This window comes from Ectothiorhodospira sp. PHS-1 (genome assembly GCF_000225005.1).
GTDB lineage: Bacteria > Pseudomonadota > Gammaproteobacteria > Ectothiorhodospirales > Ectothiorhodospiraceae > Ectothiorhodospira.
Window position 1 is genome coordinate 1 of the sequence record NZ_AGBG01000021.1, and the last position, 53,587, is coordinate 53,587.

Here is a 53,587-nt window from a genome sequence, read left to right on the forward strand (position 1 = left end):
ACCTCCGATGAACGGTTCATCCCCGCACCTGCGGGGAACGCACGATAACGTGTGGTACTGCCCATCCGGTTATCGGTTCATCCCCGCACCTGCGGGGAACGCTCCACGGCGGGCAAGCTGGCAGGCCGAAAGGGCCGGTTCATCCCCGCACCTGCGGGGAACGCACGCAGGAAATACACTTTTCACTGCCAACGAACGGTTCATCCCCGCACCTGCGGGGAACGCGACGATGCGGAGCTGACTCACGAGCACATGCGCGGTTCATCCCCGCACCTGCGGGGAACGCCTTACGCATCAATCGCAAGCAGGGCGCGCGACCGGTTCATCCCCGCACCTGCGGGGAACGCGGAATGAGCGGGAACAAAAATATCAGGATCAACGGTTCATCCCCGCACCTGCGGGGAACGCGAATCAATTTCCACTTTAATCATTTAAATCACCGGTTCATCCCCGCACCTGCGGGGAACGCACTTCCTCTAACTCCATGAAAAATTTAAATTTTTAAAGCACAAAAAACTCTACCAACACTTATTCCTTTCACGACACTTCCCAAGTTTTTAAAGAGCATTAAAAATCAAATAGTTATACATACCAAACAGAAGCAATCAGGATTTGTACCAACACATGCGCATCAGTTTCCTGCTTCATCCCCCACTGGATCGGGAAAAAAAGACACGAGTTTCATCCCGTCATGGTCCAATGGAAGGCGTCTGTTTTTGCCGCAGGTCTGAAAATCAAAGCCAGCCTCCGTATTGGTGGACCAAGCCATCACGGCATTGCCATCCTCTATACCGGCTACCACCTGCTCCCAGATCATCTCACGAATCCGGCGACTGACCTTCCCAACGTAAACCCCGGCTCGCGTTTCCAATAGCCAGATAGCCAGACGCCCACGCAAGCGCGGCGGCACATTTTCAACCACGATGACCAGCATCACCCAAAGGCTCCGCAAGAGGAATGGCCGGCGCCACAGATTCGGGCGCCGGTTCCGGCACTGCAAGTTCACCGGCGGCAAGCACCTGTTCGATGGTGGGGATGATGCGCGCGAGCACGCGCTTCTCACGAAACATATCCCGGCAGCCCTGCCTGACCTGCCTTTCAATCTGACGCTGAGGCTTCGAAGCGATTTTGAAAGCAATCGGAACCACAGTATCAAACTTGAACAGGTCTGCGATATCGTAGACGAACGACAGTGGTTTTCCGGTGTGAATGAAACCCACGGCTGGAGCATAACCAGCAGCAAGCACAGCGGCTTCGGTCACGCCATACAAACAGGCTGTCGCCGCACTGACAGCTCTGTTGATAGGATCTGCGGCATCCCATTCTCCCGGATCATAATGGCGACGCTCCCATTTGACGCCATGCTTGCGCGCAAGCATTTTGTAAATTTCCCGAACGCGCGCGCCTTCGATACCACGAAGCTGCTCCACGCTACGTTTAGCAGGCGCCTTCTCCCCGAATCGAAGCTCGTACATCTTGCGCACGACTTTCAAACGGGCATCGGGATCCAGTGCGAGCTTGGCCTGATACAGCAGACGATCCGACCGGGCGCCCCCGGGTTGCCCGGACGCATAAAGGCGAACACCGGCCTCCCCCACCCATACCAGTAAAGTTCCCACACGTGCAGCCAGCGCCGCCGCAGCATGAGAGACCCGGGTACCCGGCTCTAGCATGATGCACGCAACGCTTCCCACAGGGATATGCATACGGGTACCAGTCTTGTCCACCACAACAAAAGCGCCGTCGAGCACATCAATCCGGCCCTTTTCAATGAACACCATGGAAATACGGTCTTTCATCGGGATTGGCCTCAGCGGTGGCAGCACGGTCTACAGCCTCGCCAGGGTCAACAGCCCGCAGCCGAATGCCTTGGCCGGGCCAATACCATGTGACTGCAGGTTCCAGAACCGTTCGGGTGATTCAACTCGCAATACGCCCTCGAAGGTAGTCTGCACAATCTTCCCGGCCTTACCGCCTTTACGGAAGTGAAGCACCTTTCGACTCATGACCATCGTTTCCTGTAGCGAAGCCACACCCTCCAGCTTCTTTTGCAACCACAAGGACTGTTGCTGTTCGTCAATCAGAGGGACACGACAGCTTTTGACCCGCCCTTTTCCATTCATGCGGCCAGCCTCATCCTGAATCGTCTTGACTGGATTGGCCACCAGACGAAACCGCAGGGGCTGCCCTTCAGCCACCTGCGGCTGAAACGGTCGAGTTGCAATAACGGTGGAACACCCTCCCGAGGCAACAGGCTCCAGTGAGGACTGCATCAGCACCTCTGCCCCACCACGTACCTGACGTTCCAGACGGAAAAGAAACGGACGAGAGGCATCCGGTTGATCAGGAAAAAGCGCCCATAAGTTGCGATGCCATTGATAGGGCTGCGTCGCATCCTGTAGCAGGACTTTACTTAGATACATCACCATGCTGCTCCTTGCTGACGATAACCCCAAGCTGCCTGGTACCAAACTGCCTATGCCCCGGCAAGGGTACATCTCTGACCATGCGTCGACTATTCCCCAAGCCTGCATTGCAGCTATACACAAGGCCGTGACCTGGCGATATCCCCGCCAAAGCAGATAGCACACAGTCCGCTTGGCACCATCGCTCAAACAGTGGGCGGGTCAATGGGCAGGAGCGCCGACCGAGAAAAGGGGTGTAAAACGGTTTTTTTACTGCCTCCGCAATGGTTTCCAGATCGAAGACCGCGGCATCCCGTTGCGCCAATACCAAGGTAAAGCCAGCATCACAAAGATACTCCCGGCGCGACACCACGGGATGAGGATTCACACCACCACCTACCTTTCTCGCGTCCAGCACAGTGTGAAAGTCGGTAATGGTTACCGGATCCCTGCGAGGTCTTTGATCTGCCCGGATAGTCACCTCCAGACTATCACCAAGATCAATCAACCTGTCTCGCTCATGGCGATGTATGCCCAGACAGGCACCCAGCAGGCCGATAATAGCACTCAAGGTAGGAAAGGGCTGTATTGGGCGATAGTCTTCAAAGGTATGGGTACCCCATGCCTGCATGGGGCCTTCCAATTTGAGAATCAGATAGTCCATGTTCAGACTCCGGCATGTGCCACCCAATCCTTGAGTGCTTTCAAGGTAGGATGTTGGTGACATACCGATTTTTCGGACATCTTTATCGTGGTGCTGAAGACGCCGGTCTCGTCCTCCAAGCCGTAGCCTTCCCGGAGACGCTGAGAATATTCCATCAACTTTTCTGTGGAAGGCTCAAGGAAACCCTTGCTGCCATTGGAGCGAACCGGCGTTTCAAACGCATTGGCGAGGGAAATGGGCAAGTCGCTGAAACTGACCATGACCACATCGGCCAAGTTATGCGCTGCAAATGCCTGCTGCTTTGCAGACGGCACCACGGTTGCCATTAAATGAATCAGGTGCGAGGCAATTTCAAGCACTTCCTGGCGATCCGCGCCACCCAGATTCCGTTGCAACTGTCCCAGATTCAGACTGGCATAGCGATAAAATACTCCGGCACTGAATTCCTGGGTATTCAGGTGGCCCGCTCCGGTTTCCTCATCTGCATCCACCAGATCATCTACTGCGGTAAACCAGTCAATGTCAGCGTCCACGGCATGGGTGGTCAGTGCATGGGCCACCGACATGGCGCCGTCCACGGAGGTCATGACACCGGAAGTTGCCATGCGCCCGGATAAGGCCACATCCAGGCCGTGGCGTAGAGCCTCATCAAAGCGTTTGCCCTGTTTTTTCATTTCTTTTCGCAGTTTTTGCTCATCTTCGTCGGCGTCTCGTGCTGCCTTGATCTGTTCGCAGTAACTGGCAATTTCTTCCGCCACCCACGGTGCGACTGCCCGGTGCTTGAAATCATCATCGGCCGCCACCTTGCCTTCATCAAAACCCAACCATTCAATGGCTGTGTCGATCAGGTCCGGTGGATAACGCTCTTCCAAGGCAGCATGCATGCGCTTGCGAAGACGGTCCAGATGGCGAGTACGCATGGATGGTTGCCCCAAATGTTCACGGTAATACTCACTGGTCCGCATGGCCCGCTTGAGGCTCTGGCTGGAGATACGCACTCGGCGCACTCCCCCAAACACTGCGGACTTCTGCATATTCATGTCATCCCGGTTGAGACAGGACGGGCTATGAGAAATCAGAACATGGATATTGAGGAAGTTTTTTTCAGTCATGGCATCATCCTTGGTCATCGGACAGATCAGCGGTTTGGGAAGTATTGGAGGACAGGTCGATTTCGGTTACCAGAAAGTCCCGCAGAAGATCCTGCTTGGCGGACCGTCCCCAGAAATGAAGGCTACGGCCCAGTTTATTGGCATCCATCCCCGGTGAGTCGGCTTGCTGGAAGAGTCTGCGCAATTGCTCCAAATCGCGGGGAGAATGGCTGCGCAAGACCTGAAACATGCGTACTTCGTTGACGCGCCCCTTACGCAACGCCCGCCCAGGGGCAAGGCCCGGGATATGGCGTCCCAAATATGGGAGCAAAAAGGCAAAGCGTTGGAGTGCGAGGCTGGGTTTTCGATTGCCCAGCCAGCGGTAATAGGCGGGTAGGTCGGCCACGGCATCCAGGTTTTTCACCCGGCACAGGTCAGCCTGGCCACCAGTGCCGAGCCGCTGGTAGGCATCAACTAGTGGTATGAAAAAATCCGTTTTCTCCGCTTGATTGTTCTGTGCTGTCATGCCACTTTCTCCTTCGATTCAGACTCTCGTAGTGCCACATCCAGTGCGCGCCTGAACTTTGCATAGGCGGTCATGCCCTCGACCGAGTGCCGATAGGGCGCTGTCAATTCATCGAACAGCCGCCGAGCGATCTGGTGTAGAGCGTGAATGAATTCATCCACAGCCACTCTGGCTTCACGTCGATCCATCTGGCGCAACAGTTCATGAAGTCTGTGTCCCGTCGCCTGATAAAAGTGTTGTTCAGCCAGCGGGTAGACAGCAGCGCCGCATTCCTTGGCAAATCCATAGGTTTTACGGCGAAGCTCATCCTTCACCCGCAGGGCCTCATCAATGGCGCGTTGAACCTGCCTTTCGCTGATACGCCAGTCCATGGGGAGGCTGTAGAGTTCGTGTCGACGCTCAAGCACCGCCGCCTGATTGACCCGGTAACCGGCGACAATCATGGCAAAACGCCTTTCACGTGCGCTCAGAGCACGTTCAAACACGTCGAGGAACTGGGTAACCACCTGCGCAGGCTGACGCCCCCCGCCTGCATGCTGCTCTCGTTGAAGCAGATAATGATTCATCCAGGTCCAGGCCGGCGCCATGGTGGTGAACGACAGATAGCGGTCACGGGCGCGTTCACCCTTTTTCAGATCCCATAGCCTGGGACTATGCGGGTGATGCCACAGCCCCTCCACGGTGTAATTGAACTTCTCCTTGTTAAAGGCGGTGTAAACCCGGCTGGTCGGCAGGCCACAGGCATCACAAGACTGTCCCTCTTCCGATTCCGCAAGTTCCAGACGGGCGGGTTGCCACAGCAGCCCCCTTTCCAGACCGATGTCGGCGGCAGGTATTGTTTTACCGGCCACCAACGGCTCCACCCAGTTGGGGATACACTGCGTTGCATCCCGGTAAATGCGATCACGCTCCTCGGCGGAGAGGACGTTCAGCCAGACGGTTTCCCGCAGATCAGCGCCGGCCACCAGCGTGGTAACCGGTGCCCCGCCCCGCAATCCACCCTTGAATCCCCCACCAAAACTCGGGCAGTTGGAAGCTTGATTGAACAAGGCAATCGCAGTACAACCAGGACAGACGGCATGAATCTCTCCGGAATCATTAAAAAAGGCGTGATTGTTGCCCTCGGGCAATCCCACAAACAGTTTCTGGATAGGAGTCGGATCCTTGGCTGACACCCCGCGGCTCTGCATAAAGGGGGTCGCAGGATGGTCCAGGCGGAACCAATCCCGGTAAGAAGCGGCGGCTGAATCAAAACATTCCGAGGTGATGGGTGAGGCGACGCGCTCACGTAAGACTTTTCGATTCTCGGGGAGAAGAATGGTCTGCACCAGGCAGATCAGCAACTGTATGGCTGCCACTTCCATGTCATCCCGAGACAAGCTCACCGACCATGGGTGATCCTCGGTCAACAACTGGCGTAACCCAATACGCTGGACGGTCACCCCATCCCGACTACGGACAGGAATCCAGTCGGACTCCAGCAGGCACTCCATGGCAAACCTCCTTTGAAGTCGATGGTGAGGCCCTTCGCAGGAAGGGCACACCTTGACTCTAGCACTTAAAAATAAAAAACAAGGTATTATCTTGAAGAAAAATTCCCCATCTTTGAGACAATGGTGACGGCCTGATTCAGGCCCGCCCCTTCTTGGGGATGCACCGGTATTCTCTTGTATCCGGTTTGGAGTATTTTCCCTGTTCCCCAGATCACTGGGGCTGTGACGGGAGGGAGGAATCGCCCTCCCGCCATTCCAGCCCGATCTCCCTGGAATACCTCATCGCACCGACAGACCAACTGCCATCAGCCTGTGGTTCCAGGATCAACCGGTAACGCCCATGTTCATCCGGATTACCCAAGGCCGCCTTCCAGCCTTTGGGCGCATTGACGGCGTTGAGATCCTCGGCTTCGCGGCGTTCAAAATCATCAAGGGCAGATTCCTGACGACCATCCAGGTAGGCAACCCCCTGCGACATGCTTTGCAGCAGCAGCACCTTAAGGCCATTGTCCCCATCACGCGTCATGGCCGCCGCGTTGGCATCGGTATCTTGCAAGGGCATCATGTCGGCTTCGGCAAGCTGGCGAGCACCGAAAAATTTGCCCAATGCTGAATTCTGGAAAGTTTCCCAGTTCTGGAGAACGGCTTCCGGCTCATCCAGCCAAGCTTCTTCCGAGTACACGGACTCGATCCAAGGGCGGTAAACATCAGGGAACGTAATCCTGTCCGTTTCCTGTAACCGGCGGTGAGTTCGCCACAACACCCGACGATACCGGTAGATGACTTCGTGCAGACCATATTGCTCATCCGGCGGCAACAGCACCGTGCAGCGGGGGTCTTCAAATCCGGCCGGCCGATCAGTACGTGGGTGACGATGCAGCCGCCCCATACGCTGGAACAGCAAATCCACGGGGCAGAGCTGAGTGATCAACCAGTCAAAGTCCAGGTCCAGACTCTGCTCCACCACTTGGGTTGCAACCAGAATGCGGCCGGCGGCCATCCTGTCACGACCATAATATTCCATTACCCGCTGCTCGATGACCTGCCGATCTGCAAACAGATACCGGGCATGGAAAAGATCCACCGGCACATTGAGTGACCTTTCACGCAAACGTCGCCAAAGACCCTGCGCTTCACTCACCAGATTGCAGATCACCGCCACGCATGCTCCTTCATTGGCAGCCTGAATGACCTGATCGATATCCTGATCCGAAAGGCGAAGGTCAACCCGTTCCCGACATTCCAGGAAAACGGTCCTGGATTCCGGCAAATGCGCAGGTTCCCCTTGCAGATCCCAGTACCTGACGGGCGTGCCGCGCCCTGCCCAGGAAATCAATGGATAGGCACTGGATTGTTGTTCCGGTACTTCGCCCCCCCAAGCGTCCAACAGCAGATCCCGCTGGTAGGCCGGCAAAGTGGCAGACATGAGTATGGCGCTACCCCCGGCAGTGGCCTGAGCATGAAGGACACGAGTCAGCAGGCCATACATATAGGCATCATAGGCATGCACCTCATCCACAATCAGTACGGCACGACGCACACCGAAGGCACGGACGAAGTGATGACGGACCGCCAGCACGGAAATCAATACCTGGTCGATGGTGCAAACGCCAATCTGCCCGAGAAAGACCCGCTTGCGGCTCTGGGCAAGCCAATCGGCACACTGTACGGCAGCATCTTCCTTGCCCTGAGCAGTCGGGCGCCGACCGGCTTCCTTGAGAGCCATATATCCTTCATGGCGTGAAGCACGCCCATGAGCCAGTACCACGTTTTTCCGGCCGGGAAAGAGATTTGGCGCCACCTTTTCCAGCCTGTTTAGCATGGCATTGGCCGTGGCTTGAGTTGGCAGAGCAAAGATAATTGCCTCCGCCACCCCGGTAGCCAGAAGATGGGCGGCATAGGCTAGGCCAAACTCCGTCTTGCCGCAGCCTGTCGGTCCCTCCACCAGCAACAGACCCGCCTCCCGGGGCAGATCATCGACCAAACACTGGATCTGGCGGGGCGGGTAATCTGGGAAAATTTTTGACATACCCCCTTGGGATGGCCCTTTACCCAGCATGCCCGTGCTTTTCAGTGCGAACAGGGCTCGCTTTTTTGCCTTGGTTTCCCAATATTCCTGGAGAGGCTGAACTGTATCCCGATACTCAAACCAGTCGGCGTTGGAACCGATCCAGTCAGCAATCGAACAAAATCCAGCCAGAATCAGGGGACAGGCCGGTGGGTCATCCAAAAGAGAAAGCCCAGCAGGTTCCAGAAACAACCGCGCCAAAGATTGCAGCCAGGTTCTCCTAGCCTCCTGATCAAAGCAGCAAACCTCTTCCTCAGCATCCGGGTCGGCAGGTATCTTCGGACTGGAAAGATCACCGTGATGACCGGCTACAGCCTGCATCCAGGGCTGCCAGCAGTCGTAACGATCATCACTGTGCAATGGCACGGCACGCTCAAGCCAACCACAACCCGCTGGACCATGGGCGTAACGCTCCGGCTCCACGCTACCAAGATCAAAGTCCGGACGCAGGTGCAGCAACGCGGGAATAGATTTGAGTTGAAAGCGGATATCGAACTTGCCCAAATCGTGCAAGGCAACAAAAAACAGCACCCAAGCGTGAATCTTTAGCGGATCTGCGTCGCCATGCACCAGCATGAGCCGCTGAATGACAGGACTTGATTGCCACCATGCGTCAGCAACTGCTGCAACGTCCAGACAATGATAGGGAAGAAGATGGCAGAAATCCTGTGCATCTGCTTCCGGACGGGCCTTGCCCCAATATCTGTAAATGGCTTCCATCGCTCTTTTACGTTCCCTGAAAATACGGGCTCACGGCAATACAACCCAATTGAATCGACAATATACCCGGATGACCATGTAAGACTCTCCAATCCTGCCCGGACACCGCCATACCTGACTCCCCTCGGTATTCCATGTATATACATGGACCTACGAAGACAAGCGATTTCGCTACAGTGAGAGAAGATTCATTACAATTGGCTTATTGAAAAACACGGTTATCCTCATAGCCCACACAGAAGACAGCCGAGGCCTGCTGGGACAGCACAACTCGGGATCGTATTGATGTTTTTACGCGCAAACAGCGCCTGCCTCCATCTCCCGCTACTGGTCTCCCGCTTTCGCGGGAGTGACGGGCAAAGACCCGAACAGGTATGCAGCGCCGGTGAATCGCCGTCACTCCCCCACCACCACCCGGTCCCGCCCTTCTCTCTTGGCCTTGAACAAGGCATCGTCCGCCCGTTTGAGGGCGTCGTCCACGTCCTCCCCCGAACGCAGCAGGGTGACGCCGAAGCTGGCGGAAAGCCGGATGGGATCATCCTCGCCCACGGTGAGGGTGGAAATGGTCTGCCGGATACGCTCAAGCACCATGATCGCTTCATCCCGCCTCGTATCCGGCAGCATGAGCAGGAATTCTTCTCCACCCCAGCGGCCGTACACATCGTAAAGTCTCACGCCCTGACGAACGGCGCCGGCGATCTCGCACAGAGCCACGTCGCCCACTTCGTGGCCGAAACGGTCGTTGATCTGCTTGAAGTGGTCCACGTCCATCAGGGCAATGGCGAGACTTGTGTCCTTGCGGGTGGCGCGGTGGGTTTCTTCCTTGAGACGCTCCATCAGAAACCGCCGGTTGGCCAGTCCGGTCAGGGAATCCTGGTTGGCCGCCTGACGCAGGGTTTCAGTGACTTCCCAGAGATTGCGCTGGTACTGGTCCGAGATGCGGGCGAGCTTTTCCATGCGCCTGAGTTGTTTTTCACAGCGCTCGGCCAGGGTCAGGTTCTGGCTGTGTTCGAGCAGATGGTAGCCGTCGGATATCCTCAGCAGTCGCTCCATGCGCTGACTCTGGCCAAGGATGTGTTCGCCCACTTCCTCCAGCAGCGGTATGAGGGGGTGATGGGCGTGGTCGGGATCTTCCAGCGCGGCCTGGATCCGTTCCAGCAGAATCTTGCCGTCCTTGATCGAACCGGATGGCCTAGTCATCGGTGGTGGGGAGAATGTGGAACGGGAAGGTGTAGTCCTCGCGGAATTCTTCCGCCATTTCCATGACCCGTTCATTGCGGGGATCGTAATACCAGTTCACCCGGACTTCCCGGGATTGGGCATGGGCTTCTTCGAGCATGTCGAAGACGTCCATCATGGCCTTCACACTGCTGGTGTTCATGTAGATGAGTTCCAGCTCCAGGTGCAGGGGGCCGTCCGTCTCATCCAGGTACTGCTGGATCCAGGCAAAAATCCGGGCAAAGAATTCGAAGGAGTTCTCGGGATAGGAATTACCCGCCATGTGCAATCGCCCCCGCGCCCGGTCGGTGGCAATGGCGGGGGTGGACTGAGTGCCGGGGATTTCCAGTTCGTGGATCACTGACGACATGAGCATGTATCTTTTTTTTGATAATGATAGTTCAGATGACGGCACGCAGGCTGAAGAACACCCGGTCGTCGCCACCATTGACCGGCGAGATCCTGGCGCACAGCGGCTCCAGGGATTTCCGCGCCACATCCACCAGCCCCAGGCCGGCGCCGCTGAGCACGTCCTCGTCGCGGGGCTTGCGCAACTGGGCCTTGTAGGCCGCCTTGAGTTCCGCCTTGTCCATGGCCGCCAGTTCTTCCACCCGGTTTCGTAGCAGCTCGCCGTCTTCCCGTTCCACCATGTTACCGGCCATGATGACGTAGCGCCCGGCATCGTTGCGGGCGACGATGACGGTGGCGGAGCCGTCACGCTCATCGTAGCCCATGCGGGTGACGTAGTGGCGGATGTTCTGGGTCAGTTCAATATAGATGCCGAAGACATCCATCGCCGCGCCGGGGAGTGCGTTGTCCGCCTCCAGATAGTTTCTCAGGGCATTGCCGATCTCTTCGATCAGGCTGCGGGAGATGGGGCCGTTGAAGCACAGGAGGATATGGTCCTCGTTGAACTGGCGTCGCAGGCTGAACAGGTCGATCTCGGACATAAGGTGTGTTACCCCGTTGCGTATTTGACTTGCGGCATTTCCACTGGATCAGGATTGGTCGACGCGAAAGGCCAATACCGTGACGTCATCCCGCTGATCATGCTTGCCGCGGTAATCATCCAGGGCCTGATCCAGGGCAGCGGCCTGCTCGGCCATGGGGCGTCGGGCGTGGGCCATGAGCAGCGCCTTGAAGCGGGTCTGCCCCAGCCCGAAGCCCAGATCCCCCCCGGATTGTTCCAGGTAGCTATCGGTCACCAGGTAGTAGGTGGCGGCCGGGTCCAGTCTGAGTTCGGTATCTTCGTACCGCCCCACCCGACGATCCCCCAGGGCTCGGCGCCCGCCCTTGACGATCTCCACCTCGTGGCCATCGCTATGATAAAGGCTGATGCGCGCCCCCGAGTAACGCAGGATACCCCGACCCCGATCCACGAACACCAGTCCCGCATCCATGTGGGTGGCAATGGCCTGGGTGGTCTCGGCATCCTTGAGCATTTCCCGCACGATGCCGTCCGCATGGCGCAGCACGACCGCCGGAGACGCCATGCCAAAGGTGTTGATGGCCTGATCCAGGGCGGCTCGGGCCAGCATGGTCATCAGGGCGCCGGGTACCCCGTGTCCGGCGCAGTCCACCACGCCGATCAGGTAGCGTTCATCATCATTGTGAAACAGGTAGAAGTCGCCTCCCACCACATCCCGCGGACGCCAGAGCACGAAGTGATGGGAACCCAGCATATCGGCCATGCGGGTGTCCGGCAGGATGGCTCGCTGGATCAGGCTGGCGTAGTCGATGGACGCCTGGATCTGGCGTTGGGCCTTGGCCATTTCCTGGTTGGCCTGGCGCAATTTTGCGGTGCGCTCCTCCACCCGCACTTCCAGTTCATCGGTATGACTTTTCACTTGCTCGGCCATGCGCCCGAAAGCCCGGGTCAAGTCGCCGATCTCGTCCTTGCCGGCACGGGGTAGCTGGAGGTCGTAGCGCCCCTGGGACATGGCGGTGGCGGATTGCTGCAGCTCACGCAAGGGACGCAGCACGATACGATCCACGGCCAGACCGAACCCGATCAACAGGATCAGCAGCACCAGGGCCACCACCAGCAGACCGGCTCGCAGCCAGGCTTCCCGAATCACCGCGGCCGCGGCCAGATCCACCGCGGTGACTACATACCACTGAAGCTCCGGGATGTAGGCCAGGGCCAGCAACTGTTCGCGCCCGTCCAGGGTCACCGACAGCAGGGGTACGATATCGATCCGCTCCCGGGCCTGTTGCATGGCACGGACCAGTTCGGCGCGCTGCGGCCCATCCGGCAGGCGCTGGGCCAGGGTATATCCATTCACGGCGTCCGTGGTGGTGGAGGCAAAGCTGATCAGCGTCGGGTCCGGGTGGGCCTGGATGGCGCCCCCGAGATCCAGGATCATCGGCGTCACGCCCACGGGTCGGGTCTGGATGAAATCCTCCAGGAAGCCGCCCAGGTCAAGGCCCGTGCCGGCCAGTCCGATGCGGCGTTCGCCATCCAGCACCAGGACATTGAGCCAGACCCGGGTGGTACCCAGTTCCAGGTCAGGATTGACGTTGATGTTGTAGGTGGCCATCTGTTCCAGGGTGTTGAAGAACCAGGCATCGCTAGGTCTGTCCCGGTCCAGGGTGTAGCGGGGCCGATCACTGAAAGGCTGGTCGGTACCATTGAAGTAGTAGTGGCCGCTCAGGGCACTGGCGAGGAAATAGGAAGCGTCACGGAAGTCACGGCGATAACCTTCCGCCTCAAGAAAAAACAGTGTTCGCTTGTCGGCGTCGCCTTCATCCAGCAGCCACCGGCGTGACAGTTCCGAGTCTGCCAGGCGCATGGACAGGGCCAGGTCCCGGGAGACGGGGGCCAGAATCCGTTCCCGGTTCAGGCGCGTGAAGTTCTCGGCAAAGGCCTCGCCGAAGTATTGGCGGACACCTTCCAGCAGTTGCCAGCCGAGAATGCCGGCGGGGACCAGGGCCACCAGACAGGCCAACGCCAGGGCCAGGGTGGACTTGGCCCTGAGGCCCAGGGGGTGTTTCAACATGCGGCATCTCCGGAGACTTCAGGGCACATCGAAAGCCTCCTGCTTTTGCATCAGGGACAAACACGCGGCAGCCGGCATGGGGCGGGCGTAGAGATACCCCTGCGCCTGGTGGCAGCCCCGGTCACGCAGCCATTTGGCCTGATAGTGATTCTCCACGCCTTCCGCCACGGTAATCAGCGACAGGCTACGGGCCAGGGCCAACACGGCGCCGGCAATCAGCTCGGCCTCCCCGCCCATTTCCAGTTCCTTGACGAAGCGCTGATCAAGCTTGAGGCTGCTCACCGGAAAACGGCGCAGGTAGGCCAGCGAGGAGTAGCCGGTGCCGAAATCATCCACCGATAGGCTCACCCCGAGCGTGCACAGGGAGCGCAGTATCCGTTCCGCCACATCCATGTCTTCCATCAGGCAGCTCTCCGTCAGTTCCAGCTCCAGCGCCTCGGCGGGCAGGCCGGTGTCGGCCAGGGCACGCTCCACCTGTTCGACGAAATTGGCCTGGTAGAGCTGGACGGTGGACAGGTTCACCGCCACGGTGAGATCTTCAAACCCCTGCTCGCGCCATGCCTGACATTGCAGGCAGGCCTTGCGCAACACCTGCTCACCCAGGGGGATGATACTGCCGTTGGCCTCTGCGCGGGGGATGAAGACATTCGGGGGAATCATCCCTTGATCGGGATGGTTCCAGCGCAGCAGGGCTTCGACACTGACGATCGCGCCGGTGACCAGATCCACCTTGGGCTGGTAGTACAGCTCGAATTCGTCATGCTCCAAGGCCCATTCCAGGTCACGATCCATCTGCAGCAATTCGCTATGACGGGACATGATCACGGGCTCGAAGATGCTGTGACGACGCAGCAGGTCGTCCTTGGCGTTCTGCACGGAAAAGGCCAGATAGGCCAGCAGTTCCGAGGCATCAGTGGGATACGGCGGGCACAGGACGATGCCGATGTTGCCCTTGACCTCGATGCGTCGGGGGCCGATCTCCACGGGGGGCCGGAGGGCTCCCAGCAGATCCGCCGCCAGGCGTTCAGGGCTGTCCAGCTGGGGAGAATCGTAGAGCACCACGCCGAACTGATCACCATAGATGCGGGCCATGAGGACATCCGGCCCCATCAGTCTGCATAGACGCTCCGATATCCGGCACAGTAGTTCATCCGCCACCGATTCTCCCCAGATGCGGTTGATGTCGGTAAACCCTTCCAGGTCCAGCAGGAAGACGCCCAGGGACCGTTTTTCCGACCTGGCCAGGAACAACAGTTGGTTCAAGTGTTCCTTGAAGTGATCCCGGTTGGGCAGGCCGGTGAGGGCGTCGTGAGACGCCAGAAACTGGATGCGACTGATGGCATTTGCGTGTCGGTCATGACGTTGCAACAGCGTCCTGGCAATGGTCAGGGACAGCGCCAGGGTGAGAATCAGGAGAGCCAGGGTGACGCCGAGCAAGGTGATCCATTGACGCTGACTGGCGGCCTTGATGTCGCGGCCGGTATCGAGGATGTCGCGCACCAGCGTTCGCTCCAGCTGATGAAGTCCGTCGATCCGCTCCGAGGTGACCTGGAACCAATGCAAACCGTTCAGCCCGGCCGGCTGTTGTGTCTCGCCCTTCTGGGTGATGGCGGCGCGGATGGCCATCACTTCCTGATGAGCCGGCTGTTGCTCCAGGGCGTGGAGTCTGTCCACGTAAATGTCGGGCGCAAGGTTGAGAAACTGGCTGCGTTGCAGCTCCTGGACCGCCACCCGCTGCAGGTAATTACGAAAGATGACCGGATCCGGGGTGCCGGCGGTCAGCCAGGCACTACCCAGGGAACGTTCGCGGGCGGCCTGCTCCTTGAGCATGAGCAAGGGACGGTAGGCGGCCAGAAGGCTCAGCATGCCCGGGGTGGCGCCGGCCTCGGGCGTGGAAGAGGCGATCAGGATCAGGGGATCGATCAGACGGCCATAGGGATCGGCGCTTTCCAGGGGATGGAGCAGGTGGCGGTCCACCCGCTCGCGATGGGCCTCCAGCCGGGCCGCGCCTTCTTCCAGTTGCCGTCGGAACACCGCCAGGTCGGCGCCGGTCACCCGCTGATAAATGGTTTCATCCCGCTGATAGCGGCGCAGTGCCTGGTCCGTGGCATTCCGATGCTCGTCCAGGATCGCGCGAAAGTCATTATCCAGGGCACTGAGATAACCGACCGTACTGCCCCGTTCCGCCTGCAGTGCATGGATCAGGGCCTTGCCGTCCAGGGCCAGTTGGGCCACCTGGATCATGCGGGTGCGCTCCTCGTGGCGTTGATGATGCTCCCCAAGGGCAATGGTCGCCATGATCAGAAATGCCATCATGGGTATTGCCACAGTGGCGGCGATGCGAAGCCACAGCCTGTCCATGCCTCCCCCGATTGGTGATAAAACCTCTTGATTCACAGGATACATAATCGCAGCATATCCGAACCATGAATTCACCGTTTCACAACCGTTTATCCAAGAACTTTCGCCACTGGTCAAAATGGGCCAGACGGCGAGGCGTCGAGTGCTTCCGCGTCTATGACCGGGACATCCCGGAGTATCCCGTGGCGGTGGATGTGTACGCCGGCATCCCCCATGTGCAGGTTTACGAGACCCGTTGGGAGGCGGATGACGCCGCCTATGACACCTGGCTGAAGGAGGTCCGCGAGACGGTGGGGGCCGTTTTCGGGCTGTCGCCGGAGACGCTGGCGATGAAGGTCCGGCGGCGCCAGAAAGGGACCGAGCAGTATGAGAAGACCGGGCAGGAAGGTGATGAGCTGATCGTGTCGGAGGACGGACTGAGGTTCTCGGTGAACCTGCACGCCTATCTGGACACGGGGCTGTTTCTGGATCATCGCCAAACCCGGGCGATGGTGCGGGAACGCAGTCAGGGCAAGCGGTTTCTGAATCTGTTTGCCTATACCGGGAGTTTTTCCGTGCATGCGGCGGCCGGGGGCGCCTCGGAGAGTCTAACCCTGGACCTGTCGCGGACCTATCAGGAGTGGTCGTTGCGGAATTTCCAGCTCAACGGGCTGGACCTGACGCGTCATCGGCTGGAGCGGGTGGATGTGATGCAGTGGCTGGAGGATGCGCCGCGACTGGGCCGGCGCTATGACCTGATCGTGATGGACCCGCCCTCCTTTTCCAATTCCAAGAAGATGACGGCGACACTGGATGTGCAGCGGGATCATGCCTGGATGATCAACCGCTGCCTGGGTCTGCTGTCAGCCCGTGGGGAGCTGTTCTTTTCCAACAATCGGCGCGGTTTCAAGCTTTATGAGAACGAACTGGCCCCCTGCCGGGTGGAGGAGATCACCCGGCAGACCGTGCCCGAGGATTTCGGTCGCGGCCGACCGCACCGATGCTGGATCATCCGGCGGTTGGAGGATTAGCGCCGCTTCCCCGTTAGGGAACCCAGCAGGCCCCGCACGATCTGGCGCCCGATCTGGGTGCCTACCGCCCGGGCGGTGCTCTTGGCGGTGGCCGCCAGCACGCTGTCGCCCCGCCGGGATGTACCGCCGCCACTGCCGCGACGACTGCGCGCCGCCTGCTGGGTGGTGACCGTCGTGGTGGGTTCGCTCAGGGCCGCTTCCGCCTGTCGCTGCAGGATTTCATAGGCCGATTCCCGATCCACCGGAGTGTCGTAGACACCCGCCAGGGGCGAGGACTGAATCAGCGCCCGCCGCTCGGCATCGTTCAACGGGCCAATGCGGCTGGCGGGGGGGCGAATCAGGGTGCGCTCCACCGGCGTGGGCTGGCCCCGCTCGTCCAGCACGGAAACCAGGGCGGTGCCGGTGCTCATGGACAGGATCTCCGCCTCCGTATTCAGGCCCGGCTTGGCCCGGAAGGTTTGGGCCGCCGCCCTCACCGCCTTCTGATCCCGAGGGGTGAAGGCCCGCAGGGCATGCTGGATGCGGTTGCCCAGTTGCCCCAGCACCGGTTCGGGCAGATCCAGGGGATTCTGGGTGACGAAATACACCCCCACCCCCTTGGACCGGATCAGCCGCACCACCTGTTCGATGCGGTCGGTCAGGGACTTGGGGGCATCCTTGAACAGCAGGTGGGCCTCGTCGAAGAACAGGACGAAACGGGGCTTGTCCGCGTCGCCCACCTCGGGCAACTGCTCGAACAGCTCAGACAACAGCCACAGCAGCAAGGTGGAGTACACCAGGGGACTGGCCCGGTACAGACGCTCCGCGTGCAGGATGTTGATCACGCCCCGCCCCTGCTCATCGGTCTGCAGGAAATCCTCCAGGGTCACCGCCGGCTCACCGAAGAACTGCTCCGCGCCCTGGGACTCCAGGCTGAGCAGACTGCGCTGGATGGCCCCCAGGCTGGCGGGGGCGATGTTGCCGTAGGTACGGCTCAAGGTCTGACGCTGCTCCCCCACCCAGTTGACCATGGCACGCAGGTCCTTCAGGTCCAGCAACAGCCAGCCGTTGTCGTCGGCCACCCGGAACACCAGCTGCATCAGCCCGCTCTGGGTCTCGTTGAGGTTCATCAGCCGGCTGAGCAGGGTGGGTCCCAGGTCGGCGATGGTCAGGCGCAGGGGATGGCCCTGTTCGCCGAACACATCCCAGAACACGGTGGGGGCGCCGTGCATGTCCAGGTCATCCAGGCCCACCTGCCCTGCCCGTTCCCGTACCCGGTCATTCATCTGGCCGGGGACGGCGATGCCGGAAAAGTCACCCTTGATGTCCGGCACGAACACCGGCACCCCCAGGTCCGAAAAGGACTGGGCCAGTGTCTGCAGGGTGATGGTCTTGCCGGTACCGGTGGCGCCGGCGATGAGGCCGTGGCGATTGGCCATGCGCGGGGTGATGGCCACCGGGTGGCCGTCCGCGGCACCGATCAGCAGGGGATGTGCGTTCAAGGGCGGTCTCCTTGTTCATGGGTCACGTAGATGAGTCCGTCCACGTCGTAATCCAGTTCCCGGGCCTGCGCGACCAACCGCCGGACCACGTCGGGGTCCAGTTCGGGGCTGCGCGCCAGGATCCAGAGATAGGAACGGGTGGGACCGGTCACCATGGCGTACTGGTAGTCGTCCTTGTCCAGGGCAATGATGTTGTAAGCGCCATGAAACGGTCCGAAGAAGGATACCTTGAGGCGGCCCACGGTGGGAGACTCAATGAACCGGGCCACGCCTCGCGCCTCCCGCCAGACCTCCCGATCCGGGTGATAGCCCCGGTTGAGCACGCTGATGGCGCCGTCTTCGCGCAGTTCGTAATGGGCCGTGACATCGGTCAGGCGCCGTTCAAAGGAGTGATCCAGCCGGGCGATGGAGTACCAGGTACCCAGATAGCGTTCGGCCTCCAGCCTCCGGACCGGCTCCACGCCCTTGGGGATGCCGGTGCAGCCGGCCAGCAGGAACAGGGCCGTCGCGGACAGGCACAGACGCGCCCACAGGGACAGGGTGTTGCGGGAAAGCCCGTCGTTCATCAGTTTGCCTCGCTTTCAAACAGGATGCGGTAGGGATGGGCGTCGAACAGGGCTTCGATCCTTGCAATGCGCCCTTCCCTGACCTGCGCCCACTGCACCATGTCGACCTTCATCTTTTCGGAGATCTGGACATGGAACACCATGAAATGGCACACATCAGGCCCATCCACGAACTGCTTGCGGATCTCGATGCGCTGCAGGATGCCGCCGGTCAGCGACAGATGTTCGATGAAACGCTCGACGTCGTCGAAGCGACTGATGGGGCTGACGTAGCGGAATGATCGCTCGTCCAGCAGGGCGCGCGCGCAGTCATAGTCATGCCGCTCGATGGCTTGCAGATAATGATCGACCACCGTTGCCGGGGTCGGGGGCTCGGCGAATGACGTCATTGGATTCAGGCAACCTCTCGCGGTAGCGATTGACGCTATCCCGGGGACCCTGGGGTGTCAAGGGAGCAAGGCCCGACCAACGTGCCGGGTCCGACACATGGCCTTCGTCTCGTTCATGTTGTGTTCAGCCATGCAGGAGGAAACTGTACCCGAGGCTGGAGGAAGGACCGTCATCTCCCCGGCCAGTGTTCTGAAACTTCAGCGAGAAGGAGAATGACCATGAAAACCCTGAACAACAACGTGAGCCGCCGCCGTTTCCTGCAGTTCGGTGCCTATGGCCTGGTGGCTGTTCCGGTGGTGGGCGCCCTGGGCTGGGCCACCGCCGCACAGGCCGCCGCCAAGGTGGACGAGAACTCGGACACGGCCCAGGCCCTGGCCTATCGCCATGATGCCGCCACGGTGGACCATCCGGCCTTTGTGGAAGGTAGCAACTGCGCCAACTGTCTGCTGTACACCGATACCGGTGGTGACTGGGGTCCCTGTGCCGTGTTCCCCGGCCAGCAGGTGGCCGCCAAGGGCTGGTGCACGGCCTGGGTGGCGCGGTCGTAAGGTCGCCCCCTCCCCTCATCTCCTTCTCCCCTCGCGGGAGAGGGGTTGGGGGGAGAGCCATGGATTTGAGGGCACGCCAAAATTGACCCAGCCAAGGGTGGCCCCACACGCTGAATGATGTAGACTTCCGGGCTGCCTGCCCGCCTTTCCGGCCTGCCGGACAGTGGGTGTGGCCCCAATGTCTACATAGAGCAGCTAAACCATGGCATCGACCGAACGTCTTTTGTTGAGCGGCAACGAGGCAGTCGCGCTGGCCTCCCTGCATGCCGGTGTACGCCTCGGAACCGGATACCCGGGCACCCCCTCCACCGAGATCCTGGAAGCCTTCTCCCTGATCGGCGGACCCGCCCAGTGGTCCCCCAACGAGAAGGTGGCCCTGGAAGTGGCCCTGGGCGTCTCCTTTGCCGGCGGCCGCACCCTGGTCACGATGAAGCACGTGGGCGTGAACGTGGCCGCCGACCCCCTGTTCACCGCCGCTTACATCGATCTGACCGGCGGCCTGGTGCTGATCTCCGCCGATGATCCGGGCATGGCCTCCAGCCAGAATGAGCAGGACAATCGCCACTACGCCCGCGCCGCCATCGTGCCCATGCTGGAGCCCTCCGATTCCCAGGAGGCCTATGACTTCACCCTGGCCGCCTTCGAACTCTCCGAGCGCTGGCGCGTCCCGGTGATCCTGCGCATGACCACCCGCATCTGTCACGCCAAGACCGAAGTGATTCCGGGTGAACCCCGGCCATCCACCCTGGAACCCCATTTTGAACGGGACATCCCTGGCCGCGTGATGATTCCCGCCTATGCCCGTCCGGCGCACCACAAGGTCCGCGCCAAAATGGAAGAAATCGCCCGCTGGAACGAAGAAAGCGGCCTGAACCGCATCTATCCCGGCGACAAGTCCCTGGGCATCATTGCCTCGGGCATCTCGGTGATGCATGCCCGCGAGGCCGCGCCCGATGCCACCTTGCTGGCCCTGGGACTGACCTGGCCGCTGCCCATGCAGATGATCACCGACTTCGTCAACAGCGTGGACCGCTGTATCGTCATCGAGGAAGGGGACCACTTGCTGTACGAAGCCCTCACGGTGGCCGGACTGAAGGTGGAAGGCAAGCCGGAGATGTATCGCTTCAGTGAGCTGAACGTGTCCCGGGTCCGCCGCATCATCGCCGGCGATGTGAGCCCCGAGGCCCCCCGTCCTCGCGGCAAACCCCCGGAACTGTGCCAGGGCTGCTCCCACCGGGAGGTGTTCGAGGCCCTGAGCCGCCTGGACTGCATCGTTGCCGGCGACATCGGCTGCTACACCCTGGGCGTGCTGCCTCCCTTCGAGGCCATGGACACCTGCGTGTGCATGGGCGCCGCCATCGGCGTGGGCCTGGGCCTGCGGCATGTGCTGCCCGAGGCCGAGGCCCGGCGGGTGGTCAGCGTCATCGGTGACTCCACCTTCGTCCACTCCGGCCTGACCGGCATTGCCGAGATGGTGTACAACCCGCCGCCCACCGGCCATGTGGTCCTGATCGTGGACAACAGCACCACCGCCATGACCGGACGCCAGGAACATCCGGGGACCGGCCGCAGCCTGAACCACGAACCCACCAATCGAATGGACTTCGTGGCCGTATGCAAGGCCATGGGCGTGAAGAACGTCGAGGTGGTGGATCCGCAGAAGGATGAAGCGAAGTTCGAGGAGATCCTCAAGGACATGATGGCCCGGGACGAATTGTCCGTGCTGATCGCCGAGCGGCCCTGCATCCTGGCAGTGCCCTTGATCCGCAAGCTGGAAAAGGCCGAGGCGGACAAGCGTTGCGCCGCCGGGGGCTGTGCGGCCGCACCGGTGGAATGACCCATCCAACGAATCTTTAGGGGATCATCAATGGCAGTTACCAACATAGTGCTGGCCGGTCTGGGCGGACAGGGCGTGGTCAAGGCGTCCGACCTGCTCTCCACCACCGCCTTCTCCAGCGGGTTGCAGGTCAAGAAGAGCGAAGTCCACGGCATGAGCCAGCGGGGTGGCTCCGTCACCACCGATGTGCGCTTCGGCAAGCAGGTTCTCAGCCCCATGGTGCCCATGGGCGAGGCGGATTTCCTGATGGTGTTCGAATCCACCCAGGTAGACCTCAACCTGGGCTGGCTGCGTCCCGGCGGTGTCCTGATCACCCCGGACCTGATCCCGGAGGGCGAGCTGAAGAATCGCAAGAGCCTGAACGTGGCCCTGCTGGGTGCCGCCTCCATGGTGATGGACTTCTCCGAACAGGAATGGGTGGCGGCCATTCATCAATGCTTCCCGCCCAAGCTCCATGCCGTCAATGAACACGCCTTCGCCCTGGGGCGCAAACTGGGGGCGGGACTGTCCCGCCCGGAAGTGATCGAGGGGGTTTGAATGCTGAGCGAACGCTGGAACGACGTGGAGGGTGGATTCCACCCTGCCAGTGCACCCGACTATCTGCCCGTGGAACGCCTGCGGGAAGTGCAGCTACGGCGCCTGCGCGCCGTGGTGACCCGCGCCTACGACAACGTGGACCTGTTCCGCTCCCGCATGCGGGAGCGGGGGCTGACCCCGGCGGACATCCGGACCCTGGATGACATCGCCCAGCTGCCGTTCACCGTCAAGGTGGATCTGCGCGACACCTACCCCTTTGGCCTGTTTGCCAGCCCCATGAGCGAGATCGTGCGCCTGCACGCCTCCTCCGGGACCACCGGCAAGCCCATCGTGGTGGCCTACACCCGCGAAGACCTGAATGTCTGGGCCGAGGTGATGACCCGCACCTTCGCCGCCTGCGGCTTGCACCGGGGCGACATCGTGCAGAACGCCTTCGGCTACGGCCTGTTCACCGGCGGTCTGGGCGCCCACTACGGGGCCGAGGCCCTGGGGGCAACGGTGATCCCCGTGTCCGGCGGCAACACCGAGCGCCAGCTGATGGTGATGAAGGACTTCAACGTCAGCGCCGTCTGCGCCACCCCCAGCTACTTCATCCATGTGATCGAACGGGCCAACGACATGGGGCTGGACCTGCGGGAACTGCCCCTGCACACCGGCATCTTCGGCGCCGAACCCTGGAGCGAGGAAATGCGCCGGCGCATCCAGGAAGGGGCCGGCATCCGGGCCTACGACATCTACGGCCTGTCGGAGATCATCGGCCCCGGGGTGGGCAGCGAGTGCGAGCACCAGGACGGCCTGCACATTTTCGAGGATCACTTCTATCCGGAGATCATCGATCCGGAGACCGGCGCGGTGCTGCCCGACGGCGAGGAAGGGGAACTGGTGCTCACCACCCTGAGCAAGCAGGCCATGCCCATCATCCGCTACCGCACCCGCGACATCACCCGCATCATCACCGAGACCTGCGGCTGCGGCCGTAGCCTGCGCCGTATCCGTCGCGTGGGACGCCGCTCCGACGACATGTTCATCATCCGCGGCGTGAACGTGTTCCCGTCCCAGGTGGAAGCGGCACTGCTGGCGGTGGAAGGCACCCTGCCCCACTACCAGATCATCCTCACCCGCGACCATGGCCTGGACCAGATGGCGGTGGAAGTGGAAGTGACGCCGGAGGTCTTCAGCGACAAGGTCCGTGCCCTGGAAGACGTCCGCGCCGAACTGGCCAAGGCCATCGAGCAGATCATCGGCATCCGCGTGGCCCTGCGCCTGGTGGAACCCCGCACCATCGCCCGCAGCGAAGGCAAGGCCAAGCGGGTGATCGACAAGCGTGCCATCTAGTCGGCCCGCATCAAGGAGTATCGCTTCATGAAGCTGCAACAGCTTTCCGTGTTTCTGGAGAATCGTCCCGGGCACCTGGCCGAGCCCCTGGCCCTGCTGTCCCGGGAAGGCATCAATATCCTGAGTCTGTCCCTGGCGGACACCTCGGACTTCGGCATCCTGCGCATGATCGTGCGCGACTGGGAGCGGGCCGCGCAGGTACTCAAGGCGGATGACTGGGTGGTCAAGCTCACCGAGGTGGTGGCGGTGGGCGTGGAGGACCGTCCCGGCGGCCTGGCCGAGGTGTTGCAGGCGGCGGGCAAGGCGGAACTCAAGATCGAGTACATGTACGCCTTCTCCCTGCGGCGCAACCACCGGGCCGCCCTGATCTTCCGCTTCGAGGAACCGGACCGGGCCATCGACGCCCTCTCGGCCGCCGGTTGCCATGTGATCGAAGCCGAAGCACTCTTCGCCGCGGTGGAATAAACAGGACGCCACGGCCATGCCGCTGCCCTTCAAGGAACACCCCCTGCGCCATGCGGTCACCACCGAGCTGCATGCCCGTACCTTTGAGCCCATCAAGGCACCGGCCAGGGTCTCGCACCTGGCCTTTATCTGCGGGGAACGGGGCAGCGGCCGCAATACCGGGCACCTGATCAAGCTGCTGGAGTTCTTCGGTGCCCCGGTGCCGGAGTCCGTGGATCAGTACCACGTGGCGGATCTGGGCGGCATCCGCCTGCACTGGGAGCGGCATACCGAGTTCGTCACCTACACCTTCACCGAGCCCGGACCTTACAGGCACCCCTTTGACAACCCGGTCATCGAGCGGCTGCCGCCCCAGTGGCTGGCGGCCTCTCCGGGGGAACTGGTCAGCGCCGTTTCCGTGGCGCTGGAGTCGAAGGACATGCCCGAACGCAGCCCGGCGGAACTGGCCGAGCTGTTCGGTCACAACATCATCATCGGCTCGGAAGTGGTGGGGGGACTGGGACGGGCCTGGTCGGATCTGCGCATCCACACCGACGGTTATGCCCGCATCCTGCTGCGTAACGAAGGCCTCACCGATGCCCAGGCCGGCCGCATGGTCAAGCGGGTGCTGGAACTCAACGCCTACCGCTCCATGACCCTGCTGGCCCTGCCCGTGGCCCGCAAGGTCAGCCGCACCCTGGACACGGCGGACCGACGCCTGGCGGCACTGGCCACCGTCATGACGGAACAACCTTCCCAGGCCCCGCCAGGTCAGCCGGTGGAAAGCCGGTTGCTGGCGGAATTGACCGGCCTGGCGGCGGAAATCGAATCAGTGGCAGCCCAGACCACGTTTCGGTTCGAGGCCTCCAAGGCCTATTACCGGGTGGTCAAGCAACGTCTGGAACAGTTGCGCCAGCGCCGCATCATCGGCCTGCAGACCTTCACCGAATTCCTGGATGCCCGGCTGGCGCCGGCGGTGGCCACCTGCGAATCCGTGGGCAGCCGGCAACGGGACCTGGCGGAGCGGGCGGCCCGTCTCACCGCCCTGCTGCGGGCCCGGGTGGAGGTGAGCCTGCAGGCCCAGAACCGTAACCTGCTCGAATCCATGGACCGCCGCGCCAAGCTGCAGCTACGGTTGCAGGAGACGGTGGAAGGCCTGTCGGTCATCGCCATCGGTTATTACGGCGTGGGCCTGGTGGGGTACCTGCTCAAGGGCCTGGAGTCCCAGGGTCTGCCCGTCAACGCCACCCTGGGCATGGGCATTGCCATGCCCATCGTGGTACTCAGTGCCTGGTTCTTCCTCAAACGGGTGAAGAAGCGCCTGATGCAGGGGCACGGCGAATAGATCAGGCGAGGTATTTCTCCCGCAGGGCCACCTTGTTGGTCTTGCCCACGGAAGTCTTGTCCACCTGATCCACGAAGCGCACCTTGAGCAGGATGGACTCCTTGGGCAGCATGCCCTTGTCCACGAACTCACGGACATGGTGGGTCAGTTCGCGCTCACCCGGCTCGGTGCCGGCACGGGGCACCACCAGGGCCAGGGGGATCTCGCCCCAACGCGCCGCCGGCTGCCCGATGACCGCCACCTCGGAGACATCCGGGTGCTGCATGAGCACATCTTCCAGTTCCAGGGAACTGAGCCATTCTCCGCCCACCTTGATCACATCCTTGGTGCGATCCGTGATGCGGATGCTGCCGGTGTGGTCGCGGCAGGCCACGTCGTGGGTATGTAGCCAGCCGCCGGCCCAGAGACGCTCGGACTGTTTTTCATCCTTCAGGTACCCCTGGGTCAGCCAGGGCGCACGAACCTGCACCTCGCCCGGGGCATGATCATCGGACGTCACCTCCCTGCCCTCGGTATCCACCACGCGCAAATCCACCAGCGGCAAGGGACGGCCGGTGCGAACCCGGCGATCGACCTGCTCGTCCATCGGCAATGTCAGTTCGTCATCGCTCAGTTGGGACAGGGTGAGGATGGGACAGGTCTCGGACATGCCGTAGCCGGTATAGATGTCCACACCGCGGCGCATGGCCTGACGGCACAGGGCCTTGGGCAGACTGGAGCCGCCGATCAGCACCTTCCAGCGCGAGAGGTCACAGTCCGCATTTTTCGCATCGTTGAGCAACATGTGCAGGATGGTGGGTACGCAGTGACTGAAGGTGACCCTTTCCGTCTCGATGAGCCGGGCCAACTGGTGAGGGATGTACTTGCCCGGATAGACCTGCTTCACCCCCAGCAGGGTGGCCATGTAGGGAATGCCCCAGGCGTGGACATGGAACATGGGCGTGATGGGCATGTAGACATCCTCCCGGTGAAAACGCCCTTGGGTGCTGTTGGAGGCCAGGGTCAGCAAACTGGTCAGCGTATGCAGCACCAGCTGGCGATGGCTGAAATACACCCCCTTGGGCAGGCCCGTGGTACCGGTGGTATAGAAACAGGTGGCCCGGGTGTTCTCGTCCAGGTCGGGGAAGGTCTCCAGGGGCTGTGCCGCCTGCAGCAGCTGCTCGTACTCGCCCACGAAATTCAGGCCCGCGGGATCGGCCCGGTCAGCGTCCTGGCCGGAAGTTTCGTCAGTCAGTCGGATGAACTTCCGGACCGATTCGATCCGTCCCCGGATCGGCGCCAACAGGGAGATGAACTCATCGTGGACCAGGATCAGGTCATCCTCGGCGTGACTGATGGTATAGACCAGCTGTTCGCTGGACAGCCGCACGTTGATGGTGTGCAGCACGGCCCCGATCATGGGCACGGCAAAGTAGCATTCCAGGTAACGATGGCTGTCGTAGTCCATCACCGCCACGGTATCACCCGGGCCGACGCCCTGGGCCTTGAGCATGGCCGCCAGCCGGGCGACTCGCTGTCTGAACTCTGCGTAAGTGAAACGTCGCTCCCCCTTGTAAACGATCTGCTGTGAGGGATCGTAGTGAAGCGGTGAAAACAGCAGATGCTTTATCAGCAGGGCGGGCAAGGAAGCCATGGACATGACGTGATTTCTCCTGTGAGGCGCATTGGCGAGAATATACAGGATGAAACCGCGCCGATTGTCGGACATTCTCTGCCGGTAACGGGGCTCAATGACAAAACTCAAAACCTGAGCGCCCGATCCGGCGCACAATGAGCCGTCGTACGGTCTGCACAGCCCTCCCGACAGGATGTTTCAAGGATCGGCCCGGTCTGTGAGCACGGGACGAGCGCTATCGATCCGATCGCTGCCCTACCCGCCGTTTCCGGCCGGAGACAGGCCACCAACTTCTTGCCAGCGCGGCCGATATCTACTGCATGCTGACGCGTTTCAAAACACTGCCGTAGTAACCAACGGGTATCCTGGGGAACCAACATGCAACGCATCTGTGACTTACCGATCTGGGTCCGCCTGGTGGGGGCCATGTGTGGCTCATCCTGGTGCTGGCCTGGGGCGGCATGACCCTGTGGACGGTTCAGGAACAACGGCAAACAGCGGTTCGTCAGGCAGAGTCCTTTTCCGAGACCCTGCATGAAATCACCATGGCCGGGCTGACCACGATGATGATCACCGGCACCATATCAGTCGGCGTGCCGAGTTTCTGGATCAGATCATAGAACTCCAGAACGTCCATGACCTCAGGGTACTGCGCGGTGACAACGTCTCCCGCCAGTACGGCCCGGGCAGCGAACATGAAAGACCCAGGGATGCCATCGAGCGCAATGTGCTGGAAACCGGACAGGCCTACATTGCCCTTTCCGAAGACCGTTCCAGCCTGAGGGCGGTCATGCCCGTGTTCAATGAACGCCAGTACCTGGGCAAGAACTGCACCCTGTGCCACGCGGTGGCACCGGAGGGCGCGGTGCTGGGCGGGGTGAGCCTGCAGATCAGCCTTGAGGATGTCAATACCGCCTCGCGTCGGTTCGGCTTCAACTTCCTTGCCGTGGCCACCCTGATCAGCCTGCCGGTGCTGCTGTTCCTGTTCCTGTTCACCCGCCGCTTCGTCACCAACCCCCTGCATGAAATGACCCGCGGGCTGCAGGGCATCGCCCAGGGCAATGGTGATCTGTCCCATCGTCTGCCGGTCCGCGGCAGTGACGAGATCGGACAGGCCTCTCAAGCCTTCAATGCCATGATGGACAATTTCCGCGACCTGATCGGCAAGGTGCTCCATTCCACGGGTAAACTGGCCAGGGCCGCCGGCAATCTGGCCGCTGTCACCGAGCGCACCAACGACGGTGTTTCCCGTCAGCGTAGCGAGATCGACCAGCTCGCCACCGCCATGAACGAGATGAACAGCACGGCTCAGGAGGTGGCGCGCAACGCCCAGCAGAGTTCGGATTCCACACGTCAAGCCGAGGCAGCCGCCCAGGAAGGCAAGCATGTGGTTTCCGGCACCATGAAGCGTATCGAGCAGCTGGCCACGGAAGTGCAGAAGGCCGCCGACGTGATCCGTGAGCTGGACAACGACAGCGAAGAGATCGGCAAGGTGCTGGACGTGATCCGGGGCATTGCCGAACAGACCAACCTGCTGGCGCTCAATGCCGCCATTGAAGCGGCCCGTGCGGGCGAGGCCGGGCGCGGCTTTGCCGTGGTGGCCGACGAGGTCCGCTCCCTGGCCAACCGCACCCAGAGTTCGACCCAGGAGATTCAGGCCATGATCGAACGGCTGCAACAGGCCAGTCGTCGCGCGGTGACGGCCATGGATGAAAGCCGGCAGTCGGCCCAGGCCAGTCGCGACAGTGCCGCCCAGGCGGATACCTCGCTGGATGCCATTACCCTGGCGGTCACCACCATCAGCGACGTGAATGCCCAGGTGGCCAGTGCCGCCGAGGAGCAAAGCGCCGTGGCCGAAGAGATGAACCGCAATGTCACCAGCATCTCCGATGCGGCCGAGCAGAATGCCCAGGGCGCAGAGGAAACCACCCTGGCCTCCGAACAGCTGGCCCGACTGGCGGACGAACTGCAGGATCTGGTGGGCCGTTTCAAGGTGTGAAAACGGCGCGGGGCGGGCCATGGGCCCGCCCCGCGTGACCATCAGCCCCACTCCACCGAATGGGGGCCGTGATGAATTACTCGGCGTCCACCTCGGACATCTCCAGGATGGAGGCGACGATGTCGTTCATTGTCACCAGCCCCACCAGGGTGTTGTCCCTAAGCACCACGATGCGGCGAATCCCCTGATTGACCATCAGCTTGGCCACATGCTTGACCTCCAGCCCCTCCGGCACGCTGATCACCGGCTTGGAGCAGACGTCGTAGACATTGATCAGGTCGATGTCCCCTTCCTCCGCCACGATGGTGCGCAGGATAGTGGTATAGGTGATGATGCTGTAGGCATCGTGCTCGTAACGCTTGTCCACCACCAGGGACTTGACCTGGTGCCGGCGCATCTCGCGCATGGCCTCGCGAATGGTGGCGAGGGGGGAGATCATCGCCACGTCCTTCACCATGATATCTTTGACCAACATGGGTTACCTCGGGCTTACAGCTCGTCCTTGAGACGGTCTTCGAATTGTTCGATCTGGCGCATGTCGATACCGGCAATATGCTCCAGTGGCACGGTGAACACCACGCCGTGGCTATGAGACTTCAGATCCAGTTCATCCCGCAGCGCCTTCATCACCGCCAGGGACAATTTCTTCTCCAGGACCATCAACAGAATCGACTGGCTGCCCTCGTAGGTCAGGCCAAGGAAGGTCTTCTTCTCCTTGGCGCCTATCCCCCGGGCATCGATGATGGTCACCCCGCCGGCCCCCGCCTGCTTGGCGACGTCGATGGCCTTTTCTTCCAGGTTGTCGGCCACAATGGCCACCAGAACGGCAAACTTCATGATTCAGCTTCCCTCCACCAGTTGGTGAGTTCAACGGCGATAGCATAGAGCATCACGCCGATGATCGGGAAGCCGCCCGGGTTGACGTGCTGCAATCGGGTCAGTCCGTGGTGGGCTTGACCGACATTTGAGGTATGCTTGCCCCCTGACCCGGAGCATTCAGGATCAAAAGGCGATCATGTCCCTTCAACTGCCCCACGAAATCATTCGCGAATCCGTCAAACTGGCCCTGATCGAGGATATCGGTGGCGGCGATCTCACCGCCGGCCTGATCCCGGAACAGACACGGTGCTGGGCCCATGTGGTCTGCAAGGATCAGGCAATCGTCTGCGGACAGGCCTGGTTCGACGAGACCTTCAGACAACTGGACCCGACGGTGGAGATCACCTGGCATTGCCGGGAAGGCGAGGCGGTGGAGCCCGACACCCGGCTGTGCAGTCTGAGTGGCCCGGCCCGCCCCATTCTCACCGGGGAGCGCACGGCGCTGAATTTCCTCCAGACCCTCTCGGCCACGGCCACCCGGACCCGGCGCTACGTGGATGCCGTGGCCGGCACTCCCGCCAATATCCTGGACACCCGCAAGACCCTGCCCGGACTGCGGCTGGCGCAGAAGTATGCCGTCAGTTGCGGCGGCGGCATGAACCACCGCCTGGGTCTCTACGATGCCGTGCTGATCAAGGAGAATCACATCATGGCCGCCGGCTCCATTGCCGCGGCCGTGGCACAGGCCCGCGCTCTGCCCGGCCAGGTCAAGGTGGAAGTGGAAACGGAAACCCTGGACGAGGTCCGTCAGGCGCTGGAGGCCGGCGCCGACGTGATCATGCTGGATGACTTCGACCTGGAAGGGATGCGGGCCGCGGTCGCCATGGTGGGCGATCGCTGCAAGCTGGAGGCCTCCGGCGGCGTGGACCTGTCCAGGATCCGGGAAATCGCCAAGACCGGCGTGCACTTCATCTCCGTGGGCGCCCTGACCAAGCATATCCAGGCGGTGGATTTGTCCCTGCGCCTGGAGGCCTGATCCTTTTCTTCTTTCTCTAGCCCACCCGGGTCTTGGCCAGCTGCCAGAGGGCTTCCAGGGCCTCCAGGGACTCGTCTTCCATGCGGCTGCCTTCCCGGGTCAGGGTCTCTTCCATGAAGCGGAAACGGCGCTCGAACTTGGCATTGGTGCGCCGCAGGGCCGCCTCGGGGTCCACTTTCAGGTGGCGGGCCAGGTTCGCTACGGCAAACAGGACATCTCCCAGCTCATCCTCCAGGCGGGCGTGGGGGGCGCCGGCCCCCATCTCCGCCCGCACTTCGTCCAGTTCCTCGTGAATCTTGTCCAGGATGGGGGTGGCATCGGCCCAGTCGAACCCCACCCGGGCGGCACGCTTCTGGATCTTAGCGGCACGAGCCAGGGCCGGGAGTGTCAGGGCAATACCGTCCAGCACACCGGATGCCGGTTCATTTCCGCCACTGCCTACGCCCTGACGGTCGGCCCGTTCCCGGGCCTTCTCCGTCTCCCAGGCCGCATGCTGGGCGTCTTCTGATTCAAACCGGACACCGGCAAAAACATGGGGGTGACGGCGGATGAGTTTGTCTGCCAGGGTGTGGGCGACGTCGTTGAAATCGAAACGCCCCTCCTCTTCCGCCATCCGGGCGTGAAACACCACCTGCAACAGCAGATCCCCCAACTCCGAGCGCAGTTCATCAAAATCGCGCCGGGCAATGGCATCGGCCACCTCATAGGCCTCTTCCAGGGTATGGGAGACGATGCTGTCGTAGGTCTGCTTCAGATCCCAGGCACAGCCCCGCTCCGGATCCCGGAGTCGGGCCATGATGCCGAGAACCTCATCCAATGCGGGAGAAGATGAGGGTTTCATGGCTAGAAACTGAAACGGATGCCGAAGTGAATGTTGTCGTCCAGCTTGTAGTTCTTCTTGTAGTCCAGATCCGTCTCGATCCGCCGGTAACCGATGAATCCGGCCGCGCCCGGCGTCACTTCCAGTTCATAGCGCAGGGAAACGTCCCACAGATCATTGGCATCGCCGAAGCTGGTGATGGGCGGGGCATAGTAAGCTTCCAGGGCGAAGTACATGGGCGTGTTGGCCGGTATCGTGTACCTCACCTCGCCCCCCAGCCCCAGGGCCTGGAACTTGTCGTCCGGTTCATCGATAAACCCGAAAAAGAGCTTGCCGCCGACACCGAAGGTCAGCGGCTGCTCGCCGGCGGGGACTCCCCGCACATGCATGCCGGTGGTCAGCATGTAATCACTGTCTTCATTGAAAAACAGGCCGAAGAACAGGTCGGCGCCACCAAATCCGACAGCGCTGGAGTCGGTGATGAAATTGAACTGGGCCGTTTCCTTGCTCAGGTAGATGTCCAGGGTATGCGCCGAGGCCATGGGTGCCATTGCCACCAGACAGGCCGCCGTCAGCAGTTGTTTACGCATAAAAATCTTCCAGTGATGGTTTAACTAATAAGGACAAACCTGCCGAGCCTACCATGTCAGCCCTTGGGCTGCTCATCCCGGGTCTTGCTCATCCCGGGCGGGGACATCAGGGTCTGGGTCTTGTGGTCATAACGCCCCTTGAGTTCATCCTTGATGGTACCCGACCACATGGGGACACCCACGAAATATCCGGCACGTCCGATCAGGTGAGCCGCTACCGGCCCGGTCAGCACCAGGAATACGATGATGGCCGCGGCCTTGGCCGCCACGGTCACATCTCCGAAGAACTCCAGCCCCACGGCGACCATCATGAGTCCGCCCCCGAGCGCACCTGCCTTGGTGGTGGCATGCAGCCGGGTGGGCAGATCCGGCATGCGCAACAGACCCAGCGCCGCCACGAACATGAAGCCAACTCCGGTCAGCAGGAACAGGACAATCAGGATGTCCATCAGAAGCTCAGTCACCATCACGGCTACCCCCCTTGGCGATCAGGCGGGCAAACCCCACCGCGGCCAGAAATGCCGTCAGTGCCAGCACCATGGCCACGTCCAGGAAGGCCGTCACCCCGTTGGAGAGGGTGTAGACGGCGATGAAGCCCACCGTCAGGGTTGCCAGCATCTCCAGGGCCACCACCCGATCCGGCAGGCTGGGCCCCAGGATCAGGCGGAAAAAGATCAATACCAGGGAAATCCCCAGCACCAGATAGGCGATGAATATGGAGAACTCAATCATGGCTGCCCCCGCTGCAAATTCTTGAATGCCGATCCCGTCCCGCATGCCTCACCGCAGCACCTCCAGGGCACGATATTCCATGTAACGGATGCTCTCGATCACCTCGGCCTCGTTTTCCAGATACATCACATGGATGTACAGCACCTTGCGGTCGCTGGAGACGTCCAGGCTCAGGGTACCCGGCGTCAGGGAGATGAGATTGGCAACCACGGTGATTTCCGCATCCGTCCTGGCCTCCAGCGGAAACGCGATTACGCCCGGCTTCATGTAGAAGGTCGGTGTAAGCACATCATAAGCGACCTTGAGATTGGAAAGGATCAGTTCCTTGATGAAAAAGCCGACGAAGAGGATCGATTTGGGGATCTTGCCGGTATAGGCGGCAAAACCCGGTTGATCCCGCAAGGCGGAGGCCAGGATCAGATAGCCCAATACCAGGCCGATGAACAGGTTGGTACCCGTGAAACTGCCGGTCAGGCCCATCCAGACCAGGGCCAGCAGGATATTCGATGCCAGTGGACCGATCATTACCGTTCCCCCAGAACTGCATCAATGTACAGGTGCGGATTGAGCAACTGATGGGCTGCCGCATCCGCGATCTGATAGATGGACTCCGCCCCCAGGCCGATGAAGACCGTCAGGGCTGCCATCCCGCCAATAGTCAGATAGAGCACGCCGGAGCCGGCACTGCCGTGGACCGGGCGGTTGGCATATTCCTCCGGCTGAGCCTTCCAGAACACCTCGGCCCAGATCTTGATCATGGAGTACAACGTCAGCAGACCCACCACCAGGGCCACACCCACGATCCACCAGGCCTCGGCCTCCACGCCGGCCCGGATGAGGATGAACTTGGCGAAGAACCCGGACAGGGGCGGTATCCCGGCCAGGGACAGGGCCGGGATCAGGAACAGGATGGCCAGCATGGGATGTGACCGATACATGCCCCCCAGTTCCTTGAGCTCGTAGGTCCCCTTGAGCCGGTACACCAGACCGCTGACCAGGAACAGATTCGCCTTCACGATGATGTGGTGCATGATGTAGAACACCCCGCCGACGATGGCCAGGGGCGTGAACAGCGCCAGTCCCATGATCATGTAACCGATCTGGCTGATGATGTGAAATGACAGGATGCGGCGGAACTCGAACTGGGCCGCTGCGCCCAGCACCCCGGTGAGCATGGTGGCGGCGGCCACCCACAGCAGGATCTCATGGGTGTAGTCCACGTCCTGGGTGAAGATGAGGGTGAACACCCGGAACAGGGCATAGACCCCCACCTTGGTCAGCAGGGCCGCGAACAGGGCCGAGACCGCCACCTGAGGCGTGTGATACGAGGCCGGCAGCCAGAAGAAGAAGGGAAAGGCACCGGCCTTGATGCCGAAGGACACCAGGAACAGCATGGCGATCACGGTGATGATGCCCGGATCTTCGGCATAACTGAGCTTGTCGGCAATGTCCGCCATGTTCAGGGTACCCGTCAGGCCGTAGAGCAGGCCGATGGCGGACAGGAACATGGCCGAGGACACCAGGTTCAGGGTCACGTACTTGATGGCCCCTTCCATCTGCGCCCGTTCCCCACCGAGGATCAGCAGGGCAAAGGAAGCCACCAGCATCACCTCGAACCAGACGTAGAGGTTGAAGATGTCGCCGGTGAGGAAGGCCCCGTTCACCCCCGCCAGCAGCAGGTGCAGCAGCGGATAGTAACCGAAGGCCTCATGGCGCTTGCTCATGGAGGTCAGGGAATAGACCGCCGTGGCAAACCCGCTGATGCCCGCCAGCACCACCATGATGGCGCCGAGCAGGTCCGACACCAGCACGATGCCGAAGGGGGCCTGCCAGTTGCCCATGTGCATCACCAGGATGCCGTCCTGCCAGGTGGCGGACAGCAACCAAAGGGCGGACAGCAGCATGAGCCCGGTCCCGACCACGGTGGTCACGCGTTGGGCAAGACGCCAGCGCCAAAGGATCAGCGTCAGGGCGCCGAAGAACAGGGGAATGATGACAGGCAGCGCGACCTCGAGCCTCATGTGTCGGTATCCTTCATCTGGTCCATATCGTCAGCCTGTACCACCTCGTAGGCGCGGTGGATCAGCACCACCGCAAAGGCCAGCACCCCGAATCCGATCACGATGGCGGTCAGGATCAAGGCCTGGGCCAGGGGGTCGGCCACCACACCCGCCGGCTGCATGGCACCCTCGGGCACCAGGGGCGGCGCGCCGCGCAGCAGACCCGCCTGGGTGAACAGCAGCAGGTTGGCGGCATTGGACAGCAGCACCAGCCCGATCACCAGCTTGACGATCGAGCGTCGCAGCATCATGTAGATGGCGGCGGCAAACAGGCCGCCGACGGTGAACGCCATCAGGGTTTCCATGGGCGATCTCCCCTGAAGCCACCGACCGCCACCGCACCATTTGGTGCGGACCGCAGGCTCCGGCGCTCCAGACTCGTCTTGTGGGTCCGGCGATTCAAGAACATGTGATTACCGCTTTCATGCGTGAATGGTGTGAGGGTCCAGGCTGCCGGCATCAAGCCGGCCCTGGAAGGATCAATCTTCCGCTTCGGCCAGGGAGAGCAGGATCAGCAATACCCCGCCGATCACCACCAGATAGACCCCGATATCGAACAGCAACGGCGTCCCCACCTTCAGATCACCCAGCACCGGCAAGGTCAGCTCCAGCCACTGGGAGGTGAAGAAGGGCTGCCCCATGAAGACCGCGGGCACCCCGGAGATCACGCCGAACAGCAGGCCCCAGCCCAACAGGTCCCGGGGTTCGAAGCGCAACACCCGCTTGGCGCTGCGGATATCCAGGGCGAACATGTAGAGGGCGACGGCGGAGGCCGCCACCAGTCCGGCGATGAAACCGCCGCCGGGCTCGTTATGCCCTCGCAGCAGCAGGAACACGGAGAAGATCAGCAATAGCGGCAGCAGGAAATGGGCTGCCGTGCGCAGGATCAGCGACTGCAGGGTGAACTGTGGACTCATGGTCTTCTGTCCTCGGCACGGAACTTGATCATGGCGTAGACACCCACCGCGGCCAGGGCCAGCACCACGATCTCACCCAGGGTATCCAGGGCGCGGAAGTCCACCAGGATGACGTTGACGATATTGCGGCCATAACCGGAGGGCTGACTTTCCTGAATGAAGTACGCGGAAATGCTGTCCGCGTACTGGGCGGTGCTGGCGGCCAGTTTGAGTACGGCCATCATGGCACCCACGGCCAGGGCGATGACGGCATCCCTGACCCTCAGGACCATGGGTGTCAGGCCGAGGAAGCCCGGCAGGCGGAACAGCACCAGCACCAGCATGATGACGGTGAGCGTCTCCACCAGCACCTGGGTGATGCCCACGTCCGCGGCACTGAACAGCACATAGATCAGGGCCACGCAGAACCCCACCACTCCCAGGGAGGCCACCGCCCCCAGGCGGGAACGGGTGGTCACTGACACCAGGGCCGCCATCAGCAGCACCGCGACGATGAAGGCCTCGTGCACCAGAATGCCGGACAGATCCAGATCGATGGCCACATCGGTACGGGTGAACAGGGTCACCATGACCAGGCCCACGGTGGAGATCAGGATGGTGAGTAGGTAGTAGCGCAGATAACCATTCTGCAGCACCCGGGTCTGCCATTCGGAGAGCCACACCATCCCGGCCATGGTCTTTTCATAGGCCGCTTCGGGACCGTAGCGATTGACCACCTCCATGAAACCGGTGAAGCGGCGGAACCGTTCCCAGTTGAGGTAGAGCAACAGGCCCAGGGCCAGACTCACTCCGCTCAGCAACAGGGGCAGGTTGAAACCGTGCCAGAGGGACAGGTAGGGCGATACCGGTGCCCCATACACCGCCGCCGCCGCCCAGGCGATCAGGCCCTGATCCACCAGCCCCGCCCCCAGTCCGAACAGCAGACCCAGAGAGGCCAGGACCACGGGACCCGCCAGCAGGGCCGGCGGCGCCTCATGGGCAGGCACCTTGGGCGTGTCGGCCCGGGGACCATACCAGGGCCGGATACCCACGATGGCCGCCACCGCCACCACCATGACGGCGGAGACCACGGCAAGAACACTGAACAACCCGGCCAGGGCCGGTGCCTCCAGCACGGCCTCGAACAACAGTTCCTTGGCCACGAAGCCGAACATCGGCAGCACCCCGGCCAGGGACAGGGCGGCCAGACCGGCAAAGACGGTGGTCACCGGCAGCGCGCGGCGCAGCCCGCCGGTCTGCAGGAAATCCTTGCAGCCCGCCTCGTGATCCAGGATGCCGGCCACCAGGAACAGCGCCCCTTTGTAGAGGGAGTGGGCCAGCAGGAAGGCCATCGCGGCCAGCATGGCGGTCTCGGTGCCCACGCCGATGAGCATGGTGAGGGTACCCAGGGCCATGACGGTGGAATAGGCCAGCACCTGCTTGACGCCGGTGGAACGCAACGACAGGAAGATCCCGACGAACATGGTCACGGCCCCGAACAGACCCAGCAGCAACATCCAGACCTCGGTCCCACCCAGGGAGGGATTCAGGCGGGCCATCAGATAGACCCCGGCCTTGACCATGGTGGCGGAGTGCAGGTAGGCGGAGACGGGGGTCGGTGCCGCCATGGCATTGGGCAACCAGAAATGGAAGGGATACTGGGCCGACTTGGTGAAACACCCCAGCAGGACCAGCAGCAGGATGGCCAGATACCAGTCGTGCTCGCGGAAGATGTCGCCGGAGGTGAGGAGTTCGTGCAGCTCGTAGCTGCCCCCCACCAGGGCCATCATGATCAGGCCGGTGAGCAGGGCCAACCCGCCGGCCACGGTGACGAACAGCCCCTGCAGGGCGGACTTGCGGGCCTTGGCGTCCTCATGGTTATAACCGATGAGCAGATAGGACGTGATGCTGGTGAGTTCCCAGAACACGAACAGGGAGATCAGGTTACTGGAGAGCACCAGCCCCAGCATGGAGGCCATGAAGGCGAGGATCAGGACATAAAAGCGCCCCAGGTCCCGATGACCTTCCAGATAGCGGCCCGCGTAGGCCACGACGAAGAAACCGATCCCCGAGATCAGCAGGGCAAAGAGCAGGCTGAGGCCGTCGACAAGGAAGGTGAGCTGAATGCCCAGACTGGGAATCCAGTCGTATTCCATGATGATCCGCCCGCCGTCGGCCTCGCGTAGCGCGGGCAGGAAGGAGGCGAAGTAGATGAACAGCACCGCGGGCAAGGCGGCCAGCGCCCAGCCACTGTGGCGACCCAGGCCCCGATGCACCCAGGGCGCAACCGCGGCAATCAGAAATCCGGACAGGACGGCAAGCAGCATGGGTTGTCTGATGGGCGATTCAGCAGAGGCCGGCGCGGTGTTCGGCACCGATACCCCCTGCCCCGCGTCAAGGACCGACCGCGGATGCCTCTCTCCTCCAGGTTGAACGTGGATGGATGCAATATTGCCCCCGGACATCGGGCAGGCAAAAATTAGTGGCACACGACTCCGTGAGCCTTCACTCAGGCACGTTTTATGCTAACCAAACTTGCTTTTTCTTTGCAATCCCTTTCTGTTGCGACGCAGCAGAAAGGGATGTCGCCGCCGGGATCAGTCGATCCAGCCACTTTGCCGACGGCGCCAGCGAATACGGGTCAGGATGATCCCCAGCAACAGGCTGCCGATGGATACACCGGCCCCCACCAGAAACCAGTCCCTGCGTACATTTTCCTGCAACGAACGATTTTGATCCTGGAGCGCCCCGACCCTGGCCTGTTCCCGGGCCAGCGCATCGGTCAGGGCTTCGTTGCGACGGGCGGTTTCCAGTGGATCCGCCGCCACCTCGCGCAGGGTTTCCAGTTCCCGCTCCAGTTCGGCCACCCGCGTACTCAGGGCATCGGCCCGCTGGGTTTCATTGTCCCGCTCGGCCGTCAGACCACGAATCCGGTCGCCTTGTTCCCCTCGATTCTCCTCCAGTTGCTGTATGCGACGCTCTGCCTGGGCCAAACGTTCCCTGGCGTGGGGACGGTTCATGAGAAAACGGCTCTCGATCCACCCCTCGGTCCCGTTGGCCGTCCGAACCAGGCTATAACCGTCGTCATCCACCTGCAGCACGGTCACCGCCGTGCCGCTGGTGAGAAATTGCAGGATGCGATGCTGCAGCGTCTTGCCGGTACGGATATGGGCGCTGAGCTCGTCGGAGATATAGGCCGTGCTCTGGGCCTGGGCCAAGCCGGACCAGGCAGTTGTCAGCAGCAGGATGACCAGGATCAGAGGCGGCAGGGATACCAGAGGGTGTTTCACGAAAGATGTCCTTTGCTTATCGGTCATGGATCAGGCGCGCCTATTGTAATCGCCCCCCCGGCAGGGCCGGGGACAGCAGGACTGTTACTTGCGCCGAAGGTCACAAAAACACGGCCGGCCCTCACCGCGTGCGGGGTGACGGACGAGCGCCACTCCCCTACTCTATCAGCCTTGCAGGCCTGAAACCTGAACGCCTGCCCCAGGATCACGTCACACCAACCACTGGAATCACAGCCCATGGCAGAGAAAGACCCTGCTCACCTGAGTCCGCAGGAAGCCCATGAATTGCTCAGGGAAAACCCGAGAGCCCTGCTGATCGACATCCGCTCCAGCATGGAATTCCTGTTTGTCGGGCACCCGGTCGGCGCCGTGCACATCCCCTGGATGGACGAGCCGGACTGGACCCTCAACCCGAGGTTCGTGCCCGAGGTACGCAAGCTGCTGCTGGGCAGCGTCGGGAGTGAGTCAGCCCCGGAAACCGGCACCCCGGTGATCCTCATCTGCCGCAGCGGCAAGCGCTCGCTGGACGCGGGTCGACTGCTGATCAGGGAAGGGATTCCCAACGTCTACCACATCGGCGAAGGCTTTGAGGGAGAACTGGACGAGAAGCACCATCGCTCCAGCCTGGGCGGCTGGCGCTTCCACGGTCTGCCCTGGGAGCAGTGCTGATCCTCCGGCCCGGCATGGCGGCCCGGGACATCACGTCTTCGTGGATGCCCTGGACCGATGCCATCGCCGCACCCGGTGCTCCAACTGCAAGGGCAGGAACAGGATCAGGTCATAGAGTATCGGCAGGAACCAGGACAACAGCCGCATCGTGCGGGCAAGATGGAAGCTCAGGAACGCCAGTACCTGCAGTACCACCACGACCCACCAGCCCCCCAGCACCCCCATGGCCTGCATGAACAACTGCAGCGGTAACGGGGTCAGCGCCAACAGCAAGGTCATCAGCCCACCCAGGGACAGCAGTGTCAGCAGGGAAAGCCATTCCAGCGGCGGCAGCGCCAGTTCCGGCTCGCCTTCCAGCAGCCGGCCCAGGGCGTCCTCGTGCAGGATGAACAGATCACGGGACGCGGCCAGCGCACCGGACAGCCAGGCCAGCAGGATCAGCAACAGAATGCCGCCCCACAGCAGGCGCCGTTTCCCTGCTGCGTCCCAGCTGGCGACCATCGGCAACAGGGAGGTCACCCCCCTGGACTCCAGGATCATGCCACCGGCCGTCACCGACATGAGCAGAAGCAACAGCGTTGCCAGCGAGCCCAGGCCGGGGCCACCCGTGTCCCCGGGATGCCAGCCCAGCATGTCCGTGACCGGCATGAGCAGCAGGTGATAACCGGTCACCCCCGCCATCAGGATCAGGCCCAGCAGTAGCAGGCTCACCAGCAGCTGCCCCAGCGAGGCCAGGGTCAGGGCGGGCGGGGGCATGCTGCTGTCCTTGAAGCGCTGATACTGGGACAACGTCACATCCAGGTGTCGCGCCTGGTCCCGCACCGCGATCACACCTTTTTCCAGGTCGGTCAGCCGGTCGCCCAGGGCGCGCCATTCCGGCAATAAACCACGGAGTATCTTCAGTCGCTCCCGGTTGCCCTGGCGATACTCCTCCAGGGTATCCCGGCCCACGCGGGCCAGGGTGTCGTGAATCTCCTGCAGCATGGTGCCGACACGAGGATCCGCCTTCGGAGGCGTCCCGGCCAGGGCCCGGGTGGTTTCGATCCAGGCGGGCTCCTCGGGAATCTGGTCCCGGGTCTGGCGGTAGTCCTCTTCGATCCTTTCGATCTGTTCGGCAATGCGACGCTGCAGGAGGGCATACCCCCCAAGGTCCCGGTTCAGACGATGATGAATGCCACGACACTCCCGTTCCACCCTCAGCTGCAGACGCCGCAACGCAACGCCACGCAGATAGGCCTGGTGACGATGACGCACCTTGCGACCGGCAAATCGCAGGCCATGGGCGGCAGCTCGGAACTGCCATTCCAGCAGATGAAAGAGCTGCCGCAATCCACGGCGCAGCCAGGGGCGACTGAAGTAAAGGACCAGGATCCCGATCACCACCCAGATCAGGATGGAAATACCCAGGCTGTCCGCCCACAGGCCCCAGAGATCGTTGCTGCTCATTCATCAACTCCCGGTTTTCGGTACGGGTGGCCGGCAGACGGCTTAAAGTTTTCCGGTGGACGGCCGACAAATCTATTGAGGCCATCCTGTTCCAGGCTACCCCGTTGTACACCACCTGGACTGACAGGCGCATGCATGTTCACGCATGAATATGCCGAAATACAATCGGATCATGCAATTCAATAGAGACCGACCCATGGACCGAAGCCAACTGGAACTGAAAATGGGCGCCCAGCTCACCCCCTACCGGGAATTGCCGGACATGACGGCCGGGGCTGCCGTGCTGGGTTTTCTCCCTGCGTTCATGGACGTGCAGACGCACGAAACGCACCTTTCCATCAACGAGGATGGTTCGCTGGCGGTCATCCACCTGCTGGATGGGCTGCCGGATCACTGGGTGATCGAACGGGATGAACAGGGCCGCATCACCGCCCTGAAGGACGGCATTGTCGCCGGCTTCATGCGCCAGGGCCGGTTCTTCACCCGTTCGGAACTGGCTCAGCTACGCTGGGACGCCTGAAACCGGATTTCCCCTTGTGCCCGGGGGCGTAATCCGGTCCAATAGGCGGCTCCTTATCGCCAGACACCCAACCCATGCGAAAGAACAGTTACGAGCGCGAAGAACTTCTGCAATGCGGCCACGGAGAGATGTTCGGCCCCGGCAATGCGCAACTGCCGGTCCCGAACATGCTGATGATGGACCGCATCAACCATATCAGTGACGAGGGCGGCGCCTTCGGCAAGGGTGAAATGCGTGCCGAACTGGACATCAATCCCGATCTCTGGTTCTTCGACTGTCATTTCCCGGGTGACCCCGTCATGCCCGGCTGCCTGGGCCTGGATGCCATGTGGCAGCTGGTGGGCTTCTACCTGGCCTGGATCGGCAATCCCGGCCGCGGTCGCGCCCTGGGTGTGGGCGAAGTGAAATTCACCGGCCAGGTTCTGCCCAGCGCCAGGAAGGTCACCTACCAGGTGGACGTCAAGCGCGTCATCACCCGCAAGCTGGTACTCGGCATCGCCGACGGCCAGGTACTGGTGGACGATCGCCTGATCTACACCGCCAAGGATCTGCGGGTCGGGCTGTTCACCTCCACCGACGGTTTCTGAAGCCCCCTCCCCGTTTGACCCGTGAGCCCTGATCGACGACGATCAGGGCTCACGCACATCCGGGGATGACCGTGGGCCAGGAGATCGATCACACACACTTCAAGGCCAGCGATTTCACCCGCTTCCGGACCCACCTGGAAGCCGAAACCCGGCTCGCCCGGGAATGGTTCCAGCAGGGCCGTTTCGTCCACGACGACCCGGTGGCGGGATTCGAGATTGAGGCCTGGCTGCTGGATCGGCACGAAGGCCCGGCCCCCCTCAACGAAGCCTTCCTGCGACAATTCGATGACCCCATGGCCACGCCCGAGCTGGCCGCCTTCAACATTGAGGTCAACACCCATCCCCACCCGCTGAAGGGCCGTGCCCTCGGCCTGATCCATCGGGAGATGTCGGCCACCTGGCAGCGCGCCCTTGAGGCCGCCGAGGCCGTCGGCGCCCGCGCCCTGATGACCGGCATCCTGCCCACCTTGCGTCCGGAACACCTGCGTCTGGGCAACATGTCGTCCATGAAACGCTACCGCGCCCTGAACCGCGAGGTCTTCCGCTCCCGGCAGGGGCGACCGGTGCGTCTGGACATCGCCGGCCGGGAGCATCTTCTGCACCTGCACCGGGATGTCATGCTGGAGGCCGCCACCACCTCGTTCCAGATCCACCTGCAGACACCGCCGGATACGGCCCACCAGGTATACAACGCCGCCATCATCGCCTCCGCCCCCATGGTGGCCGCCGGCGCCAATGCCCCCTTCCTGTTCGGCAAGGATCTGTGGGACGAGACCCGGATTCCCGTCTTCGAACAGGCGGTGGAAGTGGGTGGCTACGAAGAGGTGGCCCGAGGCCCCCTGCGCCGGGTCAGCTTCGGTTCCGGCTATGCCCGGGAGTCCATCCTGGAATGCTTCGAGGAAAACCTGGCGCATTTCCCGGTTCTGCTGCCCATGTGCAGCGACACCCCGCCGGAGCGGTTCCCTCATCTGCGCCTGCACAACGGCACCATCTGGCGCTGGAACCGGCCCTTGATCGGTTTTGACGACGAAGGCCGCCCCCATGTCCGGATCGAGCACCGGGTCCTGCCGTCAGGCCCCACCCTCGCCGACAGCATGGCCAATGCCGCCTTTTTCTATGGTCTGGTGGAAGACCTGCTCACCGAACCCGGGGGGCCCGAATCCCTGATCCCCTTTGCCGCCGCCAAGGACAACTTCTACCAGTCGGCCCGCCTGGGACTGGCCGCCGTCCTGCAATGGCGACATGGGGAACGCATCGGGATACAGGACCTGATCCTGGACGAGCTGCTGCCCCGGGCCCGTCACGGCCTTCAGCGCCTGGGACTGGCCCGGGCGGACAGCCATCATTACCTGGAAATCCTGGCCGAGCGAGTCCGGTCGGGCCGCAACGGCGCCCGCTGGCAACGGGATTTCGTTGCGCGGCACGGACGGGACATGCCCGCGCTGACCCGGGCCCTGCGCCGGCACCAGGCCACCGACGACCCTGTCCATCAATGGGATCTGCAACCCGTCTCCCCGGAGGATTCTGAATCATGCTGAGACAGCAGGAAGGACTGCCCGCGGGCTTTCTGGATACCCCGGTCGGGGAACTGCATCGCATCGTCCCCGAACCGACCCTGTTTCATCTGCCGGGCCGCCGGATGCCTGCCCTGTTCGTCTCCATCCTGCTGCACGGCAACGAGCCGGTCGGCCTGCATGCCATCCAGCAGGTACTCACGGAACTGCCGGCCGGGGAACTGCCCAGGGGATTGAGCCTGTTCGTGGGGAATGTGGCGGCAGCCCGGGAAGGCGTCAGACGCCTGGAGGGTCAGGCGGACTTCAATCGCATCTGGCCGGGCACGGAGGCACCGGACAGCCCGGAATCCCGGCTTGCCGCCGAGGTGGTGGATACCATGAGGTTACGGGGCGTCTTTGCCAGCGTGGACATTCACAACAACACCGGCCTGAACCCCCACTATGCCTGCATCAACCGGCTGGACCACCGCTACCTGCGTCTGGCCACCCTGTTCAGCCGCACGGTGGTGTACTTCATACGCCCCCGGGGCGTGCAGTCCATGGCCTTTGCCGAGCTGTGTCCGGCGGTGACCCTGGAATGCGGCAAACCCACCGACCGGCACGGGGTGATGCATGCGGCGGACTATGTCCGTGCCTGCCTGAACCTGGCGGAACTGCCGGATACCCCGGTTCCCGCCCATGATCTGGACCTGTTCCATACCGTGGCCCAGGTAAAGATCCCGGCCGAGGTCCGGATCAGTTTCGAGGACAGAAGGACGGACCTGCTGTTCGCCCCGGACCTGGACCACATGAACTTCCGGGAACTGCCCGCCGGCACCGTGCTGGGCACGGTCAACGGGGGCCGCCCTCTACCGGTCACGGCCCATGACGAACAGGGGGCGGAGGTTTCCGCCCACTACTTCGCGGTGGAACACGGCCGTCTGGTACTCACCCGCCCCATGATGCCCTCCATGCTCACCCTGGATGAACGGGTGATCCGCCAGGACTGCCTGTGCTACCTGATGGAGCGGATGGATACCGAAATCAGGACGGGGTTTCACCGATCGGCACTGTGATCTGCTCCACGGACACTTCCATCCGGGACGGCAGCACCAGCGGACCGAACTGATTGAACACGGGAACATCTGCCGCATCCCGCCCATAGCCTAGGCGAACCCGGCCTGCGTCCGGCCTTGCCCGGGTAGGATCAAAGGAATACCACTGCCCTCCCACGAAGGCCTCGAACCAGGCATGCAGATCCATGGGTTCCAGTTGATTCAGGTAACCCACCACATAACGGGCCGGGATGCTCAGACTCCGACACAGGGCGATGCCGACGTGGCTGAAATCCCGACAGACACCATTACGCCGATTGATGGCCTCCAGCGCGGAAATCGGCGCCGGATCGGAATCGGTGAGGTAGCCAAGGTGCTCATGGGTCCAGCGGGTGATCGCCGCCACCTGGTCATAGCCGGGAATGCAGCCTGCCACGATCTCGCCGGCCAGCCGGCCCAAACGGTCCGAGTCGCAGTAGCGACTGGGTGTCAGATACATCAGGGCCTGATCCGGCAGGTCCTGAATCAGGACGAAGGGCGCCCCGGGCGCCTGCTCCAGGGTCGCCGGCACCTGCACATCGGAACGCACCTCCACCTTGAAGTGACCGGGCGGCGCCGTCAGGCGCTGCCACAGGTTACCGTACATGTCGGTGTATTCGATGATCGGCATGCCGGGAAAGACGGCATAACGATCCTGCGCCACCCATTGATGGGCATCACTGCGCGGTCTGAGCAGGAGCAGCATGGGACTTTCCACCTGAAAACGCATTTCCAGGGTACAACCGACTCGCAACCACATGGTCCGTCCTCACTAGATTTGAGTGACCCATGCGCCTCAGCCCAGGTCCACCTCGACTTGGTGTGTCCGACGGTCATCGACGAGGGGAATCCTGCCCCATCCGGCCTCGAACGCGGCGGCATCCGGAATCTCGGTCCCGTCAAGGGACACGCGGATGACCCGCCGGGACTCCCCGGTCGTGCCGCTCACCTTGATATGGTATAGGGTTTCACGATACCGGTAGTGGATGGTATACGCATTCCAGTCATCGGGAATGCAGGGTGCGATGCGCAGATGATCCCCCCGCAGTTGCAGACCCAGCAGGGTTTCCAGGATCAGCCGGTACATCCAGCCCGCCGCCCCGGTATACCAGGTCCAGCCGCCGCGGCCCGTGTGGGGCGGTGAGCCGTACACATCCGCGCTCATGACATACGGCTCCACCTTGTAACGCGCCACCGCCGCGGGCGTATCGCCGTGGTTGACGGGGTTAAGCAGACCGTAGCATTCCCAGGCCCGCCGCCCGTCCCCCATCCGGGCGAAGGCCATCGTGGTCCAGATCGCGGCATGGGTATACTGACCGCCGTTCTCACGCACCCCCGGCACATAGCCCTTGATGTATCCGGGCTCCAGAGCCGACTGATCAAAAGGCGGGTCGAGCAGACGGATCAGGCCGTCATCCCGACTCACCAGGTGTCGATCCACGGCATCCATCGCCTCGCGGGCGCGGCTGGGATCCCCGGCGCCGGAGAGGATCGCCCAGCTCTGGCTGATGGCGTCGATGCGGCACTCGTCGTTGACGGCGGAACCCAAGGGCGTACCGTCGTCGAACCAGGCCCGCCGATACCAGGCGCCGTCCCAGGCGCTCGCTTCGATATGGCCGCGCAACTGCTCGGCCTGGTCACGGCAGAACTCGGCAAACTCGCCGTCATCCCGGCGTCGGGCAAGGTCGGCAAACTGCTGCAGGGCGTCGAACAGGAACCAGGCCAGCCAGACACTTTCGCCCCGGCCCTCATGGCCCACCCGGTTCATGCCGTCGTTCCAGTCACCGCAGCCCATCAGCGGCAACTGATGCGCACCGAAACGCAGGCCGTGCCGGAGGGCGCGGACACAGTGCTCATAGAGATCGGCGACTTCCGGGGAGCGTTGCGGCTGGTTGTAGTAGGCCTCTTCATCGGGATTGAGCTCGCGACCCTCCAGGAAATGGACCGGCTCGTCCAGGACACCGGTGTCGCCGGTAGCGGCCACGTAATGGCAGGTCACATAGGGCAGCCAGAGGTAGTCATCGGAAAAATGGGTGCGCACACCCTGGCCGCCGGGGGGATGCCACCAGTGCTGCACGTCACCCTTGAGGAACTGGCGCCCGGCGCAGCGGATCAACTGCGCCCGGGCCAGCTCGGGGGTGGTATGGATCAGGACCATGACATCCTGCAGCTGGTCACGGAAGCCGTAGGCGCCGCCGGACTGATAGTAGCCGCTGCGCGCCCACAGGCGGCTGGACAGGGTCTGATAGACCAGCCAGCCATTGGCCAGCACATTCAGCGCCGGATCGGGCGTATCCACCTGGACCGCGCCCAGGGTGTGGTTCCAGTACCCCCACACCCCTTCCAGGGCCTGGTGCGCCCCCGCCCGGCCACCGAACCGGTGGATGAACTCGCCGACCTCGTCCACGCTCGTCGCCGCGCCGAACAGGAACACAACTTCGGCAGACTGTCCCGCCTCAAGCTCCACCCGGCCCTGCACCGCCGCGCAAGGATCCAGGCCCGCGCCGGTCCTGCCCGACAGGCGCTTGCGGCGCATGGCCGCCGGCTTGGCCATGGAACCGTTGCGGCCGATGAACTCGGTCCGCCCACCACTGATCGAGCGATCCCGTTCGCTCACATGGGCGAACACCAGCCGATGGGCACACTCGCGCCCGTAGGCATTGCGCGCCAGCAAGGCCCCGGTGTGGGGCTCCGTTTCGGTGACGATATGCATCAGATTGGCATGCCGCCACTCGCCGAGCACCAACTCCCAATAGCCGGTCAGAGACAGTCGGCGTGTGCGCCGGGAATGATTATGCAACTTGATCACCACACACTTGACCGGCGCATCCAGGGCAACATAGGTGGTCAATTCCGAGACGATACCCGACTCCTGGTATTCGAACACGCTGTAGCCGAAGCCATGCCGACAGACATAGCCGTTGCGCCCCCGGGCCGGCAGCGGCGTCGGCGACCAGAAGGCCCCCGTTTCCTCGTCCCGGATGTAGAAGGCCTCGCCGCCGGCGTCGGACAGCGGATCATTGTGCCAGTGGGTCAGCCGGAACTCGTGGGCGTTGTCCACCCAGGTATAGGCACTGCCCGCCTCACTCACCACCGTACCGATGTGCGGACCGGCAATCACGTTCACCCAGGGAGCCGGTGTCTGCTGTCCCGGCGCCAGGGTGATCACGTATTCCCGTCCGTCCGGCGTGAAGCCACCCAGGCCATTGTTGAAAATGAGTTTCCGGGGCACCGGGGTCGCCGGCGGCTCGGTCATCACCGGACGCACCGGCTCCAGCCGATCCGACCGGCGGCCCGCGGAGATCCGGCGCTCCACCGGCTCGATCAGGGTGTCCGCCGTATCGCTGAAAATGATGCGCGCCACCGTCTGCAACAACACCCGCTCATCCTCCGTCAGTTCCTCGGCACGCCGCAGGAAGACCCCGCCCGGCTTGTCCAGCATCTGCGCCTCGGGGCCTGACTGGATCAGCCCCATGATCCGGTCGTGCAGGACTGCACGGTAACCTGAAAAGTCCTCATTCAGGATCACCAGGTCGGCGATCAGCCCCTTCATGCGCCAGTAGGCGTGGGCCTGCAGCACCTGCTTGACCCGATCGATGCGATGGATATCACCAATATGCAGGAGAACGATGGGCAGATCCCCGGAGATGGCAAAGCGCCACAGGCCCGACTGCCCCAGCTGATTACGGGCGATGACCCCCGGTGCAGCACGACGCAGTGCGTTACCGAAGATCACCGAGTTGGCCAGACGGCCGTAGACCTGAGCATCCACCTCGGTGGCGTTGAGCACGCGCAACACCTCCTGACTCTGGAACCAGGCCATCTCGAAGGCACGTTCAACGAAATGCCGATCACAATATTTCTCCAGCAACGTCAGTGCCGCCTCCCGGGTATCGGCCACGCCGGAGATGATCTGGACGCTCGCCGACTCATCGGGCGCCAGGGTCACTGTGCGCCGGATGGCCACGATGGGATCAAGCACCGCGCCCGCCGTATTGGACAGACGCCATGTCGGCGGGTGCCCGTCCAGCGCCACCGGGTTCACCGGTGAGCGACCGCGACCCACGAAGCGGACACGATCGGTTTCAAAGGACGGCGCATCGATCACGGCCCCCGGTGCGGCCATCAGATGAAACATCCAGGGCACCTGCTCGTCCGGCGTGCGCCGTCGCCGCGTACACAGGATGGCCTGCTGTCGGGGCAGAATCTCGGTCTGCACAAACAGATTGCTGAAGGCACGATGGGCCAGGTCGGCGGCCAACGGCGCCAACACCACCTCGGCATAACTGGTCAGTTCGATATGACGCCGCCGGGAAGATTGATTGGTGAGGGTCACGCGCCGGATCTCCACGTCATCCTCGGAGGAGACGCAGATCTCGGTGTGGGCATCGATGGCCTGATCCCGTCGCCGGTATTCCGCGCGGGCCTGCACGAAGATGGCCTCATAGTGATCCGCTCGGCGCAGCGTCGGCTGATGGGCGCTGGACCAGTACTTCCCGCTGTCACGATCACGCAGATAGATGAAGGTGCCCCAGGCATCGGTGGTGGCATCCTCGCGCCAGCGGGTCACGGCCAGTTCATGCCGGCGACTATAACCGCCGCCGGCATGGGTGGCCATCACGTGGTAGCGTCCATTGGACAGCAGATGCACCTCGGGTATCTGCGTGGTGGTGTCCCTGAATACCCGCATGATGCTGCCGAACGCTGCATCCGGCGGCTGAGCGGAGGCACTCACCTCGGCGGCATGGGGATGCAAGGTGGCCCCCTGCCGCGGAACACGCTCCTGCAGCAGCAACTCCGTCGCCCGCACCTCCGGGTCGGCCATGAATCGACGCTGCATGGGCTGATCCAGCAACACATGGGCAAAGGCCAGCAGGCTCATGCCCTGGTGATGGGCCATGAAGCTGCGCACGATGAACCAGGGCTTGCCCCGCGGCACACGGGACGGGGTGTAATCCACCGCCTCATAAAAGCCGTGGCTACCGAGAAAACCCGTCTCGGCCAGCCGTTCCAGGTTGCGGCAGGCCTCCTCGGGCAGTACCGTCAACGCCAGCGCCGTGGCATAGGGGGCAATCACCAGATCCTCTCCCAGCCCCCGCTTGAACCCCAGCCCGGGCACGCCGAAGGCTCGGTACTGATAGACCTGGCTCATGTCGGTGACGTTGTAGCAGGATTCGGAAATCCCCCAGGGTACCGCCCGCTGCCGGCCATATTCGATCTGGCGCGACACGGCCGCCTTGCAGGTCTGCGCCAACAGGGTGTTACCGAAGCTAGGCATGATCAGCTGCGGCATCAGGTACTCGAACATTGAGCCGCTCCAGGAAATCAGGCTGACATCGCCCCCATGGCTGGTCAGCAGACGCCCCAGGGCAAACCAGTGTTTCTGGGGCAGCTGTCCCTGGGCAATCAGCAGAAAGCTGGCCAGGCGCGCCTCCGACGCCAGCAGGTCATAGCAGGCCGGATCGCGGCGCCGCTCGCCCACGTCATAGCCGATGGCCAGCAACCCCGCCCCGGCATCGTAAAGAAATTCAAAATCCATGCTCGCCAGATCGCGGCAACGCCGGATCAGATCATCGATGATGTCGTGTTGCGCCCGGGATGGACAATCCGTCGCCACGGACCCGCCTGCCGGTGACGCGTGAACCAGTTCATCCCTCAGGGCAGCCACCTGCCGGTCAAAGGCCTGTACCCAATAGGCGGATGCCGCGTCGTCCGAGGGCATACCCGCCGCCGACCATGCGGCCGCCGCGCCCCCGGCCTGCTGAATGTCCTCCAGGGCCTTGATGAGGTCGGGGATGGACAGGTCGGCGTCCCGCATGTCCTGGACCCGGCGTTCCAGTGCGGTCAGGGGTGGCGGTGGTGATAAGGGTCGCTGTTCAGCCAGCACCCCCAGGGTGTCCAGCAGCCCCTGCAACGCCCGGGATGACGGCACCGGCTGGTGCTTCAGCTCGGCCAGCCCGGCCTGGAGGGTCAGCAGGGCACCCGCCAGATTGCCGCTGTCCACCGAAGAGACGTATCTCGGCTGCAGGGGCTCAAGGGTACGGGTGTCGTACCAATTGTAGAAGTGTCCCCGGTAGCGCTCCAGAGGCTCCATGGTCGACACGGTGCGGTCGATACGTACCAGGCATTCGCCGGTGGTCACATAACCGAAGTCATAGGCAGCCAGATCCGACAGAAGGGCCATACCGATATTGGTGGGCGAGGTGCGAGAAGCCACCATCGGTGCGGGGGTTTCCTGAAAATTATCCGGCGGCAACCAGTGATCCTCCGGACCCACGAAGTCGGCAAAGTAACGCCAGGTCCTGCGGGCCGCACGACGCAAAAAGACCTCCTGTGCCGCACTCAGGCGCGGTATGCGGTCACCCGGCGGGCGGCTGATCCACCAGGCGATGCCGGGCGATACCAGCCACGGCAGCAGAAATGGGGCGGCAAACATCCCCTGCGTAGCCCAGGCATCTCCGGATGTCCAGGCCAGTGCGACTCCCGTCGACAGCGCCAGGACCGGCGCAATCCACATCTCCCGCAAAAAGTCGGTGGGTGTCCGACAGGCATTGCGGCGGGCATAGCTGGGCAGGTGCCAGAGCAGCAACCCCCTCCGGGTAAACAGCATCCGCCCCCAGGAGCAGGCAATGGCCCCCAGGCAGATCCGGGCGTCGTAGGGCAGGAACACCAAGCTCAGCAGGGCCTGGAGCAATGGCCGTACTGCGGCCCTGCCGGTCAGCGTCAGGTGTACCCGGCGATCCCAGTCCCGTGGCCGACGCCACAGATCGATCATGGAGGGCAACAGTGCGGGCACGACCACCAGCGCCAGCATCAGCAGGCTCCAGAACCAGATCGGACCGGCACCCAGCAGCCAGCCCCCCAGCAACAGGATCAGCAAGGCCGGGGGCACCAGGCTGCGGCGCAGGTTGTCGAACAACTTCCAGCGGGAAAGGGCCGACAAGGGATTCGGCACCTGCAACGGCGTACGCCCCCGGGAGGCCGGCACGCGCGGCAGCAGCCAGCCCACCAGTTGCCAATCACCCCGTATCCAGCGGTGGCGACGACTGGCCTCCGCGGTATACGTGGCCGGATGCGATTCCAGCAGATCCACATCCGTCACCAGCGCCGACCGGGCGTAACCCCCTTCCAGCAGATCGTGACTCAGGATCAGGTTTTCCGGCAAGCGACCATCAATGGCCCGGCGAAAGGCATCCACGTCATAGATACCCTTGCCGACGAAGGATCCCTCGCTAAACAGATCCTGATACACATCGGAAATCTCCCGTGTGTAAGGGTCCATGCCTGGTTCACCCGCGAACAGCCTGGAAAAACGTGACTGGCGGGCACTGCCCAGACTGATGGAGGTACGGGGCTGCAGGATGCCGTACCCTTCGACGATGCGGCCCTTGTCCGGATCAAGGACCGGACGGTTGAGCGGATGCGCCAGATTACCTACCAATTGACGCGCCGCATCCCGCGGTAGCTGGGTGTCGGTGTCCAGGGTGATGACGAAACGGATGGAGGCCAGCAGGCGGGTATCCCCGACGATCTCCGAGAAGGCGGCAGTCTCTTTCCCCCTGAGGCGGGCGTTGAATTGTTCCAGCTTGCCTCGTTTGCGCTCGTAGCCCATCCACACCCGTTCGAACGGATTCCATACCCGAGGCCGATGAAACAGATAAAAGATGCCGGGTCGGTCCTCCCGATACCTGAGATTGAGCCGTTCCACCGCCGTGCGGGCCTGCTCAAGCAGGGCCGCATCCTCCGGTTGCACCGCCTGGGGGGCATCGGGAAAATCCGTCAGCAAGGCGAAGAACAGATTGGGGTCCCGATTGCCCAGATAGCGGATTTCCAGCGCCTCCAGCAGGTGATCGATATCCTCGGGGCCGGTCAGCAACGTGGGCACGACCACCATGGTGCGCCGGTCCTCCGGAATCCCGCTGGAAAAATCCATCCGTGGCAGGGCCTTGGGCGACAAGAGCAGCGTGACCCACAGATTGACCAGTGAAACGACCGGCGCCGAAACGGCAATCAGTAGCGGCAGTGCCAGATACCAGGTCCAGGCGGTATCCGGCTTGAATCCGTCCAGAAGCAGCAGCACGCCCCCTGCCGCAAGCAGCGTGAGCAAAGTCACCGCCCCCAGATACAAAGGCAGGCAGGCCGATCGACAATGGCGGCCGAACCGGGATATCCAGGGCATCCGGCAGCCCACCGCCCGCTCCAGCGCCGGTCGTCCTCGGTCGATCAGGTAGTACCCTACATGGGCACTGCGATCCTCCCCTCCCCGTTGAGCCGCCGCGGCCCGGGCAAGGTCGACCGCCGTCCGGGCCACGTCTTGCTCGGGGCAGGCCGCCGTCCGAGCCACGTCCTCCACCACGTGCCGGTAGCGATCTCGCGTGGCAAAGTCCTGGCCGGCATGCATGCCCAGGGGGTCATCCCGCAGGATCCGCTCGACCACACTCAGAGACTCGACATAATCCTTCCAGTCCATGCTGCCGATAAAACGCAGGCTGCCGATGCTGTTGGCCATGGAAATCTGGTTGGCCGCGGCCGTGCGTCCGGCCACTTCCGACAACTGCTCGGCCGTCACGCTCTGCTCCAGCAGCTTGTGCTCCACCCAGGTCCGGATAAAGGCCAGGGCCGGGCCCTGGGCCTGGAGTACAGCGTAAAATGCTTCCACGAACGGGGCCGTCAGCGGCACGTCCGCCCGGGCGAATTCGGCCAGCAATTGAATCAGCTGTTTGGGCTCCTGCTCGGCCGTCACCAGCATGCGATCCGCCCAGGCGAGGGCCGTGTCACGCTCCTGGCGACGCTGGGCAATACTCACCCCGACCCGGCGCAGGTTTTCCAGCAGGGCCAGCTGCAGCATGATCGGAAAGGCCCACAATTCGCCGATTTTGAGGG

45 protein-coding genes, 1 pseudogene and 1 CRISPR repeat array are annotated in these 53,587 nt (G+C 62.4%); of the genes and pseudogenes, 14 read left to right on the plus strand and 32 right to left on the minus strand.

Annotated elements, in window-relative coordinates; translation table 11 throughout:
• Window positions 1-12: 12 nt before the first annotated feature.
• Window positions 13-469: a CRISPR direct-repeat array (repeat unit 29 nt; unit sequence CGGTTCATCCCCGCACCTGCGGGGAACGC).
• A gap of 162 nt (window positions 470-631) precedes the next feature.
• The 13 genes from cas2e to ECTPHS_RS14035 all read right to left on the minus strand — a co-directional run bounded on the left by cas2e (window position 632) and on the right by ECTPHS_RS14035 (window position 15,500).
• Complete coding sequence (cas2e, locus tag ECTPHS_RS09545) at window positions 632-934, minus strand: type I-E CRISPR-associated endoribonuclease Cas2e (protein WP_008932529.1); 303 nt, start codon at window positions 932-934, stop codon at window positions 632-634.
• Window positions 915-1,826, minus strand: a complete 912-nt coding sequence (gene cas1e / locus ECTPHS_RS09550; protein WP_008932530.1) for a type I-E CRISPR-associated endonuclease Cas1e — start codon at window positions 1,824-1,826, stop codon at window positions 915-917. Before cas1e ends, cas2e begins: the two co-directional genes overlap by 20 nt.
• A gap of 3 nt (window positions 1,827-1,829) precedes the next feature.
• The gene (gene cas6e / locus ECTPHS_RS09555) at window positions 1,830-2,429 is read right to left on the minus strand and encodes a type I-E CRISPR-associated protein Cas6/Cse3/CasE (RefSeq protein WP_008932531.1); all 600 of its coding nucleotides are present in this window, start codon (window positions 2,427-2,429) and stop codon (window positions 1,830-1,832) included.
• Window positions 2,410-3,069 carry a type I-E CRISPR-associated protein Cas5/CasD gene (cas5e, locus tag ECTPHS_RS14260; RefSeq protein WP_083838822.1) on the minus strand — a complete coding sequence of 220 codons (660 nt, stop codon included), beginning with the start codon at window positions 3,067-3,069 and terminating at the stop codon, window positions 2,410-2,412. Before cas5e ends, cas6e begins: the two co-directional genes overlap by 20 nt.
• A gap of 2 nt (window positions 3,070-3,071) precedes the next feature.
• On the minus strand, window positions 3,072-4,181 hold the full coding sequence (gene cas7e / locus ECTPHS_RS09560; protein ID WP_040405734.1) for a type I-E CRISPR-associated protein Cas7/Cse4/CasC: 1,110 nt from the start codon (window positions 4,179-4,181) through the stop codon (window positions 3,072-3,074).
• Between the two features lie 4 nt (window positions 4,182-4,185).
• The gene (casB, locus tag ECTPHS_RS09565; protein ID WP_008932534.1) at window positions 4,186-4,686 is read right to left on the minus strand and encodes a type I-E CRISPR-associated protein Cse2/CasB; all 501 of its coding nucleotides are present in this window, start codon (window positions 4,684-4,686) and stop codon (window positions 4,186-4,188) included.
• Window positions 4,683-6,179 carry a type I-E CRISPR-associated protein Cse1/CasA gene (gene casA / locus ECTPHS_RS09570; RefSeq protein WP_040405726.1) on the minus strand — a complete coding sequence of 499 codons (1,497 nt, stop codon included), beginning with the start codon at window positions 6,177-6,179 and terminating at the stop codon, window positions 4,683-4,685. The genes casB and casA overlap by 4 nt, the downstream gene beginning before the upstream one ends.
• 211 nt (window positions 6,180-6,390) lie before the next feature.
• Entirely contained in the window at window positions 6,391-8,967 is a 2,577-nt protein-coding gene (cas3, locus tag ECTPHS_RS09575) for a CRISPR-associated helicase/endonuclease Cas3 (RefSeq protein WP_040405727.1), read from the minus strand.
• A gap of 396 nt (window positions 8,968-9,363) precedes the next feature.
• On the minus strand, window positions 9,364-10,167 hold the full coding sequence (gene siaD, locus ECTPHS_RS09580) for a biofilm regulation diguanylate cyclase SiaD (protein WP_008932539.1): 804 nt from the start codon (window positions 10,165-10,167) through the stop codon (window positions 9,364-9,366).
• On the minus strand, window positions 10,160-10,555 hold the full coding sequence (siaC, locus tag ECTPHS_RS09585; protein WP_305807542.1) for a biofilm regulation phosphoprotein SiaC: 396 nt from the start codon (window positions 10,553-10,555) through the stop codon (window positions 10,160-10,162). The genes siaD and siaC overlap by 8 nt, the downstream gene beginning before the upstream one ends.
• A gap of 31 nt (window positions 10,556-10,586) precedes the next feature.
• On the minus strand, window positions 10,587-11,135 hold the full coding sequence (gene siaB / locus ECTPHS_RS09590; RefSeq protein WP_008932541.1) for a biofilm regulation protein kinase SiaB: 549 nt from the start codon (window positions 11,133-11,135) through the stop codon (window positions 10,587-10,589).
• Window positions 11,136-11,183: 48 nt separating this feature from the next.
• Window positions 11,184-13,184, minus strand: a complete 2,001-nt coding sequence (gene siaA / locus ECTPHS_RS09595) for a biofilm regulation protein phosphatase SiaA (RefSeq protein ID WP_008932542.1) — start codon at window positions 13,182-13,184, stop codon at window positions 11,184-11,186.
• An 18-nt stretch (window positions 13,185-13,202) separates the two neighbouring features.
• Entirely contained in the window at window positions 13,203-15,500 is a 2,298-nt protein-coding gene (locus ECTPHS_RS14035) for a bifunctional diguanylate cyclase/phosphodiesterase (protein ID WP_050814246.1), read from the minus strand.
• A gap of 110 nt (window positions 15,501-15,610) precedes the next feature.
• Here ECTPHS_RS14035 and ECTPHS_RS09605 point away from each other — a divergent pair, with 110 nt between their 5' ends.
• The gene (locus ECTPHS_RS09605) at window positions 15,611-16,555 is read left to right on the plus strand and encodes a class I SAM-dependent methyltransferase (RefSeq protein ID WP_040405729.1); all 945 of its coding nucleotides are present in this window, start codon (window positions 15,611-15,613) and stop codon (window positions 16,553-16,555) included.
• Here the strand turns inward: ECTPHS_RS09605 and ECTPHS_RS09610 are convergent.
• Genes ECTPHS_RS09610 through ECTPHS_RS09620 form a run of 3 tightly spaced genes read right to left on the minus strand, consistent with a single transcriptional unit; the run spans window position 16,552 to window position 18,991 of the window.
• Window positions 16,552-18,036, minus strand: coding sequence for a helicase HerA-like domain-containing protein (locus tag ECTPHS_RS09610; protein ID WP_008932545.1), 1,485 nt, complete (start codon window positions 18,034-18,036; stop codon window positions 16,552-16,554). The two genes, ECTPHS_RS09605 and ECTPHS_RS09610, sit on opposite strands and share 4 nt — an antisense overlap.
• The gene (locus tag ECTPHS_RS09615; RefSeq protein ID WP_008932546.1) at window positions 18,033-18,602 is read right to left on the minus strand and encodes a lipocalin family protein; all 570 of its coding nucleotides are present in this window, start codon (window positions 18,600-18,602) and stop codon (window positions 18,033-18,035) included. Before ECTPHS_RS09615 ends, ECTPHS_RS09610 begins: the two co-directional genes overlap by 4 nt.
• Complete coding sequence (locus ECTPHS_RS09620; protein ID WP_008932547.1) at window positions 18,602-18,991, minus strand: nuclear transport factor 2 family protein; 390 nt, start codon at window positions 18,989-18,991, stop codon at window positions 18,602-18,604. Before ECTPHS_RS09620 ends, ECTPHS_RS09615 begins: the two co-directional genes overlap by 1 nt.
• A 219-nt stretch (window positions 18,992-19,210) precedes the next feature.
• On the opposite strand from ECTPHS_RS09620, the gene ECTPHS_RS09625 reads away from it, so the two are divergent.
• The 6 genes from ECTPHS_RS09625 to ECTPHS_RS09650 all read left to right on the plus strand — a co-directional run bounded on the left by ECTPHS_RS09625 (window position 19,211) and on the right by ECTPHS_RS09650 (window position 25,038).
• A complete protein-coding gene (locus ECTPHS_RS09625; protein ID WP_008932548.1) occupies window positions 19,211-19,540 on the plus strand; it encodes a high-potential iron-sulfur protein in 330 nt (109 codons plus the stop codon).
• 202 nt (window positions 19,541-19,742) lie between these two features.
• Window positions 19,743-21,377 carry a thiamine pyrophosphate-dependent enzyme gene (locus tag ECTPHS_RS09630; protein ID WP_008932549.1) on the plus strand — a complete coding sequence of 545 codons (1,635 nt, stop codon included), beginning with the start codon at window positions 19,743-19,745 and terminating at the stop codon, window positions 21,375-21,377.
• Between the two features lie 30 nt (window positions 21,378-21,407).
• Entirely contained in the window at window positions 21,408-21,914 is a 507-nt protein-coding gene (locus tag ECTPHS_RS09635) for an indolepyruvate oxidoreductase subunit beta (protein ID WP_040405730.1), read from the plus strand.
• Entirely contained in the window at window positions 21,915-23,249 is a 1,335-nt protein-coding gene (locus tag ECTPHS_RS09640; protein WP_008932551.1) for a phenylacetate--CoA ligase family protein, read from the plus strand.
• 27 nt (window positions 23,250-23,276) lie between these two features.
• Complete coding sequence (locus ECTPHS_RS09645) at window positions 23,277-23,714, plus strand: ACT domain-containing protein (RefSeq protein WP_008932552.1); 438 nt, start codon at window positions 23,277-23,279, stop codon at window positions 23,712-23,714.
• 16 nt (window positions 23,715-23,730) lie between these two features.
• On the plus strand, window positions 23,731-25,038 hold the full coding sequence (locus ECTPHS_RS09650; protein WP_008932553.1) for a DUF3422 family protein: 1,308 nt from the start codon (window positions 23,731-23,733) through the stop codon (window positions 25,036-25,038).
• Window position 25,039: 1 nt separating this feature from the next.
• On the opposite strand, the gene ECTPHS_RS09655 is transcribed toward ECTPHS_RS09650, so the two are convergent.
• Entirely contained in the window at window positions 25,040-26,677 is a 1,638-nt protein-coding gene (locus tag ECTPHS_RS09655) for a fatty acid--CoA ligase (protein WP_008932554.1), read from the minus strand.
• Between the two features lie 354 nt (window positions 26,678-27,031).
• Here ECTPHS_RS09655 and ECTPHS_RS09665 point away from each other — a divergent pair.
• Window positions 27,032-28,652, plus strand: a pseudogene (locus ECTPHS_RS09665) (methyl-accepting chemotaxis protein).
• A 76-nt stretch (window positions 28,653-28,728) separates the two neighbouring features.
• Here the strand turns inward: ECTPHS_RS09665 and ECTPHS_RS09670 are convergent.
• Window positions 28,729-29,127, minus strand: coding sequence for a CBS domain-containing protein (locus tag ECTPHS_RS09670; RefSeq protein WP_008932556.1), 399 nt, complete (start codon window positions 29,125-29,127; stop codon window positions 28,729-28,731).
• 14 nt (window positions 29,128-29,141) lie between these two features.
• Window positions 29,142-29,489, minus strand: a complete 348-nt coding sequence (locus ECTPHS_RS09675) for a P-II family nitrogen regulator (RefSeq protein ID WP_008932557.1) — start codon at window positions 29,487-29,489, stop codon at window positions 29,142-29,144.
• 178 nt (window positions 29,490-29,667) lie between these two features.
• Here ECTPHS_RS09675 and nadC point away from each other — a divergent pair, with 178 nt between their 5' ends.
• Window positions 29,668-30,507 carry a carboxylating nicotinate-nucleotide diphosphorylase gene (nadC, locus tag ECTPHS_RS09680; protein WP_008932558.1) on the plus strand — a complete coding sequence of 280 codons (840 nt, stop codon included), beginning with the start codon at window positions 29,668-29,670 and terminating at the stop codon, window positions 30,505-30,507.
• Window positions 30,508-30,523: 16 nt separating this feature from the next.
• Here nadC and mazG read toward each other — a convergent pair whose 3' ends face one another.
• From mazG to ECTPHS_RS09730, 10 genes are all read right to left on the minus strand, one after another.
• Entirely contained in the window at window positions 30,524-31,348 is an 825-nt protein-coding gene (gene mazG / locus ECTPHS_RS09685; protein WP_083838824.1) for a nucleoside triphosphate pyrophosphohydrolase, read from the minus strand.
• 2 nt (window positions 31,349-31,350) lie between these two features.
• Complete coding sequence (locus tag ECTPHS_RS09690) at window positions 31,351-31,917, minus strand: YfaZ family outer membrane protein (RefSeq protein ID WP_008932560.1); 567 nt, start codon at window positions 31,915-31,917, stop codon at window positions 31,351-31,353.
• Window positions 31,918-31,973: 56 nt separating this feature from the next.
• Complete coding sequence (mnhG, locus tag ECTPHS_RS09695) at window positions 31,974-32,369, minus strand: monovalent cation/H(+) antiporter subunit G (RefSeq protein WP_083838825.1); 396 nt, start codon at window positions 32,367-32,369, stop codon at window positions 31,974-31,976.
• A 4-nt stretch (window positions 32,370-32,373) separates the two neighbouring features.
• Window positions 32,374-32,649: a monovalent cation/H+ antiporter complex subunit F gene (locus tag ECTPHS_RS09700; RefSeq protein WP_040405743.1), complete on the minus strand. Its 276-nt coding sequence runs from the start codon at window positions 32,647-32,649 to the stop codon at window positions 32,374-32,376.
• Window positions 32,650-32,697: 48 nt separating this feature from the next.
• On the minus strand, window positions 32,698-33,174 hold the full coding sequence (locus ECTPHS_RS09705) for a Na+/H+ antiporter subunit E (RefSeq protein ID WP_008932563.1): 477 nt from the start codon (window positions 33,172-33,174) through the stop codon (window positions 32,698-32,700).
• Entirely contained in the window at window positions 33,174-34,670 is a 1,497-nt protein-coding gene (locus ECTPHS_RS09710) for a Na+/H+ antiporter subunit D (protein ID WP_008932564.1), read from the minus strand. Before ECTPHS_RS09710 ends, ECTPHS_RS09705 begins: the two co-directional genes overlap by 1 nt.
• The gene (locus tag ECTPHS_RS09715) at window positions 34,667-35,014 is read right to left on the minus strand and encodes a Na+/H+ antiporter subunit C (protein WP_008932565.1); all 348 of its coding nucleotides are present in this window, start codon (window positions 35,012-35,014) and stop codon (window positions 34,667-34,669) included. Before ECTPHS_RS09715 ends, ECTPHS_RS09710 begins: the two co-directional genes overlap by 4 nt.
• Before the next feature lie 174 nt (window positions 35,015-35,188).
• Window positions 35,189-35,626 carry a Na+/H+ antiporter subunit B gene (locus tag ECTPHS_RS09720; protein WP_008932566.1) on the minus strand — a complete coding sequence of 146 codons (438 nt, stop codon included), beginning with the start codon at window positions 35,624-35,626 and terminating at the stop codon, window positions 35,189-35,191.
• On the minus strand, window positions 35,623-37,932 hold the full coding sequence (locus ECTPHS_RS09725; RefSeq protein WP_008932567.1) for a putative monovalent cation/H+ antiporter subunit A: 2,310 nt from the start codon (window positions 37,930-37,932) through the stop codon (window positions 35,623-35,625). The genes ECTPHS_RS09720 and ECTPHS_RS09725 overlap by 4 nt, the downstream gene beginning before the upstream one ends.
• A 270-nt stretch (window positions 37,933-38,202) precedes the next feature.
• Entirely contained in the window at window positions 38,203-38,895 is a 693-nt protein-coding gene (locus tag ECTPHS_RS09730) for a TIGR04211 family SH3 domain-containing protein (RefSeq protein WP_008932568.1), read from the minus strand.
• A 237-nt stretch (window positions 38,896-39,132) separates the two neighbouring features.
• Here ECTPHS_RS09730 and ECTPHS_RS09735 point away from each other — a divergent pair, with 237 nt between their 5' ends.
• The gene (locus tag ECTPHS_RS09735; RefSeq protein WP_008932569.1) at window positions 39,133-39,564 is read left to right on the plus strand and encodes a rhodanese-like domain-containing protein; all 432 of its coding nucleotides are present in this window, start codon (window positions 39,133-39,135) and stop codon (window positions 39,562-39,564) included.
• A 30-nt stretch (window positions 39,565-39,594) separates the two neighbouring features.
• On the opposite strand, the gene ECTPHS_RS09740 is transcribed toward ECTPHS_RS09735, so the two are convergent.
• Window positions 39,595-41,010, minus strand: coding sequence for a hypothetical protein (locus ECTPHS_RS09740; protein ID WP_008932570.1), 1,416 nt, complete (start codon window positions 41,008-41,010; stop codon window positions 39,595-39,597).
• Between the two features lie 196 nt (window positions 41,011-41,206).
• Here ECTPHS_RS09740 and ECTPHS_RS09745 point away from each other — a divergent pair, with 196 nt between their 5' ends.
• From ECTPHS_RS09745 to ECTPHS_RS09760, 4 genes are all read left to right on the plus strand, one after another.
• A complete protein-coding gene (locus ECTPHS_RS09745; RefSeq protein ID WP_008932571.1) occupies window positions 41,207-41,530 on the plus strand; it encodes a hypothetical protein in 324 nt (107 codons plus the stop codon).
• A gap of 74 nt (window positions 41,531-41,604) precedes the next feature.
• A complete protein-coding gene (gene fabA, locus ECTPHS_RS09750) occupies window positions 41,605-42,117 on the plus strand; it encodes a 3-hydroxyacyl-[acyl-carrier-protein] dehydratase FabA (protein WP_040405731.1) in 513 nt (170 codons plus the stop codon).
• 71 nt (window positions 42,118-42,188) lie between these two features.
• Complete coding sequence (locus tag ECTPHS_RS09755) at window positions 42,189-43,655, plus strand: glutamate--cysteine ligase (protein ID WP_040405747.1); 1,467 nt, start codon at window positions 42,189-42,191, stop codon at window positions 43,653-43,655.
• Window positions 43,649-44,686 (plus strand): M14 family metallopeptidase, encoded by a 1,038-nt coding sequence (locus ECTPHS_RS09760; protein WP_008932574.1) that lies wholly within the window; start codon window positions 43,649-43,651, stop codon window positions 44,684-44,686. The genes ECTPHS_RS09755 and ECTPHS_RS09760 overlap by 7 nt, the downstream gene beginning before the upstream one ends.
• Here the strand turns inward: ECTPHS_RS09760 and ECTPHS_RS09765 are convergent.
• On the minus strand, window positions 44,655-45,464 hold the full coding sequence (locus ECTPHS_RS09765; protein WP_008932575.1) for a transglutaminase family protein: 810 nt from the start codon (window positions 45,462-45,464) through the stop codon (window positions 44,655-44,657). The two genes, ECTPHS_RS09760 and ECTPHS_RS09765, sit on opposite strands and share 32 nt — an antisense overlap.
• Before the next feature lie 36 nt (window positions 45,465-45,500).
• Window positions 45,501-53,587 (minus strand): GH36-type glycosyl hydrolase domain-containing protein (locus tag ECTPHS_RS09770; RefSeq protein ID WP_008932576.1); only part of this gene is annotated, 8,087 nt, incomplete at its 5' end.

Bases quoted from the DNA above. Each gene is read 5' to 3' on its own strand.
- ECTPHS_RS09640 (WP_008932551.1), top strand. From the start codon at position 21,915: ATGCTGAGCGAACGCTGGAACGACGTGGAGGGTGGATTCCACCCTGCC.
- cas5e (WP_083838822.1), bottom strand. From the start codon at position 3,069: ATGGACTATCTGATTCTCAAATTGGAAGGCCCCATGCAGGCATGGGGT.
- ECTPHS_RS09655 (WP_008932554.1), bottom strand. From the start codon at position 26,677: ATGTCCATGGCTTCCTTGCCCGCCCTGCTGATAAAGCATCTGCTGTTT.
- ECTPHS_RS09710 (WP_008932564.1), bottom strand. From the start codon at position 34,670: ATGAGGCTCGAGGTCGCGCTGCCTGTCATCATTCCCCTGTTCTTCGGC.
- ECTPHS_RS09670 (WP_008932556.1), bottom strand. From the start codon at position 29,127: ATGTTGGTCAAAGATATCATGGTGAAGGACGTGGCGATGATCTCCCCC.
- ECTPHS_RS09740 (WP_008932570.1), bottom strand. From the start codon at position 41,010: ATGAGCAGCAACGATCTCTGGGGCCTGTGGGCGGACAGCCTGGGTATT.
- mazG (WP_083838824.1), bottom strand. From the start codon at position 31,348: ATGAAACCCTCATCTTCTCCCGCATTGGATGAGGTTCTCGGCATCATG.
- ECTPHS_RS09725 (WP_008932567.1), bottom strand. From the start codon at position 37,932: ATGCTGCTTGCCGTCCTGTCCGGATTTCTGATTGCCGCGGTTGCGCCC.
- ECTPHS_RS14035 (WP_050814246.1), bottom strand. From the start codon at position 15,500: ATGATGGCATTTCTGATCATGGCGACCATTGCCCTTGGGGAGCATCAT.
- ECTPHS_RS09645 (WP_008932552.1), top strand. From the start codon at position 23,277: ATGAAGCTGCAACAGCTTTCCGTGTTTCTGGAGAATCGTCCCGGGCAC.
- ECTPHS_RS09735 (WP_008932569.1), top strand. From the start codon at position 39,133: ATGGCAGAGAAAGACCCTGCTCACCTGAGTCCGCAGGAAGCCCATGAA.
- ECTPHS_RS09630 (WP_008932549.1), top strand. From the start codon at position 19,743: ATGGCATCGACCGAACGTCTTTTGTTGAGCGGCAACGAGGCAGTCGCG.
- ECTPHS_RS09700 (WP_040405743.1), bottom strand. From the start codon at position 32,649: ATGATTGAGTTCTCCATATTCATCGCCTATCTGGTGCTGGGGATTTCC.
- ECTPHS_RS09765 (WP_008932575.1), bottom strand. From the start codon at position 45,464: ATGTGGTTGCGAGTCGGTTGTACCCTGGAAATGCGTTTTCAGGTGGAA.
- ECTPHS_RS09625 (WP_008932548.1), top strand. From the start codon at position 19,211: ATGAAAACCCTGAACAACAACGTGAGCCGCCGCCGTTTCCTGCAGTTC.
- ECTPHS_RS09605 (WP_040405729.1), top strand. From the start codon at position 15,611: ATGAATTCACCGTTTCACAACCGTTTATCCAAGAACTTTCGCCACTGG.
- casB (WP_008932534.1), bottom strand. From the start codon at position 4,686: ATGACAGCACAGAACAATCAAGCGGAGAAAACGGATTTTTTCATACCA.
- casA (WP_040405726.1), bottom strand. From the start codon at position 6,179: ATGGAGTGCCTGCTGGAGTCCGACTGGATTCCTGTCCGTAGTCGGGAT.
- ECTPHS_RS09720 (WP_008932566.1), bottom strand. From the start codon at position 35,626: ATGAGTCCACAGTTCACCCTGCAGTCGCTGATCCTGCGCACGGCAGCC.
- ECTPHS_RS09635 (WP_040405730.1), top strand. From the start codon at position 21,408: ATGGCAGTTACCAACATAGTGCTGGCCGGTCTGGGCGGACAGGGCGTG.
- ECTPHS_RS09620 (WP_008932547.1), bottom strand. From the start codon at position 18,991: ATGACGTCATTCGCCGAGCCCCCGACCCCGGCAACGGTGGTCGATCAT.
- fabA (WP_040405731.1), top strand. From the start codon at position 41,605: ATGCGAAAGAACAGTTACGAGCGCGAAGAACTTCTGCAATGCGGCCAC.
- ECTPHS_RS09715 (WP_008932565.1), bottom strand. From the start codon at position 35,014: ATGGAAACCCTGATGGCGTTCACCGTCGGCGGCCTGTTTGCCGCCGCC.
- siaA (WP_008932542.1), bottom strand. From the start codon at position 13,184: ATGTTGAAACACCCCCTGGGCCTCAGGGCCAAGTCCACCCTGGCCCTG.
- ECTPHS_RS09745 (WP_008932571.1), top strand. From the start codon at position 41,207: ATGGACCGAAGCCAACTGGAACTGAAAATGGGCGCCCAGCTCACCCCC.
- cas7e (WP_040405734.1), bottom strand. From the start codon at position 4,181: ATGACTGAAAAAAACTTCCTCAATATCCATGTTCTGATTTCTCATAGC.
- cas2e (WP_008932529.1), bottom strand. From the start codon at position 934: ATGCTGGTCATCGTGGTTGAAAATGTGCCGCCGCGCTTGCGTGGGCGT.
- ECTPHS_RS09690 (WP_008932560.1), bottom strand. From the start codon at position 31,917: ATGCGTAAACAACTGCTGACGGCGGCCTGTCTGGTGGCAATGGCACCC.
- ECTPHS_RS09650 (WP_008932553.1), top strand. From the start codon at position 23,731: ATGCCGCTGCCCTTCAAGGAACACCCCCTGCGCCATGCGGTCACCACC.
- cas3 (WP_040405727.1), bottom strand. From the start codon at position 8,967: ATGGAAGCCATTTACAGATATTGGGGCAAGGCCCGTCCGGAAGCAGAT.
- siaC (WP_305807542.1), bottom strand. From the start codon at position 10,555: ATGTCGTCAGTGATCCACGAACTGGAAATCCCCGGCACTCAGTCCACC.
- cas6e (WP_008932531.1), bottom strand. From the start codon at position 2,429: ATGGTGATGTATCTAAGTAAAGTCCTGCTACAGGATGCGACGCAGCCC.
- ECTPHS_RS09615 (WP_008932546.1), bottom strand. From the start codon at position 18,602: ATGAACGACGGGCTTTCCCGCAACACCCTGTCCCTGTGGGCGCGTCTG.
- siaB (WP_008932541.1), bottom strand. From the start codon at position 11,135: ATGTCCGAGATCGACCTGTTCAGCCTGCGACGCCAGTTCAACGAGGAC.
- ECTPHS_RS09675 (WP_008932557.1), bottom strand. From the start codon at position 29,489: ATGAAGTTTGCCGTTCTGGTGGCCATTGTGGCCGACAACCTGGAAGAA.
- siaD (WP_008932539.1), bottom strand. From the start codon at position 10,167: ATGACTAGGCCATCCGGTTCGATCAAGGACGGCAAGATTCTGCTGGAA.
- ECTPHS_RS09760 (WP_008932574.1), top strand. From the start codon at position 43,649: ATGCTGAGACAGCAGGAAGGACTGCCCGCGGGCTTTCTGGATACCCCG.
- ECTPHS_RS09705 (WP_008932563.1), bottom strand. From the start codon at position 33,174: ATGATCGGTCCACTGGCATCGAATATCCTGCTGGCCCTGGTCTGGATG.
- nadC (WP_008932558.1), top strand. From the start codon at position 29,668: ATGTCCCTTCAACTGCCCCACGAAATCATTCGCGAATCCGTCAAACTG.